At 72.8% G+C, this 56342-nt stretch carries 52 protein-coding genes (2 of these 52 only partly in view); 29 read left to right on the forward strand and 23 right to left on the reverse strand.

What is annotated here, in order from left to right; genetic code table 11:
* The 3 genes from AC3RJ7_RS12750 to AC3RJ7_RS12760 form a co-directional block, all read left to right on the forward strand.
* Positions 1 to 200, forward strand: partial view of an esterase-like activity of phytase family protein gene (locus AC3RJ7_RS12750; protein ID WP_491456228.1) — the final stretch only. Its footprint begins 2056 nt before the window's first position; 200 of the gene's 2256 nt are visible here — the last part of the coding sequence; its start codon lies off the left edge, out of view; it ends in the stop codon at positions 198 to 200.
* Between the two features lie 179 nt (positions 201 to 379).
* Positions 380 to 1606, forward strand: a complete 1227-nt coding sequence (locus AC3RJ7_RS12755; protein WP_491456229.1) for a pyridoxal phosphate-dependent aminotransferase — start codon at positions 380 to 382, stop codon at positions 1604 to 1606.
* A 5-nt stretch (positions 1607 to 1611) separates the two neighbouring features.
* The gene (locus AC3RJ7_RS12760; RefSeq protein ID WP_491456230.1) at positions 1612 to 2370 is read left to right on the forward strand and encodes a hypothetical protein; all 759 of its coding nucleotides are present in this window, start codon (positions 1612 to 1614) and stop codon (positions 2368 to 2370) included.
* On the opposite strand, the gene AC3RJ7_RS12765 is transcribed toward AC3RJ7_RS12760, so the two are convergent.
* Together AC3RJ7_RS12765 and AC3RJ7_RS12770 are read right to left on the reverse strand one after the other, a co-directional pair.
* Positions 2346 to 2804, reverse strand: coding sequence for a hypothetical protein (locus AC3RJ7_RS12765; protein WP_491456231.1), 459 nt, complete (start codon positions 2802 to 2804; stop codon positions 2346 to 2348). The two genes, AC3RJ7_RS12760 and AC3RJ7_RS12765, sit on opposite strands and share 25 nt — an antisense overlap.
* A gap of 94 nt (positions 2805 to 2898) precedes the next feature.
* Entirely contained in the window at positions 2899 to 3849 is a 951-nt protein-coding gene (locus tag AC3RJ7_RS12770; RefSeq protein WP_491456232.1) for a LysR family transcriptional regulator ArgP, read from the reverse strand.
* A 72-nt stretch (positions 3850 to 3921) separates the two neighbouring features.
* On the opposite strand from AC3RJ7_RS12770, the gene lysE reads away from it, so the two are divergent.
* From lysE to AC3RJ7_RS12815, 9 genes are all read left to right on the forward strand, one after another.
* Positions 3922 to 4641 (forward strand): L-lysine exporter, encoded by a 720-nt coding sequence (gene lysE / locus AC3RJ7_RS12775; protein ID WP_491456233.1) that lies wholly within the window; start codon positions 3922 to 3924, stop codon positions 4639 to 4641.
* Between the two features lie 301 nt (positions 4642 to 4942).
* Positions 4943 to 5953, forward strand: a complete 1011-nt coding sequence (locus AC3RJ7_RS12780) for an isopenicillin N synthase family dioxygenase (protein WP_491456234.1) — start codon at positions 4943 to 4945, stop codon at positions 5951 to 5953.
* 98 nt (positions 5954 to 6051) lie between these two features.
* A complete protein-coding gene (locus AC3RJ7_RS12785; RefSeq protein WP_491456235.1) occupies positions 6052 to 6888 on the forward strand; it encodes a YciI family protein in 837 nt (278 codons plus the stop codon).
* 131 nt (positions 6889 to 7019) lie between these two features.
* Positions 7020 to 8249 carry an RNA polymerase sigma factor gene (locus AC3RJ7_RS12790; protein ID WP_491456955.1) on the forward strand — a complete coding sequence of 410 codons (1230 nt, stop codon included), beginning with the start codon at positions 7020 to 7022 and terminating at the stop codon, positions 8247 to 8249.
* Positions 8250 to 8351: 102 nt separating this feature from the next.
* Positions 8352 to 9311 carry an ABC transporter ATP-binding protein gene (locus tag AC3RJ7_RS12795; RefSeq protein WP_491456236.1) on the forward strand — a complete coding sequence of 320 codons (960 nt, stop codon included), beginning with the start codon at positions 8352 to 8354 and terminating at the stop codon, positions 9309 to 9311.
* Positions 9308 to 10135, forward strand: coding sequence for an ABC transporter permease (locus AC3RJ7_RS12800; protein ID WP_491456237.1), 828 nt, complete (start codon positions 9308 to 9310; stop codon positions 10133 to 10135). Before AC3RJ7_RS12795 ends, AC3RJ7_RS12800 begins: the two co-directional genes overlap by 4 nt.
* Positions 10136 to 10213: 78 nt before the next feature.
* Positions 10214 to 11377 carry a sensor histidine kinase gene (locus AC3RJ7_RS12805; protein WP_491456238.1) on the forward strand — a complete coding sequence of 388 codons (1164 nt, stop codon included), beginning with the start codon at positions 10214 to 10216 and terminating at the stop codon, positions 11375 to 11377.
* A complete protein-coding gene (locus AC3RJ7_RS12810) occupies positions 11374 to 12018 on the forward strand; it encodes a response regulator (RefSeq protein ID WP_491456239.1) in 645 nt (214 codons plus the stop codon). Before AC3RJ7_RS12805 ends, AC3RJ7_RS12810 begins: the two co-directional genes overlap by 4 nt.
* Before the next feature lie 75 nt (positions 12019 to 12093).
* A complete protein-coding gene (locus AC3RJ7_RS12815; RefSeq protein ID WP_491456240.1) occupies positions 12094 to 13704 on the forward strand; it encodes a bifunctional phosphatase PAP2/diacylglycerol kinase family protein in 1611 nt (536 codons plus the stop codon).
* On the opposite strand, the gene AC3RJ7_RS12820 is transcribed toward AC3RJ7_RS12815, so the two are convergent.
* From AC3RJ7_RS12820 to AC3RJ7_RS12830, 3 genes are all read right to left on the reverse strand, one after another.
* Complete coding sequence (locus tag AC3RJ7_RS12820) at positions 13670 to 14350, reverse strand: LuxR C-terminal-related transcriptional regulator (protein WP_491456241.1); 681 nt, start codon at positions 14348 to 14350, stop codon at positions 13670 to 13672. The genes AC3RJ7_RS12815 and AC3RJ7_RS12820 overlap by 35 nt on opposite strands.
* A complete protein-coding gene (locus AC3RJ7_RS12825; protein ID WP_491456242.1) occupies positions 14343 to 15137 on the reverse strand; it encodes a sensor histidine kinase in 795 nt (264 codons plus the stop codon). The genes AC3RJ7_RS12820 and AC3RJ7_RS12825 overlap by 8 nt, the downstream gene beginning before the upstream one ends.
* Positions 15138 to 15248: 111 nt before the next feature.
* Positions 15249 to 15539: a PspC domain-containing protein gene (locus tag AC3RJ7_RS12830; protein ID WP_491456243.1), complete on the reverse strand. Its 291-nt coding sequence runs from the start codon at positions 15537 to 15539 to the stop codon at positions 15249 to 15251.
* A 131-nt stretch (positions 15540 to 15670) separates the two neighbouring features.
* Here AC3RJ7_RS12830 and AC3RJ7_RS12835 point away from each other — a divergent pair, with 131 nt between their 5' ends.
* Positions 15671 to 17407 carry a PspC domain-containing protein gene (locus AC3RJ7_RS12835; RefSeq protein WP_491456244.1) on the forward strand — a complete coding sequence of 579 codons (1737 nt, stop codon included), beginning with the start codon at positions 15671 to 15673 and terminating at the stop codon, positions 17405 to 17407.
* Positions 17404 to 17817 carry a hypothetical protein gene (locus AC3RJ7_RS12840; protein ID WP_491456245.1) on the forward strand — a complete coding sequence of 138 codons (414 nt, stop codon included), beginning with the start codon at positions 17404 to 17406 and terminating at the stop codon, positions 17815 to 17817. The genes AC3RJ7_RS12835 and AC3RJ7_RS12840 overlap by 4 nt, the downstream gene beginning before the upstream one ends.
* A gap of 30 nt (positions 17818 to 17847) precedes the next feature.
* Here AC3RJ7_RS12840 and AC3RJ7_RS12845 read toward each other — a convergent pair whose 3' ends face one another.
* The 5 genes from AC3RJ7_RS12845 to AC3RJ7_RS12865 are packed head-to-tail and all read right to left on the reverse strand — an operon-like array spanning position 17848 to position 21021.
* A complete protein-coding gene (locus tag AC3RJ7_RS12845; protein ID WP_491456246.1) occupies positions 17848 to 18216 on the reverse strand; it encodes a hypothetical protein in 369 nt (122 codons plus the stop codon).
* A gap of 31 nt (positions 18217 to 18247) precedes the next feature.
* Positions 18248 to 19486 (reverse strand): UDP-N-acetylmuramate dehydrogenase, encoded by a 1239-nt coding sequence (locus AC3RJ7_RS12850; protein WP_491456247.1) that lies wholly within the window; start codon positions 19484 to 19486, stop codon positions 18248 to 18250.
* A gap of 1 nt (position 19487) precedes the next feature.
* Positions 19488 to 19913, reverse strand: a complete 426-nt coding sequence (locus tag AC3RJ7_RS12855) for a MaoC family dehydratase (RefSeq protein ID WP_491456248.1) — start codon at positions 19911 to 19913, stop codon at positions 19488 to 19490.
* Complete coding sequence (locus AC3RJ7_RS12860; protein WP_491456249.1) at positions 19913 to 20359, reverse strand: FAS1-like dehydratase domain-containing protein; 447 nt, start codon at positions 20357 to 20359, stop codon at positions 19913 to 19915. The genes AC3RJ7_RS12855 and AC3RJ7_RS12860 overlap by 1 nt, the downstream gene beginning before the upstream one ends.
* A 44-nt stretch (positions 20360 to 20403) precedes the next feature.
* The gene (locus tag AC3RJ7_RS12865) at positions 20404 to 21021 is read right to left on the reverse strand and encodes a TetR/AcrR family transcriptional regulator (protein ID WP_491456250.1); all 618 of its coding nucleotides are present in this window, start codon (positions 21019 to 21021) and stop codon (positions 20404 to 20406) included.
* A gap of 182 nt (positions 21022 to 21203) precedes the next feature.
* On the opposite strand from AC3RJ7_RS12865, the gene AC3RJ7_RS12870 reads away from it, so the two are divergent.
* Together AC3RJ7_RS12870 and AC3RJ7_RS12875 are read left to right on the forward strand one after the other, a co-directional pair.
* The gene (locus AC3RJ7_RS12870) at positions 21204 to 22499 is read left to right on the forward strand and encodes an MFS transporter (protein WP_491456251.1); all 1296 of its coding nucleotides are present in this window, start codon (positions 21204 to 21206) and stop codon (positions 22497 to 22499) included.
* On the forward strand, positions 22496 to 24130 hold the full coding sequence (locus AC3RJ7_RS12875; RefSeq protein WP_491456252.1) for an amidohydrolase: 1635 nt from the start codon (positions 22496 to 22498) through the stop codon (positions 24128 to 24130). The genes AC3RJ7_RS12870 and AC3RJ7_RS12875 overlap by 4 nt, the downstream gene beginning before the upstream one ends.
* Positions 24131 to 24356: 226 nt before the next feature.
* Here AC3RJ7_RS12875 and AC3RJ7_RS12880 read toward each other — a convergent pair whose 3' ends face one another.
* The 12 genes from AC3RJ7_RS12880 to AC3RJ7_RS12935 all read right to left on the reverse strand — a co-directional run bounded on the left by AC3RJ7_RS12880 (position 24357) and on the right by AC3RJ7_RS12935 (position 41699).
* Entirely contained in the window at positions 24357 to 25880 is a 1524-nt protein-coding gene (locus tag AC3RJ7_RS12880; RefSeq protein ID WP_491456956.1) for an APC family permease, read from the reverse strand.
* A 124-nt stretch (positions 25881 to 26004) separates the two neighbouring features.
* Entirely contained in the window at positions 26005 to 26880 is an 876-nt protein-coding gene (locus AC3RJ7_RS12885) for a universal stress protein (protein WP_491456253.1), read from the reverse strand.
* A 69-nt stretch (positions 26881 to 26949) separates the two neighbouring features.
* Complete coding sequence (locus AC3RJ7_RS12890) at positions 26950 to 28311, reverse strand: flavin monoamine oxidase family protein (RefSeq protein WP_491456254.1); 1362 nt, start codon at positions 28309 to 28311, stop codon at positions 26950 to 26952.
* An 89-nt stretch (positions 28312 to 28400) separates the two neighbouring features.
* The gene (locus tag AC3RJ7_RS12895) at positions 28401 to 29870 is read right to left on the reverse strand and encodes an NAD-dependent succinate-semialdehyde dehydrogenase (protein WP_491456255.1); all 1470 of its coding nucleotides are present in this window, start codon (positions 29868 to 29870) and stop codon (positions 28401 to 28403) included.
* A 47-nt stretch (positions 29871 to 29917) separates the two neighbouring features.
* On the reverse strand, positions 29918 to 31219 hold the full coding sequence (locus tag AC3RJ7_RS12900; protein WP_491456256.1) for a Glu/Leu/Phe/Val family dehydrogenase: 1302 nt from the start codon (positions 31217 to 31219) through the stop codon (positions 29918 to 29920).
* Complete coding sequence (gene gabT / locus AC3RJ7_RS12905) at positions 31216 to 32574, reverse strand: 4-aminobutyrate--2-oxoglutarate transaminase (RefSeq protein WP_491456257.1); 1359 nt, start codon at positions 32572 to 32574, stop codon at positions 31216 to 31218. Before gabT ends, AC3RJ7_RS12900 begins: the two co-directional genes overlap by 4 nt.
* A 372-nt stretch (positions 32575 to 32946) precedes the next feature.
* Complete coding sequence (locus AC3RJ7_RS12910; protein WP_491456258.1) at positions 32947 to 34839, reverse strand: ABC transporter permease; 1893 nt, start codon at positions 34837 to 34839, stop codon at positions 32947 to 32949.
* Between the two features lie 2 nt (positions 34840 to 34841).
* Complete coding sequence (locus AC3RJ7_RS12915; RefSeq protein WP_491456259.1) at positions 34842 to 36008, reverse strand: hypothetical protein; 1167 nt, start codon at positions 36006 to 36008, stop codon at positions 34842 to 34844.
* Positions 36009 to 36061: 53 nt separating this feature from the next.
* A complete protein-coding gene (locus tag AC3RJ7_RS12920; protein WP_491456260.1) occupies positions 36062 to 37204 on the reverse strand; it encodes an ABC transporter ATP-binding protein in 1143 nt (380 codons plus the stop codon).
* An 87-nt stretch (positions 37205 to 37291) separates the two neighbouring features.
* Positions 37292 to 38833: a DHA2 family efflux MFS transporter permease subunit gene (locus AC3RJ7_RS12925; RefSeq protein ID WP_491456261.1), complete on the reverse strand. Its 1542-nt coding sequence runs from the start codon at positions 38831 to 38833 to the stop codon at positions 37292 to 37294.
* Positions 38834 to 38881: 48 nt separating this feature from the next.
* A complete protein-coding gene (locus AC3RJ7_RS12930) occupies positions 38882 to 40507 on the reverse strand; it encodes an LVIVD repeat-containing protein (RefSeq protein ID WP_491456262.1) in 1626 nt (541 codons plus the stop codon).
* A 241-nt stretch (positions 40508 to 40748) separates the two neighbouring features.
* Positions 40749 to 41699, reverse strand: a complete 951-nt coding sequence (locus tag AC3RJ7_RS12935; protein ID WP_491456263.1) for a LysR substrate-binding domain-containing protein — start codon at positions 41697 to 41699, stop codon at positions 40749 to 40751.
* A gap of 83 nt (positions 41700 to 41782) precedes the next feature.
* Here AC3RJ7_RS12935 and AC3RJ7_RS12940 point away from each other — a divergent pair, with 83 nt between their 5' ends.
* The 10 genes from AC3RJ7_RS12940 (at position 41783) to AC3RJ7_RS12985 (ending at position 52509) form a co-directional block, all read left to right on the forward strand.
* On the forward strand, positions 41783 to 43291 hold the full coding sequence (locus tag AC3RJ7_RS12940; RefSeq protein ID WP_491456264.1) for a 2-hydroxymuconic semialdehyde dehydrogenase: 1509 nt from the start codon (positions 41783 to 41785) through the stop codon (positions 43289 to 43291).
* Positions 43288 to 44184 carry a 2-keto-4-pentenoate hydratase gene (locus AC3RJ7_RS12945; protein ID WP_491456265.1) on the forward strand — a complete coding sequence of 299 codons (897 nt, stop codon included), beginning with the start codon at positions 43288 to 43290 and terminating at the stop codon, positions 44182 to 44184. The genes AC3RJ7_RS12940 and AC3RJ7_RS12945 overlap by 4 nt, the downstream gene beginning before the upstream one ends.
* A complete protein-coding gene (locus AC3RJ7_RS12950; protein WP_491456266.1) occupies positions 44181 to 45149 on the forward strand; it encodes an acetaldehyde dehydrogenase (acetylating) in 969 nt (322 codons plus the stop codon). Before AC3RJ7_RS12945 ends, AC3RJ7_RS12950 begins: the two co-directional genes overlap by 4 nt.
* The gene (dmpG, locus tag AC3RJ7_RS12955) at positions 45146 to 46219 is read left to right on the forward strand and encodes a 4-hydroxy-2-oxovalerate aldolase (protein ID WP_491456267.1); all 1074 of its coding nucleotides are present in this window, start codon (positions 45146 to 45148) and stop codon (positions 46217 to 46219) included. The genes AC3RJ7_RS12950 and dmpG overlap by 4 nt, the downstream gene beginning before the upstream one ends.
* Positions 46216 to 47031: a 2-keto-4-pentenoate hydratase gene (locus tag AC3RJ7_RS12960; RefSeq protein WP_491456268.1), complete on the forward strand. Its 816-nt coding sequence runs from the start codon at positions 46216 to 46218 to the stop codon at positions 47029 to 47031. Before dmpG ends, AC3RJ7_RS12960 begins: the two co-directional genes overlap by 4 nt.
* A complete protein-coding gene (locus tag AC3RJ7_RS12965) occupies positions 47028 to 47519 on the forward strand; it encodes a RidA family protein (protein WP_491456269.1) in 492 nt (163 codons plus the stop codon). The genes AC3RJ7_RS12960 and AC3RJ7_RS12965 overlap by 4 nt, the downstream gene beginning before the upstream one ends.
* Positions 47516 to 48055, forward strand: coding sequence for a 3-hydroxyanthranilate 3,4-dioxygenase (locus tag AC3RJ7_RS12970; protein ID WP_491456270.1), 540 nt, complete (start codon positions 47516 to 47518; stop codon positions 48053 to 48055). The genes AC3RJ7_RS12965 and AC3RJ7_RS12970 overlap by 4 nt, the downstream gene beginning before the upstream one ends.
* A 5-nt stretch (positions 48056 to 48060) precedes the next feature.
* The gene (locus tag AC3RJ7_RS12975; RefSeq protein ID WP_491456271.1) at positions 48061 to 49053 is read left to right on the forward strand and encodes an amidohydrolase family protein; all 993 of its coding nucleotides are present in this window, start codon (positions 48061 to 48063) and stop codon (positions 49051 to 49053) included.
* A gap of 175 nt (positions 49054 to 49228) precedes the next feature.
* On the forward strand, positions 49229 to 50596 hold the full coding sequence (gene kynU, locus AC3RJ7_RS12980; protein ID WP_491456272.1) for a kynureninase: 1368 nt from the start codon (positions 49229 to 49231) through the stop codon (positions 50594 to 50596).
* A 353-nt stretch (positions 50597 to 50949) separates the two neighbouring features.
* On the forward strand, positions 50950 to 52509 hold the full coding sequence (locus tag AC3RJ7_RS12985; protein ID WP_491456273.1) for a PucR family transcriptional regulator: 1560 nt from the start codon (positions 50950 to 50952) through the stop codon (positions 52507 to 52509).
* Between the two features lie 288 nt (positions 52510 to 52797).
* Here the strand turns inward: AC3RJ7_RS12985 and AC3RJ7_RS12990 are convergent, their stop codons facing one another.
* Entirely contained in the window at positions 52798 to 54171 is a 1374-nt protein-coding gene (locus AC3RJ7_RS12990; protein ID WP_491456274.1) for a GH1 family beta-glucosidase, read from the reverse strand.
* Between the two features lie 170 nt (positions 54172 to 54341).
* On the opposite strand from AC3RJ7_RS12990, the gene AC3RJ7_RS12995 reads away from it, so the two are divergent.
* From AC3RJ7_RS12995 to AC3RJ7_RS13005, 3 genes are all read left to right on the forward strand, one after another.
* Positions 54342 to 54530 (forward strand): DUF1918 domain-containing protein, encoded by a 189-nt coding sequence (locus tag AC3RJ7_RS12995; protein ID WP_491456275.1) that lies wholly within the window; start codon positions 54342 to 54344, stop codon positions 54528 to 54530.
* Between the two features lie 81 nt (positions 54531 to 54611).
* Positions 54612 to 55373, forward strand: coding sequence for an SGNH/GDSL hydrolase family protein (locus AC3RJ7_RS13000; protein ID WP_491456276.1), 762 nt, complete (start codon positions 54612 to 54614; stop codon positions 55371 to 55373).
* 266 nt (positions 55374 to 55639) lie between these two features.
* Positions 55640 to 56342: the 5' portion of a hypothetical protein gene (locus AC3RJ7_RS13005; RefSeq protein ID WP_491456277.1), read on the forward strand. 497 nt of this gene lie beyond the right edge of the window; the window shows 703 of its 1200 coding nt (coding positions 1–703); it begins with the start codon at positions 55640 to 55642; its stop codon lies beyond the right edge, outside the window.

Raw genomic sequence — 56342 nt, forward strand, 5'->3', positions numbered from 1 at the left:
TCGCCGACGCGCACGCGGTCGGCCTCTCGGTGCACGGCTGGACCTTCCGCCTCGAGAACCAGTTCCTGCCGACCGAGTTCCGCTCCTCGGGCGACCCGATCGCGCCGGGCGACCTCGCCGGCGAGATCCGCGTCTTCGTCGGCGCCGGCATGGACGGCATCTTCAGCGACCAGCCCGACGTCGCCGCCACCGTCGGCTGACGTCTCGAACGAGGGCGGATGCCTCGGCACGACGCCGAGGCATCCGCCCGTGCTTCCGCTGCGGGTGGGCACGCACCGCGCGGCGCAGGCGGGCGCCCGGCCGGACCGTCCGGAGGCCCGGACGAGACCGGCCGAAACGCCCCTCACGGCCGCCCGGCCACGCGATTAGACTCACCCGTGTGACCGAGAAGCCGCGCCTGTCCGCCCGTATCGCCGCCATCGCCGAGTCCGCGACCCTGAAGGTCGATGCGAAGGCGAAGGCCCTCCAGGCCGAGGGCCGCCCGGTCATCTCGTACGCCGCCGGCGAGCCCGACTTCGCGACGCCCGAGCACATCGTCGAGGCCGCCCTCGAGGCGACGCGCGACCCCAAGAACTACCGGTACACGCCCGCCGCGGGCCTGCCCGACCTCCGCGAGGCGATCGCGGCGAAGACCGCGCGCGACTCGGGCCTCGAGGCATCCGCGTCGCAGGTCGTCGTGACCAACGGCGGCAAGCAGGCCGTCTACCAGGCCTTCCAGGTGCTGCTCGACGAGGGCGACGAGGTGCTCGTGCCCACGCCCTACTGGACGACGTACCCCGAGGCGATCAAGCTCGCGGGCGGCCGCCAGGTCGACGTGTTCGCGGGCAGCGACCAGGGCTACCTCGTCACGGTCGAGCAGCTCGAGGCCGCGCGCACCGAGCGCACCAAGGTGCTGCTGTTCGTGTCGCCCTCGAACCCGACGGGCGCCGTCTACGCACCCGAGCAGGTGAAGGCCATCGGCGAGTGGGCGCTCGAGCACGGCATCTGGGTCATCGCCGACGAGATCTACCAGAACCTCACGTACGGCTCGCTCGACTCCGAGGTCGGCAGCCCCGCCCCGCGCGCCGTGTCGATCGTCGAGGCGGTGCCCGGGCTCGCGAACCAGACGATCCTCGTCAACGGCGTCGCCAAGACCTACGCGATGACGGGCTGGCGCCTCGGCTGGATGGTCGGCCCCGCCGACGTCATCAAGGGCGCCGCCAACCTGCAGTCGCACCTCTCGTCGAACGTGTCGAACATCTCGCAGCGGGCCGCGATCGCCGCGCTCACGGGCCCGCAGGAGCCGGTCGAGGAGATGCGCCGCGCCTTCGACCGCCGTCGCCGGCTCATCGTCGCCGAGCTCTCGAAGATCGACGGCATGACGGTGCCCGTGCCCGAGGGCGCGTTCTACGTCTACCCCGACGTGACGGGCCTGCTCGGCCGCGAGTGGGGCGGCGTCACGCCGACCTCGTCGCTCGAGCTCGCCGACCTCATCCTCGACCAGGCCGAGGTCGCCGCGGTTCCGGGTGAGGCGTTCGGACCGAGCGGGTTCCTGCGATTCAGCTACGCGCTCGGCGACGAGCCGCTGCTCGAGGGCGTGCAGCGCCTGCAGCGCCTGTTCGGCTGAGGCGGATGCCTCGGGGCGAGGCCGAACTCGCACGCCTCGCCGCGCGCAACAACGCGGAGTGGTGCCGCGCCGTGGCCGAGAGTCACGGCATCGCGTCGCGCTTCGCGCTCGACGGCGCGCTGTGGGTGGCCGCGGCGCCCACGCCGACGGGCTACCCCGAGGCGGTGACCGTCGAACCCGGGCTCGACGCGGTCGCCGTGTTCGCCGAGCTCGGACCCCGCGCCGCGAGTCTGAAGGACTCATTCGCCGACCTCGAGCCCGGTGACGCGGGCTGGTCGGTGCTGTTCGACGCGACGTGGATCGCCACCGACGCGCAGCACTCGCCGTCGACCGGCGCCGAGCCCGGACCGACCGCGCTCGTCGAGGTGACGACGGCGGCGGGTCTCGAGGCGTGGGGGCGCGCCCACGGCCTCCACGATTCGTTCGCAGAGCCGCTCCTCGCGGCTCCCGGCGTGGTCGTGCTGGCGGCGGCCGGGGTCGACGCCGCGGCCGGATCGCAGTCGGCGCCGGAGCCCGGCGCGATCACCGCGGGCGGCGTGCTCAACCGCACCGGTGAGGTCGTCGGCCTCTCGAACGCGTTCGGCGGCGGCCATGAGCTGTACCGCGCACTCGTTCGCGAGGCTGCGACGCGGTGGCCGGCGTCGCCGGTCGTCGGCTACGAGGCGGGCGACGCACTCGACGACGCGCTCGCTGCGGGGTTCCGACCGATCGGCCCGCTGCGCGTCCTGGTGCGGCGACCTCAACCGGGTCGGCACACGACGTAGGCCGCGAACGAACGGGGGCTGCGGTCGAGATCGGTGCGCTCGCACTCGACCCGCCATCCGATCGGCTGGAGCGCGCCTGCGGTGCCCATGACCGGGCCGTCGCCGACGGCCCGCAGGCCGCTGCCCGATCCGAGTCGGCCCCCGCCGAGCGCGACGTCGCCGCGCTCGCAGTGCGCCTCGGCGGTGCCGGCGACGTCGAACGAGCCGATCACGGTCGCGCCGTCGTGCAGGTAGAGGCCGTGCACGAGGCCCGCGCCGCCCTCACCGCCCGCGCCGCCCGCCGAACCGGACGGCCCGCGGGGCGGCTCCTGCCCGATCGGAGCCGCCCCGGGGATTCCCGCCTGCATGCCGGCGACCACGCCGACGCCGTAGGCCGCTGCGATCGCCACGAGGGTCGCCGCCGTGACCACGGCCGCGACCACCCAGAACTTCATGGGTTCCTCCCCCACCCGGGTCGTTGGCGACGCTAGCGCGGTCGACGGCGGATGGCATGCGTGCCAGCACTGCGATCGCGTCGCTGCGGACGCCTCAGGCGAGCGCTCGGCGGGCTTCGCTCGCGAGCGCGTCGGCGACGGCGTCGAGCAGGGGCGAGCTGAGGTTCCACTGCTGCCAGTACAGCGGCACGTCGACGGGCGCCCCGCCGAGGCGCACGAGCTCGCCCCGCTCGAGCTCGGCGGCCGACTGGAACTCGGGCAGCATGCCCCAGCCGAGCCCGAGCTTCACGGCGCTCGCGAAGTCGTTCGACGCGGGCACGTAGTGGCGCGGGGCCGGCTCGGGGTCGAGACCCGCCGCGCGCAGTGCGTCGTGCTGCAGGTGGTCGCGCCGGTCGAAGTCGACGAGCGGCGCGCGGGCGATCCAGGCGGGCAGCACCGGCGGCGCGGATGCCTCGTGGCCGGAGTCGCCGCCCCATCGAGCGACGAACCCGGAGGTCGCCACGGCCTCGTAGCGCATGACGCCGAGCGGCCGCACGAGGCATCCCGCCACCGGGGTCGCCTGCGAGGTGACGGCACCCATGACGGTGCCCGACTCGAGCAGGCCGGCGGTGAAGTCCTGGTCGTCGCGGTGCAGGTCGAACACGACGGGATGCTCCTCCGCGACCCGTGCGAGGGCCGGGAGGAACCACGTCGCGAGCGAGTCGGCGTTGACCGCGAGCGGGATCGGCACGGGTCGGTACCCGGCCCCAGCCCCGCCGGCCGGCGCGTCGGAGTCGGCGTCGTCGGCGTCGAGCCCGAACTCGGCGAGCGCGTCGTGCTCGAGGAGCGCGAGCTGGCGGGCGAGCCGCACGACGGCGGCGCCGGCGTCGGTCGCGCGGGCGGGCTTCGAGCGCACGACGAGCACCCGGCCGAGCTGCTGCTCGAGCGTCTTCACGCGCTGCGACACCGCCGAGGGGGTGAGTCGCAGCCGGCGGGCGGCGGCGTCGAAGGTGCCCTCGTCGATGACGGCGGCGAGGGTGCGGGCGAGGTCGAGCGGAATCTTCATCTGAAGAAATGCTAATGGTTCTGAAGGATCTTGAGCTGGATTGCATCTCACCGCAGACGTAGCGTCGAAGTCGTGATCTCCCCCGTGCTCGCCGGCCTCGGCCTCGGCCTCTCGCTCATCGTCGCCATCGGCGCGCAGAACGTGTTCGTGCTGCGCCAGGGCATCCGCCGCGAGCACGTGTTCGCGGTCGCGGCGATCTGCGCCGCGAGCGACGCCGTGCTCATCGTCGTGGGCGTCTCCGGCATCGGCGCCGTGCTCGGCGCGGTGCCGTGGCTCATCGATGTCATCCGGTGGGCCGGCGCCGCGTTCCTCGTCGGCTACGGGCTGCTGGCCGCTCGCCGCGCACTGCGCCCGACGGGCGAGGCACTGGTCGCCGATGGGAGCCCCGCTCCCGGGGCGGACGTACCGGGGCCGTCGGCGGACGGGACGGGGACCCCGCCCACCGACGGCCGCGGCGGGTCCGTCGCGGTCGACGCACGACCGGCGATCGCCGCGCGCACGACGCTCGCGAGCGCCGTGCTCACCTGCCTCGCCCTCACCTGGCTCAACCCGCACGTCTACCTCGACACGGTGTTCCTGCTCGGGTCGGTGGCCAACAGCCACGGACCCGAGGGCCGCTGGTGGTTCGCGCTGGGCGCCGCCGCGGCATCCGTCATCTGGTTCTTCGCCCTCGCCTACGGCGCCCGGCTGCTGGGCCGTGTGCTGTCGACGCCGCGCGCCTGGCGCGTGCTCGACGGCGTCATCGCGGTCGTCATGCTCGCGATCGCGGCCTCGCTCGTGCTGCCCCACTGACGGGGAATCGCGGGCGGCCCGCGACCGTGCTACCGTTTCGGACATCGTGAGCACCTTCACCTGTCGCTGCTGTCGCCGCTAGGCGGTCGTCTCCCCGACGACCCCAGGGCGCGTTTCCCCGCGCCGCCGACCGCAGCCCCGTGCTCACGCCGCATCCGACGCGTCCGCGTCAGCTCCGCGGCATCCGCCTCGAACCGATCCCGCATCGGCCTCGAACGCCGGATGCCACGCAGCCGACGTCAACGGATGCCGGGGCCGCTGCATCGTCGGCGCACCACCCGGCACTCGAAAGGACCATCCCATGTCCGGCATCCCCGTTCTCGACCTCTCGCTGCTCAACGGCACGACCGAGCAGCAGGCGCAGTTCCGCGACGACCTCCGCCGCGCGACGCACGAGGTCGGCTTCTTCTCGCTCATCGGCCACGGCGTGCCGACCGAGCTCATCGACCGCGCGTATGCGGCGGCGCGGGCGTTCTTCGCCCTCCCCGAGTCGCACAAGCTCGCGATCGAGAACGTCACGAGCCCGCACTTCCGCGGGTACACCCGCATGGGCGGTGAGCGCACGCTCGGTCGCGTCGACATCCGCGAGCAGATCGACCTCGGCGCCGAGCGCCCGGCCGTGACCATGACGGCCGACACCCCCGACTACTGGATCCTCGAGGGGCCGAACCTGTGGCCCGAGGCGCTGCCCGAGTTCCGCGCGGTCGCCGAGGAGTGGATCGCCCGGCTCGACGAGGTCGGCACGCGCCTCCTGCGCAGCTGGGCCGAGGCGCTCGGCGCCGCGCCCGACACCTTCGACGCCGCCTTCGAGCGGCCGTCGCCGTACCTCAAGGTCGTGCGCTACCCCGGCGTCTCGGCCGAGCAGCCCGCGCAGGGGGTCGGCGCCCACAAGGACCTCGGCGTGCTCACCCTGCTCTCGGTCGAGGACGGCAAGGCCGGCCTGCAGGTCGAGAAGGACGGCGAGTGGATCGACGTCGTCGCGCCCTCCGGCGCGTTCATCGTGAACATCGGCGAGCTGCTCGAGATCGCGACCGACGGCTACCTCAAGGCGACCAAGCACCGGGTGGTCTCCCCCGCGCCCGGCACCGAGCGCATCTCGATCCCGTACTTCCACGGGCCCGCGCTCGACGCCGTGATCCCGACGATCGAGCTCGCGCCCGAGCTCGCCGCCGAGGCGCCCGGCATCACGCGGGATCCCGCGAACCCGCTGCACGCCGTGTTCGGCGAGAACTGGCTGAAGAGCCGGCTGCGCGCCCACCCGAACGTCGTCGAGGCGCAGTACCCGAGGCTGCTCGTCGACGCCCGACCGTGAGCCGAGCGCCGATCGCCCACGAATTCGCGCGAGGTGTCGAAAACGGTTGTCGCCGTTCGTCGTACCTGCGTAGCGTGACCGAGAGAGAGGATTCCGCCATGGAATACGCGCTGTTCTACGCCGCGGGCGACGACGCGATCGCCCCCGACCCCGCCGCCGACGACATCGGCGACTGGGTCGACGACCTCGAGGCGCGCGGCGTCTCCGAGTACGGCGAGCGGCTGCGCCCCGACCCCGATGCGACGGTGGTGCGCGTCCGGCGGGGCGAGCTGCTCGTGACCGACGGACCGTTCACCGAGGCGAAGGAGTCGATCGGCGGGTTCGACATCATCGATGTCGACGACCTCGACGCGGCGATCGAGATCGCGTCGCGGCATCCCGTGGCGTCGTTCGGCCGCGTCGAGGTGCGCCCGTTCGTGCGGTGGCCCGACGCCGAGCCGGGAGCGCGCATCGTGCCGGCCGGCTTCGGCGAGCAGGCGCCCGCGGGGCGCCGCTACCTCATGCTCGTGGCGGTCGAGCCGGGCGGCGAGCACGACGCGTCGGCCGACCCCGACGCGTGGGTGCGCGAGATGGACGGGCGCGGCACACGGCTCTTCGGCGAGGTGCTGCGCGGCCCGGATGACGCGACCTTCGTGCGTCGGCGCGACGGCGAGGTGCTCGTCGCCGACGGTCCGTTCACCGAGGCGAAGGAGTGGATCGCCGGGTTCGACGTCATCGAAGTGGCGGGACTCGCCGAGGCGATCGAGGTCGCCGCCGCGCACCCGATGGCGCGGGGCGGCGCGATCGAGCTGCGGCCGTTGTGGCCGTTCGACGTCCACGACGACCACGTCGCGCGCGCCGCGCGCGAGGCCGACGAGTACGCCCGTCGGTCGGAGCCGCCCGCCGCTGAGGCGGCGGCAGCGGTGCGGGCGGGAGTCGCGGGGGTCTCGCGCTGAGCCCGCGGGGGGCGTCGCCGTCGGCGGGCGAGTCGATCGGACGGCCCGCCGACGCGGCGCCCCGCGCGGACCGTCCGACGCCCGACCCGGTCGACGCGGCCCTGCGCGAATCCGCCGGAGAGTGGGCGCGCATCGTCGCGACGCTCATCCGCACCACGGGCGACTGGGACGTCGCCGAGGAGTCGGCGGCCGGGGCGTTCGAGCGCGCGGCCGAGACCTGGCCGCGCGACGGAGTGCCCCGCAATCCGGGTGCCTGGCTCACGACCGCCGCACGCAACCTCGCGCTCGACCGGCTGCGCCGACGCGGTGTCGAGGCCGAGAAGCTGCGCGAATGGGCCGATGCCGAGCGCGACGCCGGCCGCGCGGCCGGCCCGCCCGACCCGGCCGAGCTCGCCGAGCGCGACGAGCCCGCGTGGGATGACCGGCTGCGGCTCGTGTTCACCTGCGCCCACCCGGCACTGCCGATGGAGGCGCGCGTGGCGCTCACCCTCCGCACGGTCGGCGGGCTCGAGACGGCCGAGATCGCGCGGGCGTTCCTCGTTCCCGAGTCGACGATGGCCCAGCGGCTGGTGCGAGCGAAGCGCAAGATCCGGAACGCGGCCATCCCGTACCGGGTGCCCGCTGCGGAGGCGCTGCCCGAGCGGCTCGACGGGGTGCTCGCCGTGCTGTACCTCATCGCGAACGAGGGCTACCTCGCATCATCCGGCGACCGGCTGCAACGACTCGACCTCGCCGGCGAGGCGATCCGGCTGTCGCGGCTCGTCGTGTCGCTCATGCCCGACTCCGACGAGGCGCGGGCGCTCCTCGCCCTGCTCCTGCTGCAGCACGCCCGCTCGGCCGCCCGCGCCGACGCCGCGGGCGACCTCGTGCCGCTCGCCGAGCAGGACCGGACCCGGTGGGACGCGGACGAGATCGCCGAGGGGCTCGCCCTGCTCCGCCGGGCCGACACTGCGGCTCGGACCGCGGCCCGACCCCGCGCGACCGCCGGCCCGTATCGCCTCCAGGCCGAGATCCAGGCGGTGCACGGCCGCGCGGCGACCGCCGAGGCGACCGACTGGGCCGCGATCGTCTCCCGTTACGATGCGCTCGCGGCGCTCACCGACTCGCCCTTCGTGCGGCTCAACCGGGCGATCGCGGTCGGCGAGGCCGACGGACCCGCGGCCGGGCTCACCGCCATCGCGGAGATCGAGGCCGACGGACGCCTGGCGGGCTACCACCTGCTGCCCGCGGCGCAGGCCGAGTTCCTGCGCCGCGAGGGGCGGATCGTCGAGGCATCCGACCGCTATCGCGAGGCGATCGCGATCGCGCCCACGACGCCCGAGGTTCGCTTCCTCGAGCGCCGGCTCGCCGAACTCGGCTGAGCCCGGCCGACGCTCGCGACGCGGCATCCACCGATCGGTGGATGCCGGAATCGAACGGCCGGAGGCTGCCGCGGACGCACCGACGACGGCAACCTCGAGAGCATGGAAACCACACGAACGGATGCCCCGGGCCCGCGCGACCCGGACGTCGCGGTGCGGGTGCGGGGGCTCCGCAAGCAGTACGGCGCGCGGGCCGCCGTCGACGGCATCGACCTCGACATCGCCCGTGGCGAGACCTTCGCCCTGCTCGGTCCGAACGGCGCCGGGAAGTCGACGACCGTCGAGATCCTCGAGGGGTACCGCTCGCGCACCGCGGGCGAGGTGTCGGTGCTCGGTGTCGACCCGGCTCGCGGCGGCCTCGACTGGAAGGCCCGGCTCGGCATCGTGCTGCAGTCGACCGGCGAGACCGGCCAGTACACCGTGCGCGAGCAGCTGCGGCAGTTCGCGGGCTACTACCCGAACCCGCGCGACGTCGACGAGGTGATCGCGGCGGTCGGGCTCGAGGCCCAGGCCGGCACCCGCCTGCAGAAGCTCTCGGGCGGCCAGCGCCGACGGGTCGACGTCGCACTCGGCATCGTCGGCCGGCCCGAGCTGCTCTTCCTCGACGAGCCCACGACGGGCTTCGATCCGGCGGCGCGGAGGGAGTTCTGGGGTCTCGTGCGGGGTCTCAAGGCCGAGGGCACGACGATCGTGCTGACGACGCACTACCTCGACGAGGCGGCGCAGCTCGGCGATCGGGCCGGCGTCATCATCGGCGGCCGGCTCGTCGACGTCGCGCCCATCGACTCGCTCGGCGGCGCGGCGGCCCGCGTGCCGATCGTGCGGTGGCGCGACGACCACGACCTCGTGCGGGAGACGCGGACCGACGCACCGGCCCGCCTCGTGGCATCCCTCGTCGCGGAGCTCGGCGGCGAGCCCCGGGAGCTCGAGGTCATCCGCCCGAGCCTGGAGGACATCTACCTCGACCTCGTCGGCGACGCCGACGCGGCCGACGCCGACGGCGCTGCCGGCACGGCGAACGATCCCGAGAACGACCCCGCGCCCGAGGAGGCCCTGGCATGAGCACCGTCATCACGCGGCCGATCGGCACCACCCGCGTCGGCGGCTCGCGCATCGGCTACGAGACGAAGGGCTACTTCCGCTCGCTCGACACGGTGTTCTTCACCTTCCTCTTCCCGCTCATCATGCTCGGCATCTTCACGGCGGCGTTCAGCGCGTCGGGCGACGTCGGGCCCGTCGGCTCGCAGGTCAGCGTCGGCGCGTTCTACCTGCCGGGCATGCTCGCCGCGGGCCTGCTGCTCTCGGGCGTGCAGAACCTCGCCGTCGACATCGCGACCGAGAAGGGCGACGGCACGCTCAAGCGCCTCGGCGGCACCCCGCTGTCGCCCGTGTCGTACTTCCTCGGCAAGATCGGCCAGGTGTTCGTCACGGGCGCGCTGCAGGCCGGGCTCATGCTCGTCGCCGCGGCGACGGTGTTCGGCATCGCGCTGCCGACCGACCCCGCGCAGTGGTTCACGTTCGCGTGGGTCTTCGTGCTCGGGCTCACGGCGTCGGCGCTCCTCGGCATCGCCCTGTCGTCCGTGCCGCGGAGCGGCCGGTCGGCGGCGGCCGTCGTCATCCCGATCGTGCTCGTGCTGCAGTTCATCTCGGGCGTCTACCTGTCGTTCAACCAACTGCCCGAGTGGATGCAGAACGTCGCGAGCCTGTTCCCGCTCAAGTGGATGGCGCAGGGCATGCGCGCCGCCTTCCTCCCCGAGGAGTTCGCCGCGCTCGAGCAGCACGGCGCCTGGGACCTCGGCCAGGTGGCGATCGCGCTCGGCATCTGGCTCGTCGTGGGGCTCGTGGTGAGCCGGCTCACCTTCCGCTGGATCCGCCGCGATGCGTGATCGCCGACCGGCGGAAGCCGGGGCGGGCGCGGCGCCGGGGGGCGTGCCCGCCCCACCCGCGCGTGAGACCATGGCGACATGCTGAACCGGCGGTGGTGGGATGCCGCGGCGATCGCGGTCGCGGTCGTCACCGTGCTGTTCGGCGTCTCCGACCCGCCGTACGGTCCGCCCGACTACGGGGCGTGGGCGGTCTCGGGCGTCTTCCTCGTCGTCTACTTCGCCTACCTCCGCGGCCGGGTCGGCTGCGAGGATCCGGGCCCGCACGTCACGATCACGATCGTGCTGTCGGTCGTCGTCGGCGTGGGCGTCGCGTTCGACCCGGGCGCCTCGATCCTGCAGGCGTTCGCCTACCCGTTCATCTGGATCACCGCGCCGTCGACCCGCCGCGCGGTCGTCGCGAACGTGGCGCTCGCGGTCGCGCTCCTCGTCGGCTACGTCGCGCACTTCGGCTGGGGCGGCCTCGTCGCCGGCGTCGCCGTCGCGGGGCTGTCGCTCACGTTCAGCCTCGCCCTCGGCCTGTGGATCACGCACATCGCGTCCGTCGGCGAGGAGCGCGCCCGGCTGCTCGAGGAGCTCCAGGCCGCGCAGGGGCAGCTCGCCGCGCTGCACCGCGACGCCGGCATGAACGAGGAGCGGGCACGGCTCGCCCGCGAGATCCACGACACGATCGCGCAGAGCCTCACCGGCCTCGTCATGGTCGCGCAGCGAGCGGGCAACCGGCTCGACGGGCCGCGCGATGCCTCGACGGACACCGCCGCGGCGCGGGCCGACGTCGCGCTCATCGAGCAGATGGCGCGCGAGGCGCTCACCGAGGCGCGCGGACTCGTCGCGACGCTCGCACCGGTCTCGGCCGACGGCGGCCTCACCGCCGCGCTCGGCCGGCTCGGCGCCGCCTTCGAACGCGAGACCGGCGTGCGGGTCGACATCGAGGCGGATGCCTCGGGCCTCGACCGCGAGCTCGAGGTCGTACTGCTGCGCAGCGCCCAGGAGGGACTCGCGAACGTGCGGAAGCACGCCGGCGCGAGCCGGGTGACGATCGCGGTGTCCCAGGACGACGACGCCGTCGCGCTGACCGTGCGCGACGACGGCCGCGGCCCCGTGCCGGGCGCGTCGCCCGGCGGTTTCGGACTCGCGGGCCTGGGCGACCGGGCGGCGCTCGTCGGCGGCACGCTCCAGTTCGGCCCCGCGCCCGGCGGCGGTGCGGTGCTGCGAGTCACCGTGCCCCGGAAGGAGCCCGCATGACCCCGATCCGCGTCGTCGTCGCCGACGACCACCCCATCGTGCGCGCCGGCATCGTCGGCCTGCTCGACACGGCGGCCGGCATCGAAGTCGTCGGCGAGGCGGCGAACGGCGCCGAGGCCATCGAGCTCGCCCGGACGAGGCATCCCGACCTCGTGCTCATGGACCTGCGCATGCCGGTCGTCGACGGCGCGACCGCGACGGCCGAGATCATCGCGACCGTGCCGGGGACGCGCGTGCTCGTGCTGACGACGTACGAGACCGACGAGCACATCCTCGCCGCGATCGAGGCGGGCGCCGGCGGCTACCTGCTCAAGGCGGCCCCGCAGGAGGAGATCGTCGCGGGCATCACCGCGGTCGCGGGCGGCGAGACCGTGCTGGCACCCTCGATTGCGGCGAAGCTCGTGTCGCGGGTGCGGTCGGAGGCGGCGGCATCGGCCGCGCCGCCCGCGCCCTCGCTCTCGCCGCGCGAGCTCGAGGTGCTGCGACTGGTGGCCGCTGGCCGCTCGAACCCCGAGATCGCGGCCGACCTCTTCATCGGCGAGGCGACGGTGAAGACCCATCTCCTGCACGTGTTCGAGAAGCTCGTCGTGAACGACCGCACCCGCGCGGTCACGCGCGCGATGGAGCTCGGGCTGCTGTAGCCCGCGCGTCGCATCCGGTCCTGCGCCGCATCGCAACCCGTCGACGACGGGGTTGCCCGCGCCTACGATGACGGCGTGGTGTTCCGCGACGTGCGAGTCGCCGTACAGCGTACGAGGATTCTGCCCGCCTGGGTCCGGCGAGCGGATGCCTCGGCGGCGCGCCGCGTGAACGGCCGCAGGACGCACCCGGTCGCCGACCGCTTCTGGTCGCGCGTCTCCGGCTTCGCCGACCGCGGCGTGCTGTGGTGGACGATCGCCGGCGTGCTCTCGGTCACCGGACGGCGACGGGCCGCAGCGCGCGGGCTCGGGTCGTTGCTCGTCGCGAGCGCCCTCACGAACGTGATCGCGAAGCGCGTGTTCGGCGGCGACCGGCCGCTGCTCGCCGACGTGCCGATCGCCCGCCGACTGCCGAAGCCGCCCATCACCCCCTCGTTCCCGTCGGGGCACTCGGCGAGCGCGGCGGCGTTCGCCACGGGCGTCGCGATCGAATCGCCCCGGATCGGCGCCGTGCTGGTTCCGATGGCCGCCGGCGTCGGCTACTCGCGCCTCCACACCGGGGCGCACTGGCTCTCGGACGTCGTCGGCGGGCTCGCCCTCGGTGCCGCCGTCGGCGGGCTCACGACCGTCGTCGCGCGACCGCGTCGGCCCGACTCCGCGGTCGCGAGCGGCGTCGACCGCCGTCTCCCCGCCTCGCCCGAGGGCGACGGGGTCTTCATCGTGGTCAACCGATCGTCGGGGACGAGCGTGCTCCGCAGCGACCCCCTGCGGGTGCTCGAGCGCCGGCTCCCGCGCGCCGAACTGCACGTGCTCGACGGCGAAGCCGGCGACGATCCGGGTGCCGCCGCTCGCACCGCACTCGGCCGCGCCGACCCGCCGCGGATCCTCGGCGTCTGCGGCGGCGACGGGTCGGTCGCGGCGGTCGCCCATGAGGCGCGGGCCGCGGGCGTCCCGCTCCTCGTCGTGCCGGGCGGCACCTTCAACCACTTCGCACGCACGGCGGGCGCGACCACGGTCGACCTCGCCGTCGACGCCCTCCAGCGCGGCGAGGGCGTGCTCGCCGACGTCGGCGAGCTCAGCTTCGCGGGCGGCCCGCCCGTCACGGTGCTCAACACCGCCTCGGTCGGGCTCTACCCCGACTTCGTCGCCGAGCGCGAGCAGCGTGAGCACCGCTTCGGCAAGTGGCTCGCCGCGGTCGTCGCCGCGGCCCGGGTGCTGCGACGGTCCGACCCCGTCAGCGTGGTCGTCGGCGGACGTCGCGCCCGGGTGTGGAGCCTCTACGTCGGCATCGGCCCGAACGACCCGGGCATTCCGGCGCCGATGCGGCGGAGCCGGCTCGACGGCGGCGTGCTCGACGTGCGCGTGCTGCACGCCGGCTCGCGGTTCCGCGCCGCGGGTACGCTCGCGTTCGGCCGGCGGACGAGTGCGGTGCTGCGGCGGGTGCGGCTGCTGCCGAAGCGGTTCGAGTCGTACACGACCGAGTCGGTCGACGTGCTCGTCCGGCCCCGCCACGGGCAGCCGCCGGGCTTCGCGCACGACGGGGAGGTCGCGATCGAGGCGGCGGCCGACGCGTCCGACCGCACCGCCGTGCCCGGCTACCGGACGACGGTGCGCATCGTCCCGGAGGCGCTCGAGGTGTACCGGCCCCGCCCGCTCAGAGAAGTCGGCGCGCGTTCGCCCAGGCGGTGAGCTCGTGCCGGCTCGAGAGCTGGAGCTTGCGCAGCACCGCCGACACGTGCGTCTCGACGGTCTTCGTCGAGATGAACAGCTCGGCCGCGACCTCCTTGTAGGCGTACCCGCGGGCGATGAGGCGCATGACCTCCTGCTCGCGCGCCGACAACCGGTCGAGCTCATCGCTCGCCTGCGCGGTCTCGCCGACCGCCGCACCGAACGCGTCGAGCACGAACCCCGCCAGCTTCGGCGAGAAGACGGCGTCGCCGCTCGCGACCGCGTGCACGGCGCGGCTCACGTCGGCTCCCGAGGAGCCCTTCGTGATGTAGCCCCGCGCACCGGCGCGGATCACCCCGACGACGTCCTCCGCCTTGTCGGAGACGCTCAACGCCAGGAATCTCGTGCCCGGCACCGCCGGCGCCGAGCGCCGGATCACCTCGGCCCCACCGGTGGAGCCCGCCGGAACGGCGGCCCCGGGCAGGTGCACGTCGAGGAGCACGACCTCGGGCGCGGCATCCGTGACGACCGAGACGGCGCTCTCGACGTCGTGGGCCTCCCCCACGACGTCGATGCTGTCGTCGAGATCGGCCTTCAGCCCCGACCGGAAGATCGAGTGGTCGTCGACGACGACGACCCGCACCCGTTCAGCCGCAACCTCAGCCATGCGCCGCCTCCGATCCGTTCCGCTCGGCCGGCAGTCGGTCGCCGGGGAACCGAAGCCGTACCTCGGTGCCGACGCCGCCGGCGCCGGGCACGACCGTCGCCGAGCCGCCGGCCCGGCGCATGCGGCCGATGATCGACTGCCGCACGCCCAGCCGGTCGCCCGGCACGTCGGCGAGTTCGAACCCCGGCCCTCGGTCGCGCACGAACACCTCGACCGCCTCGGGCGACGACTCGACGTACACCGAGATCTCACCGCCCGCGTGACGCGCCGCGTTGAGCATCGCCTCGCGCGCGGCCGCCGCGAGCTCGCCGCTCGCCCGCTCACGCTGCTCGCCGACGACCACGACGTCGACGGTCACGGGGAACTCGATCTCGAGGTCGGCGGCGAAGCCGCGCAGGTCGGTGCCGAGGTCGCTGTCGGTCGGCGCATCTCCCGCGAACAGCCAGTCGCGCAGCTCGCGCTCCTGGGCGCGGGCGATGCGGGCGACCTCGCTCGTCGCGCCCGCGCGGTTCTGGATGAGCGCGAGCGTCTGCAGCACCGAGTCGTGCAGGTGCGCGGCGATCTCGCTGCGCTGCTCCTCGCGGATGCGCTTCGTGCGCTCGTCGGTGAGCTCGCGCCACCTGGCGATGAGCGTCGGCACGTAGACGAGGAGGATGCCGAGCACAGCGGCGAGCGCGGCGACGAAGACCGCGACCGTGCTCAGGCGTCCGTTCGCCTCGGGGTTCACCACGAAGACCAGTTCGAGTGCGGTGGCCGCGAGGACGACCGTGGCGACGCTGCGGATCACGAACTCGTGACGGGGGCCCCGGGCCGGGTCGGGTCGATCGATGAGGGTGGCCCAGGCCGCCGCCGCGACCGCGAGCCCGATGCCGACGTACGTGGCGGCGTACCACTGCCATCAGCTCGCCGACGCAGTGAAGTACCACTGGCCGCTCTGCGTCCAGACGGCGACGAGGACGAGCGTCGACGCGGCGACGAACAGCCACGCGACGGGCGCCTTCCGGGTCGGCCGGGCGTCGCCCTCCTCCCAGGGGGTCAGCGCCCAGAGCCAGAGGTAGAGCAGCAGCCCGGCGCCCCACGCGAAACTCGTCACGACGAACGCCGCGCGCACGAGCGGCGCGGGCCAGCCCAGGTGCGCCGCGAGCCCCGCCGCGACCCCGGTCGCCACGCAGGCGCGCGGGCGGGTCATGCGGGGCGTCTCCATGCCTGCCATCAAAGCAGACCGGGGTGCCTCGGCCACGGGCCCGGGGGGCCGCTCAGGGTCGAATCAGGGATCCACCCCATGGCGGGCTGCAACGGCCGGCTGCCAGCATCGAAGGCATGGAGACGAATCAGACCGCCCCGGAGGCGGACTCGGAGACATCCGGGTCCGGCCCAGTGCCGGAGGACGCGATGGGCCCGACGAACGCTGCGGGGGCGGCGGACGCGACGGGTCGGAGCGCGGCCGCCGGCCCGCACGCCGACGGGGCGGTCGGTTCGGCTCCTGATCCTTCGAGAGATGCGCACGGCGACCCCGCCGACCGGGCCGCGGGGCCGGGCTTCTACGCCTGGCTCCGCCGGCTCGGCGTGCCGCGCCGGGCCGGCTGGCTCGGCGGCGTGTGCGCGGGCGTCGGCGCCCGCATCGGCGTCGACCCGATCGTCGTGCGCGGCATCGTCGTCGTGATCGCCGTGCTGGGGGCGCCGTTCGTGCTCGTGTACGCGATCGCCTGGCTGCTGCTGCCCGACACGGAGGGCGAGATCCACCTCGAGCGCCTCCTGCGCGGTGTCGTCGACCCGGCGATCGTCGGCATCGCAGTCATGGGCGTCATCGGGTTCATCCCGCTCGTGCAGGGGGGATGGCTCGGCTGGCGCTGGTGGCCCGACTGGCCGTCGTTCTACCTGGCCGGCATCGATCTGGGCATGCCCGTCCGCATCCTCTGGACGCTCCTGCTCGTCGGCGCGATCGTCGCCCTCGTCATCTGGCTCGTACGCCGGGCCTCCCAGAACGCCCCGGTCGGCGGCGCGTCGCGCGTGGCTTCCGCGCCCGCCGCCGGCCCGGGGTATCCATCACCCGAACCGGATGCCGCGGCGAACGCCGCCGGAACCGCCGGGGCCGCTGCGGCCGGAGTCGCCGCCGCTGCGGCGTTCGCCCCGTCGGCGCCTCCGGCGCAGGGTGCGCCGACCGCCGCGCCGACGGCCGAGCCGCCCGTGCCCGCCGAGGGCGCCGATGCGGCGACGATCGCCGAGTGGCGGGCGCAGCACGAGGCGTGGCGCGAGTCGCACGCCCAGTGGAAGGCCGGCCAGGCGGAGGCCGAACGCGCCGCCCGGCAGCGGGCCGCGGAGGAGACTCGTGCTCGAGCGCTCGAGTTCCAGGCGCAGGCCGCGGCCGCACGAGCGGCCCGCCGCGCCGCACGGCCGCGGGCGAGCGCGGCCTTCGTCTTCACGATGCTCGGCCTCGCACTCGTCGCCGGCACCGCCGCCGCGATCTGGGCGCTCGGCGCCGCGGATGCCGCGCAGTACGCCGTCCCGATCGCCTTCGCCACGGCGACCCTCGTGCTGTCGGGCGCCATGGTCGTGGCCGCCCTGTGGCGGCGACGCAGCGGGGCGCTCGCCGCGATCACGTCCGTCAGCGTGGTCGCGATGCTGATCGCCGCCACTGCGTCGGCGATGGCCCCGTTCGGCTCGCTCCTCGGGCCCAACGCGAGCGTCTCGCTCGGGTACCCGCAGCAGCTCGTGCAACCGGTCGGCGATGCCTGGGTGTCGAACGGCTCGTTCGACGGGTACCCCGACGAAGCCCAGACGGTCACCCTCACGCAGGTCGTCGGGAACACCTATCTCACGGTCGACCCGAACACGTCGATCGTGCTCGACGCGACCGACGCGGGCCCGGTCGTCGTCTGGATCACCGACGCCGACGGCAACGGAACCACCGAGCAGCTCGACGATCCGGGCGCTCGCGTCTACACGTTCAGCTCCGACGGGATCACCGTGGGAGAGCGCGAGGACGCCGATGCCCGCCTCGTGCTGCGGCAGACCTCCGGGTACGTCGAGGTCAACATCTGGGAGGGACGGGAATGAACCCGAACGCGCAGGGCGACCGGTCCGCGATCGACACGACGGACGCACGGGGCACCGCCACCGAGACCGAGGTGCTCGAGTTCGGGCTCGACCCCGACGACGACGATCCCGTGAGCGAGACGGCCCCGGCCCCGCGGCCCGAGGACTCGGAGGATCGCGCACCCGAGCGCCCGACGATCCGATGGGGTGCGCTCGTCTGGGCGCTCATCTTCGGCACGATCGCGGGCATCACGCTGTGGGCGCTCACGGACCTGCAGCATCGCGACGACGCACTCGCGTGGCTCCAGTCGATCCCGCTCGCGCTGGTGCCGCTCTACACGCTGCTCGCGGTCGGCATCGTCGTCGTGCTCTTCGGCGTGGTCGGGCTCATCCGGCGCGGCGAGCGCCGGCGCCGGGCCGCCCGAGGGTGATGCGCCGAGGCATCCAACCGCCCCGACCGGTCACCAGACCGGCAGTTCGCGATCGCCGAGCGGCGTGAGCTCGGGCGGCATCGGCCACGCGAGTTCGAACCGCATGAGCGGCACGTCGATCGCGCCGAAGTCGTCCTTCTTCACGACGATGCGGTCGGTGCTCACCTCGGTGAGGCGCACCCGCAGGTCGGTGCCGTCCTCGAGGCGCAGCACGTACGCGTCGGCGAGGTAGTCGAGGCCGTGCGCCTCGAGCGCCTCCTCGCCCGCGAGCCAGTCGACCGCCTCGCCGAGCTCTCGCCCGAGCAGGTCGATCGCCACGAAGCCCTCGCCCTCCGGGCGCAGCCAGCCGACGAGCTCGCCGTCGGGGCGACGATGCGCGATGAAGTCGGTGCGGTCCACCCGTCCGACCCTACTGCGACCCGGGCGCGCGCTACAGCTCGATGCCGACGAGCACCGGCTCGGGCCGCAGCACGATGCCGAACTCGGCCTGCACCCGCTGCTGCACGTAGCGCGCGAGCTGTGCGAGCTCGGCCGCGGTCGCCCCGCCGCGATTCGTGAGCGCGAGCGTGTGCTTCGACGAGATCGCCGCGCGCGAACCGGGCAGCGCGAAGCCGCGCCGGATGCCCGACTGCTCGATGAGCCACGCGGCCGAGAGCTTCACGAGCGGACCGGGCGCCGAGGCATCCACCGGGTTCTCGACCTCGGATGCCTCGAGCGAGGCCTGCAGCTCGAGGAACGCGTCGAGCGGCGTGCCCGAGGCGAGCGTCGAGAGCGGCGTGACCTCGTCGGGCTCGTCGGGCTCGACGTACCAGCGCGGGGCGTCGGCCGGCATGGTCCGCGCGACGCGCTCGGTGACGATGGGGTTGGTGAAGAACGAGCCGGCGCTCACCGAGTCGGCGTCGTCGGGGTCGAGCACCATGCCCTTCGAGGCGCGCAGCGCGAGCACCGTCTCGCGCACCCGGGCGATCGGCACGCGGTCGCCGAGCTGCACGCCGAGCGCACCGGCGAGCTGGGCGTAGGCGATGGGCTGCCCGAGCGCCGCGCCCAGCACCGCGTGCTCGGCCGACGTGTCGTGCAGCTCGAGCTCGACCGAGACGACGATGCCCGCGAGGCCCTGCTTGAGCACCGAGGTGCGGTACCCGAGCTCGAGCTCGTCGGCGGCCATGCGCCGCGGAGCGTCGGCACCCTCGTCGAGGAACTCGATCGCGACGAGCACGGCCTCGAGCTCCTGCCCGTAGGCGCCGATGTTCTGCACGGGAGCGGCCCCGACCGAGCCCGGGATGCCCGAGAGCGCCTCGATGCCCGAGTAGCCCTGCTCGACCGTCCATGCGACGAGGTCGTCCCACGTCTCACCGGCCTGCACCCGCAGGCGCACGGACCCGTCGGCGGGCGTTCCGGTGGTCGATGAGCGAGGCGTCTCGAGGCCGCCGGCGCCCGAGGGCAGCACCTCGATCCCGCGCGTCGCGATGCGGATCACGGTGCCGTCGAAGCCCTCGTCGCCGACGAGCAGGTTCGACCCGCCGCCGAGCGCGAGCCACGAGCCGTCCGCCTGCCAGGCCTCGCGCGCGAGATCGACGAGGTCGCGCTGGGTCGTCGCGGTGACGAGCCGCCCGATCGGCCCGCCGACCCGCAGGGTCGTGAGCTCCGAGAACGTCGTGACGTCGCCCATGTCAGCCGAGCGAGACGCGCACCTGCGCCTTGCCGAGCACAGTCGCGTCGTCGAACGACACGGTCAGGTCGACGCGGGCGACGGATGCCTCGGCGTCGAGCTGCCCGACCTTGGCGACGACCGACACGACGGCCCCCTGCTCGGGGTCGACGACGACCGGACGGGTGAAACGCACCTGGTAGTCGGCGATGCGGGCGGGGTCGCCGGCCCAGTCGACGACCGGCTGCACGGCGAAGCCCATCGTGAGCATGCCGTGGGCGAGCACGCCCGGCAGGCCGACCGACGCGGCGACGTCGTCGCGGTAGTGGATCGGGTTGAAGTCGCCGGAGGCGCCCGCGTACCGCACGAGCGAGTCGCGCGTGAGCTCGAAGGTGCGCTCGGCGACGACGTCGCCGACGGCGAGGGAGGCGAGGTCGGGGGTCGGCATCAGTCTTCTCCTCGGATGACGAGCGTCGAGATCGCGGTGACGACGTGCGCGCCGCCCTCGTCGGTGATGACCGACTCGGCCGTGACCATCGAGTGGGCGCCGAGCGTCTTCACGCTCGAGACGGTGAGGGTCGCCGTGAGCAGGTCGCCGGCGACGATCGCGCGCGAGGACGTGAAGCGCTGGTCGCCGTGCACGACGCGCGAGAAGTCGATGCCCGCGTCGGGGTCGGCGAGCAGCTGGGCGAGCGTGTGCTCCTGCACGACGACCGCGAAGGTGGGTGGGGCGACCACGTCGGCGTGGCCCGCGGCGCGCGCGGCCTCGGGGTCGAGGTTGATCGGGTTCGTCGCGAACACGGCGCGGGCGAACTCGCGCACCTTCTCGCGGCCGACGAGGTACGGCTCGGTGGGCGGGAAGACCCGCCCCTGCAGCTCGGGGTTCACAGACACCCCGACAGTCTATTCGGCGGCATGTGCGGGATCGCCGACCGCAGTCAGTCGCCCTGCAGCCGGGCCAGGCGCAGCCGGAGGGCGTCGAGCAGGAGGTCGAGGCCGACCTCGAAGGCCCGGTCGCTGCGCGCGGCGCCGTGCTCGGCGTCGGCGAGGAGCCGGCCGAGCGATCGGGTCGCCGTCTCGCCGGGCTGCCAGATGTCGTCGGGTGCCGCGAGGTCGAGGCCGAACCCGATCGCGAACGAGTCGAGGATCGCGACGACCATGAGCACCTCGTCGTCGGGGAACCCCGCGTCGACGAGCGCCGTCGCGATCTGGTCGTAGCTCGTGATGACCCGCGGGTGCGTGATCGTCTTGCCGACGATGAGCGGCACGAGCAGCGGGTGCTCGGCGTACATGCGGCGCTGCGCGCGCATGGCCTCGGCGATCGCGGCGTCCCACGGGCCGGCCGGCAAGTCGGCGAGGTGGCGCTCGACGAGCCGGCCGCGCATGAGCTCGATGATGCCGTCGCGCCCGTCGACGTGGTTGTAGAGCGACGACGGGGTGACGCCGAGGCTGCGGGCGAGCGCGTTGACCCCGAACGGGGCGCCCGAGTCGACGAGGTCGATCGCGGCGTCGGCGATGCGATCGGTCGACAGCAGCGGCACCCTGGGCCTCGCCATGCGCGCTCCTCCTCGGCTCGGTGGTCGGTCCGAACCGTCAGCCTACGCGGATGTCCCCGGCTCGAGGGTTGCGGATCGGGCGACCCCGTGGATAATAAACGAACACCATTCATTTAACGCGGCCTCCCCCGCCGCGTCACCCACGGCACGCCGATGTGCCCCGATCCCCCACCGGAGCCCCGATGTCGCACTCCGACCTCAGCGCACGCGTCCCGCTGCGCCTGCCCACCGCGACCGCGACCTTCGCGATCGCCATCGCCGGCTACCTCGGCGTCAACCTCTCGCCGTACATGATCACGGCCCTGCAGATCGGGCTCGACGCCGACCTGCTCACCGCGAGCTGGATCGTGACCGGCGCCCTGCTCGCGACCGCCGTCGTCGGCCTCGCGGCGGCGCCGCTCTGCGCCGGCCCCCGCCGGCTGCTCGTCGCCCGCGTCGGGCTCGCCGTCGGCGTCGTCGGCTTCGGCGCCGCCGCGTTCGTGCCCGCGCCCGGCGTCGTCGTCGGCGGGCTGCTCCTCGGCGGCGCCGGCGCCGGCGGCGCGGTCGCCGCGGCGGGCGCGGCCCTCGCGGCCTTCCGCAACCCCGACCGCGTCGCGGGCTTCAACGGCCTCGCGAACCGCGGCGTCATCACGATCGTGCTCCTCGTCATCCCGGTCATCGGGCTCGCCCCGATCGACGTGTTCGGTGCGCTCGCGCTCTTCAGCCTCATCGGCATCGCCGTGAGCGGCTGGCTGCCCGCGGCCCCCGTGCACGCGCCGCAGGCGGGCGCCGCCGTCGCCGAGGCCGTGCCCGTCGAGGTGCCGCCGACCGGCGTCGTGCGCGCGCTGCCCGAGCGCAGCCCGGCCACGACGCGGCTCGTCACGATCGCCGGCTTCACCCTCCTCGTCACCTTCGCGCTCTGGGCCGTGAGCGAGGACTCGCTCTGGGCGATGGCGGGCGCGATGGGCGACGCCCAGGCCGGCCTCACCCCCGAGGGCCTCGGCCTCGCGCTGAGCGGCGCGACCGCCGGCGGCCTCATCGGCTCGGTGCTGCTCATGATCGTCGGCGACCGATTCGGGCGCGCGCTGCCGCTCGGCATCCTGCTCGCACTCGGTGGCATCCTGAAGATCGTGGAGGGCTTCACGACCGACGAGACGTCGTTCATCGTCGTGTTCATCGCCTGGAACACGGTCTACGCCATCGCCTTCATGTACTTCGTCTCGACCTCGGCCGCGCTCGACGCCGACGGCCGCTGGTCGGGGCCGCTGCTCGCCGTGTACCTCGTCGGCTCGAGCCTCACCCCCGTGATCGGTGCGGCGCTCGTCGGCATGCTCGGCTACCAGGGCTTCGCCGTCGCGCTCGGCATCGCGAGCTTCGTGCTCGCCGTGCCGGCGGTGGCCGTCGCCCGACTGTCCACCCGCCTCCAGCGCGCAGAGGCCGACCCGTCGGCGGGCGCGCACCCCGAGGCATCCACCCCGACCCAGGAGGTCACCGCGTGAGCCGCACCCTCGTCACCAACGCCCGCATCTTCACCGCGAACCGGCCCGGCGACGGCGCCGAGTGGGCCGAGGCCCTCGTCGTCGACGGCGAGACCATCGCCCACGTCGGCGACGCCGCATCGGCCGCCGCCGCGGCCGGGCCCGACGCCGACGTGCTCGACCTCGGCGGACGGCTGGTCGTGCCCGGGTTCCTCGACGTGCACACCCACCTGCACATGCTCGGGGACGCGCTCGGCCGGGTGCAGCTGCGCGACGCGCGCGACCTCGGCGAGATCCAGGCGCGCCTGCGGGCGGCCCGCGATGCCGCCCCCGACGCCCCGCGCGTGCTCGGCGTCTCGTGGCTCTTCGACTCGGTGCCCGGCGGCTCGCCCACGCGGCAGATGATCGACGAGGTCGTCGCCGACGTGCCCGTGTTCCTCGACGCGAACGACCTGCACTCCACCTGGGTCAACAGCGCCGCGCTCGCGCTGCTCGGCATCACCCGCGACACCCCCGACCCGCTCGGCGGGCGCATCGGGCGCGACGCCGACGGCGAACCCGACGGCATGCTCTACGAGACCGCCTCGCAGTACTACGTGTGGACGCACCTCGCCGAGGTCGCGACCGACGCCGACCGCGACGCCGCCGTCGAGCGCGCGCTCGACGCGTACCTCGCGACCGGGGTCACGGGCGCGGCCGACATGGCGTTCGGCGAGCGCGAGCTCGCGTCGTTCGAGCGGGTCGTGGCGCGCCGCGGCGGCCTCCCGTTCCACCTCGTCGGGTACTGGCTCATCGACAACACGGGCGACGACGCGAAGAACCTCGCGCAGGTCGCCCGCGCCGTCGAGCTCGCGCAGGGCGGCACGCCGTGGCTGCGCATCGCCGGCATCAAGCTCATCACCGACGGCGTCATCGACGCCTGCACGGCGGCGATGCACGCGCCCTACGCCGACGGCTCGAACGCCGACCCGATCTGGCCGTACGAGCAGATGGCCCCCGTCGTCGCGGCGGCCGACGCCGCCGGCCTGCAGGTCGCGCTGCACGCGATCGGGGATGCCGCGAGCTCGTCGGCCCTCGACGCGATCGAGCACGCGATCGAGGTCAACGGCGAGCGCCCCGGCGACCGCCCGCGCCGCCACCGCGTCGAGCACCTCGAGTACGCCGCGCCCGGCACCGCCGAGCGGATGGCGCGACTCGGCGTGACGGCCTCGATGCAGCCCGTGCACTGCGACCCGTCGATCATCGACAACTGGATCGCACAGCTCGGAGACGACCGCGTCGAGCGCGGCTTCGCGTGGCCCGAGTACCGCGAGGCGGGCGCCCTGCTCGCGTTCTCGACCGACGCCCCGACCGCGCCGCACCTCGCGCTGCCGAACCTCTACATCGCGACGACCCGCAAGTCGGCGCTCGACCCGTCGCTGCCGGCCTACGCGCCCGAGTTCGCGCTGCCGCTCGCCGAGGCGCTCGGCCACGCGACGCGCGACGCCGCGGCGTCGATCCGCGAGGAGGACGTGCGCGGCCGCCTCGCCGAGGGGCTCGCCGCCGACTTCGCCGTGCTCGACGTCGACCCGTTCGAGAACGGCGAGGGCGCGCTGCTCGACGCCCGAGTCATCCGCACCGTCGTCGGCGGTCGTACCGCCTACGAGGCGTAGGGTCCGCGCGCACCCGCGCGCACCCTCCCCCACCGTCACCGAGGTTAGGGAGGAGATCGCACGATCCGGAGGACCGTTTCGGCAGAAGCCTCCTCCCGATCGAACTTTCTCCTCCCGGCTTCAGGCGGTATCCGCGCGAGCACCGAACAGAACGAGGCCGCACCCTGGTGTCGCAGGGTGCGGCCTCGTCGTTGCGTTCGGAGAACCGACTCGAGGGCGAGTCTCGTCAGTCCTCCGCCACCGCGCGCGAGAGGGTCTCGCCGCGGAAGTAGGCCGGGCGCTTCCAGCGCTGCCAGAACATGATGACGACGCCCGACAGCAGGATCACCATGCCGAGCACGAACACGAGGCCGAGGCCGCCGATCTCCGAGCCCGAACCGTAGGACGGGTCCATGCTGTCGATGAGCGTCGTGAAGAAGAGCACCGAGAGGATCGTGCCGCCGACGAGCGGCGCGAGGAACCGGAAGAACACGTTGCGGGCGCTCGTGAAGAGCGTCCTGCGGAAGAACCACACGCACGCGAACGCCGTGATGCCGTAGTAGAAGCAGATCATCATGCCGAGGGTCGTGATCGTGTCCCACAGCACGTCCTCGCTGACGAAGCGCATGACGGTGTAGAAGACCGCCGCGACGATCGCCGCGACGACGGTCGCGTAGCCGGGCGTGAAGAAGCGCGGACTCACCCGGGCGAACTTCTCGGGCAGGGCGCCGTAGTGGCCCATCGCGAGCAGCGTGCGTGCGGGCGACACGAAGGTCGACTGCAGCGACGCCGCCGAGCTCGAGAGCACCGCGATCGACATGAGGATCGCGAGCGGGCCGAGGATCGGGCCCCCGAGGTAGAAGAAGGCGTTCTCCTGGATGTCCTCGTTGCCGAGGCCGACGCCCGAGGTGCCGACCCCCGCGAAGGCGAGGGCGCCCATCGCGACGAACAGGTAGATCGCGACGACGATCGAGACCGTCAGGGTCGCCGCCTTGCCGGGCGTGGTGCGCGAGCCCTTCGTCTCCTCGTTCATCGTGAGCGTGACGTCCCAGCCCCAGAACACGAAGAGCGAGACCGACAGGCCCGCGACGACGGCCGAGAACGAGCCGACCTCGAACGGGTTGAACCAGCTCAGCTCGACCGGCGTCGCGTCGAACGCCGTGCCGTTCGCGACGTGCCAGAACGCGGCGACGCCGAAGCCGACCATGACGAGCAGCTGGAAGCCGACGAGCCAGTACTGCACCTTCTGCGTCGTCTGCATGTCGCGGTACGAGATGAGGGTCGCGCCGAGGATGAACACGAGGCACGTGGCCACGTTGACGAACGGGTCGGCGACGAGCGACTCGATGTCCGACGATCCCGTTCCGGTGAACAGCTCGACGCCCTGGTCGAGGGCGAGGTAGAAGAACTCGACCGCGATGCCCGCGAGGTTCGAGAGCACCACGACGGTGGCGGCGATGAGGCCCCAGCCGCCCATCCAGCCGAGCCACGGGCCGAAGGCCCGGGTCGCCCACGTGAACGAGGTGCCCGAGTCGGGCATCGCGCTGTTGAGCTCGCGGTAGCCGAACGCGACGAGCAGCATCGGGATGAACCCGAGCAGGAAGATCGCCGGCAGCTGCGTGCCGACCTCGGCGACGGTCGGGCCGAGCGCGCCGGTCAGCGTGTACGCCGGGGCGATGCACGAGATGCCGATGACGATCGCGCCGATGAGGCCGACCGAGCCGGCCGACAGGCCCTTCTTCGTCAGGCCCGGGTCGGTGCCGTCGACCATCGCGCTCGCCGTCGTGAGCGGCGCGTGCGGTTCGGTGTGGTGCTCGCGGGGGTGCGTGCTCCCCTGGGGGTGCGCAGCGGGCTGCGTTGCGCGCTCGTGTTGTTGTTGCGACATGGAAGGTCTTTCAGTCGGTGGGGCGCGGCACGACGATCATCGGCACCGGCAGTTCGCGGAGCATCTTCGAGCCGGTGGACCCGAGGAAGAGGCGGCTCGGGGTGGCGAGCCTCGAGGAGCCGACGAGCACGATCTCGCCGGCGTGCCACTCGAGCGCGCGCACCGACTCCTCGATGCTGGAGCCAGTGGCGGTGGAGACGGTCGCGTCGACGCCGGCGGGCAGCGCCCGCTGGGCGGCGAGCAGCACCTCCTCGGCGTGCGCGGTCGACGTGAGGTCGGCGAGCTCCTCGTCCATGCCCGAGGGCAGGTCGATCGGCACGAGCGACACGAGGCGCAGCGGGGCGTGCGCGGCACGTCCCAGGCGCACGGATGCCTCGAGCACGGCGCTCGCGCCGGCGCGCAAGCCGATCGCGGCGGTGATGCGGGTGATGCCCTGCGCCGTCGCCACCTCGCGCGAGCCCGCGGGCGCGAGCGCGACGGGCACGTCGGACGAGTGCAGCAGGGCGCTCGCGACCGAGCCGATGCGCGACCGGCCGAGCAGGCCCCCGCGCGCGGCGCCGACGACGATGAGCGCCGCCCCGAACTCGTGCGCCGCGGCCAGGAGTCCCTCGGCGAACGAGTCGGCGTAGCGGATGTGCAGCGACTGCGCGATGTCGTCGCCGAGCTTCGCGCTCGCGTCGGCGAGCCAGCCCTGCGACCGTTCCTTGACGTGCCGCTCGTAGCCGGGGTCGCGGGGCACGACGCCGCCGCGCGCCTCGATCGGCAGCACCATGACGACCTCGAGGAACGCCTCGGTGGCCGCGGCGATGCGGGCGCCGAGCGCGAGCGCGTCGGCGCCGGAGTCGTCGGCGGTGTAGCCCACGACGATGCGCAGGGATTCGGTCATGCGGGTCTCCGCTTCAGTGTTGCGGCGCTTCGGGGCCTCGCGACCCCGAAGCGCGGGTCGGCTCGGCGCTCAGGCCGCGAGGATCTGCTCGGCGACGAGGCGACCCATGCGGATCGCGCCGTCGACGTGCTGGTAGCCCTTGCCGGCCAGGTCGGAGCACGCGAAGTGGATCGGCCCGACGGCGCCGCGGAGATCGGCGCCGTAGCGGGCGAGGCCGCCCATGTCGAAGCTCGCCGCGTACGCGCCGCGGGTCCACTCCTCGCTGCCCCAGTCGCTCTCGTAGTAGACGACGGGGTTCAGGGCCTCGGGGCCGTAGTAGTGCGAGAGCGACTCGAGGATGGCGGCCTTGCGCTCCTCGGCGCTGAGCTTGAAGACGGCGTCGGCCTCCTCGTCGGAGACGAAGCCGACGAGCGTGCCGCGCGGGTCGCCGTGGTTCGTGTTGTCGTACGCCTCGTGGCAGAGCTCGTACGGGCTGAACGCGGTGCCCGACAGGCCCTGCTCGCGCCAGAACGGGCGGTCGTAGACCGCGTGCACCTTGATGACGAAACCCATCGAGATGTGCTGGTGCAGCTGGTGCTGGCGACGGGGCAGCGGCGGCTCGTACGAGATGCGGCTGTAGAGGATCGGCGGGACGGCGAGGATGACGCGCTTCGCGTGCACCTCGAGCGAGTCGGTCACGGCGACGACGCCCTGGTCGGGGTTCTCGGGGTTCCAGCGCAGCGTGCGCACCGCCTGGTTCAGGCGCACCCGGTCGCCGAGCTTCGCGGCGAGACCGAGCGGCACCTGCTGCAGGCCGCCGACGACGCGCTGGTCGAGGATGAAGTCGGCGTCGACGAGGTGCGAGAACGAACCCGCCGAGGCGGCCATGAGGAGCGCCTGCAGCGCCGAGAAGGCGTGCGCGGGCTTGGTCAGCATCGCACCGGCGATGAACATGCCGATGTTGAGCTTCGCCTCCTCGTCGTCGGTCTGGGTGCCGAGCCACTCGGCGAACGAGACCTCGTCGAGCTCCTTGGCGCGCGGGTGCGCCCACGGCGCGTCGGGGTCGATCTCGGCGACCAGCTCGTCGAGCTTCTCGATGAGGCCGACGATCTCGCCCTCGGTCTTCGCCGGCACGGGGAAGATCTCGCCCTCGAAGAGGCGGCGCTCGCCGTCCTCCGCGATGTAGACGTTCTCGCCCTCGCGGTAGCGCGAGTACGTCTCGAGGCCGAGCTCGGCGATCGTCTCGATCAGGGCGTCCTGGTCGGGCGAGACCCACTGGCCGCCGATCTCGAGCATGGCGCCGTCGATGTCGTCGGTCCAGAGGCGGCCGCCGATGCGGTCGCGCGCCTCGAGCACGACCACCGACTCGCCGGCGTCCTTGAGCGTGTTCGCGGCGGTGAGGCCGGCCGCGCCGGCGCCCACGATGACCACGTCGGTATCGATGCGTTCCATGATGCTTCTTTCTTGATCGCGCGGGACTCGCGCTGGAAAAGACGAAGGCGGATGCCGCAGCGCGAGGCCGCGGCATCCGCCCTCATCGCTCAGCCCACCGGGATGAGCGTGTACTTCGTGTCGAGGTACTCGTGGATGCCCTCGAAGCCGCCCTCGCGGCCGATGCCGGACTGCTTGATGCCGCCGAAGGGGGCGGCCGCGTTCGACACGAGGCCCGTGTTGAGGCCCATCATGCCGGTCGCGAGGCGGTCGATCATGCGGTGGCCGCGCGCGAGGTCCTGCGTGAACACGTACGAGACGAGCCCGTACTCGGTGTTGTTCGCGAGGCGGACCGCCTCGTCCTCGGTCGAGAACGTGGTGATGCCGAGCACCGGCCCGAAGATCTCCTCGCGGAGCAGGCGCGCGTCGGCCGACACGTCGCCGAGCACCGTGGGCGCGTAGAACGAGCCCTCGCCGTCGATCACGGTGCCGCCGGTGAGGATCTTCGCGCCCTTGCCGACCGCGTCCTGCACGAGCTCGTCGGTCGAGGCGACCGCCTTGTCGTCGATGAGCGGGCCGATGTTGACGCCGTCCTCGGTGCCGCGGCCGACCGAGAACCCGGCGACGCGCTCGGCGACGCGCTTCGAGAACTCGGCGGCGATCGACTCGTGCACGATGAAGCGGTTGGCCGCGGTGCAGGCCTGGCCGATGTTGCGGAACTTCGCGAGCATCGCGCCGTCGACCGCCTTGTCGAGGTCGGCGTCCTCGAAGACGACGAACGGGGCGTTGCCGCCGAGCTCCATCGACGTGCGGAGGATGCCCTGTGCGGCCTCCTTCATGAGGCTGCGGCCGACCTCGGTCGAACCCGTGAAGCTCAGCTTGCGCAGGCGCGGGTCGGCGATGATCGGGCCCGAGACCTTCGACGACGTCGACGTCGCGATGACGTTGACGACGCCCTTGGGCAGGCCCACCTCCTCGAGCAGCTGCACGAACGCGATCGTCGTGAGCGGCGTGAGGGCCGGGGGCTTGATCACGACGGTGCAGCCGGCCGCGAGCGCGGGGGCGATCTTGCGGGTCGCCATCGCGAGCGGGAAGTTCCACGGCGTGATGAAGAACGACGGGCCCACCGGGCGCTGCGACACGACCATGCGGCCGGTGCCCTCGGGGTTCAGGCCGTAGCGGCCCGAGATGCGCACGGCCTCCTCGCTGAACCAGCGGAGGAACTCGCCGCCGTAGGCGACCTCGCCACGCGCCTCGGCGAGCGGCTTGCCCATCTCGAGCGTCATGAGGAGGGCGAACTCCTCCTTGCGCTCCTGGAGCTTGTCGAAGGCGCGGCGCAGCAGTTCACCGCGCTCGCGCGGGGCGGTCGCCGCCCACGCGTCCTGCGCGGCGACGGCGGCGTCGAGCGCCTTCTTGCCATCGGCGACCGAGGCGTCGGCGATCTCCTTGATGGTCTCGCCGGTGGCCGGGTCGGCGACCGCGAGGGTCTTGCCGCCCTCGGCCTCGATCCACTCGCCGCCGATGAAGAGCCGGGCCTCGACCTTGTCGAGCACCGTGGCTTCGAGCGTTGCGTTCGTCATGTGTGTGCTTTCCGTTCGATGATTGCGTGGCGTGGGCGACGCATCGATCAGGGGTAGAGGCCGCGCAGCTTGTGCGCTTCGGCGACGCGCTCGACCGCGAGTGCGGTGGCGGCGGTGCGAAGCGACAGACCGCGAGACGTCGCGTAGCCGAGCACGTGCTGCCACGCGCTCAGCATCCGCTCTTCCAGTCTGGCCTCGACCTCGTCGACGCGCCACCAGTACGCCTGGTTGGCCTGCACCCACTCGAAGTACGAGACGATGACACCTCCCGCGTTGGCGAGGATGTCGGGGACGACGAGGATCCCGCGCTCGCGCATGATGCGGTCGGCCGCGGGGGTCGTGGGGCCGTTGGCGCCCTCGACGATGACCTTCGCCTTGACGTCGGCCGCGTTGCCCTCGTGCAGCACGCCCTCGACGGCGGCGGGCACGAGCAGGTCGACCTCCAGCTGCAGCAGAGCCGCGCCGTCGAGCGGCTCGGCGCCGGCGAAGCCGACGACCGCACCGGTCTCGCGCACGTGGGCGCTGAGCGCCTCGATGTCGAGGCCCGCCGCGTTGAAGACGGCGCCGTACTGGTCGCTGACGGCCTGCACCTTCACGCCGGCCTCGGCGAGGAAGCGCGCCGCGTCGGCGCCGACCTTGCCGAAGCCCTGCACGGCACCGGTCGCCTGGGCGGGCGCGATGCCGGCGTGGCGGAGGGCGGCGAGCGCGATGTGCGTGACACCACGGCTGGTCGCGCTCGCGCGCCCCTGGGAGCCGCCGAGCGCGATGGGCTTGCCGGTCACGATGCCGGGCACCGTGAAGCCGCTGTTCACGGAGTAGGTGTCCATGATCCAGGCCATCGTCTGCTCGTCGGTCCCGATGTCGGGCGCGGGGATGTCGCGCTCCGGGCCGATGATCGGGAGGATCTCGCTCGTGTAGCGACGGGTCACGCGCTCGAGCTCGGCCTTGGAGTGCTCGCGGGGGTCGATCGCGATGCCGCCCTTCGCGCCGCCGTACGGCACGTCGAGCAGGGCGCACTTCCAGGTCATCCACATGGCGAGCGCGCGCACCTCGTCGATGTCGACGTTCGGCGCGTAGCGCAGGCCGCCCTTGGCGGGGCCGCGGCTGAAGTTGTGCTGCACGCGGTAGCCCGTGAAGAGCACCGTCTCGCCCGAGTCGCGGCGCAGCGGAACGCTCACCGTGAGCTCGCGACGCGGGGTCGCGAGCAGCTGGTGGGTGCCCTCCGAGTAGCCGAGCAGCGCGATGGCCTCGGCCAGCTGCGAGCGGGCGTCGGTCAGCGGCGTGGCGATGGGTGCGGCGGATGCCTCGTGCGAGACGTGGGCGACGGCGTTGTCGATGACGGTGCTCATGCCTGCTTGAGCCCCTCGGCCACGACGCCCAGGCCCTCGACGAGGAGCTCGTCGGAGATGGTGAGCGGCGGGAGGAAGCGGATGACGTTGCCGTAGGTGCCGCACGTGAGCAGGATGACGCCCTGCTCGTGGGCGAACTTCGCGACCTTGTTGGTGAGGGCTGCGTCGGGGGCGCCGGTGGCGGGGTCGACGAGCTCGATCGCGACCATTGCGCCGCGACCGCGGACGTCGCCGATGCGCGGGTCGGCCGTGCGGAGGGCGTTGAGGCGGCCGATGAGGACCGAGCCGATCTCCTTGGCGCGCTCGACGAGGCCGTCGGCCTCGTAGGTCTCGATCGTCGCGAGCGCGGCGGCGCAGGCGATGGGCGAGCCGGCGTAGGTGCCGCCGAGGCCGCCGGCCATGGCGGAGTCCATGATCTCGGCGCGGCCCGTGACGGCCGACAGCGGCAGGCCGCCGGCGATGCCCTTGGCGGTGACGATCACGTCGGGCACGATGCCCTCGTGCTCGCTCGCGAACCAGGCGCCCGTGCGGGCGAAGCCGGTCTGCACCTCGTCGGCGATGAACACGACGTCGTTCGCCTGCGCCCACTCGACGAGCGCGGGGAGGAAGCCGGCGGCGGGCACGATGAAGCCGCCCTCGCCCTGGATGGGCTCGATGATGATCGCGGCGAGGTTCTCGGCGCCGATCTGCTTCTCGATCATGGTGATCGCGCGGGCCGCGGCCTCACGGCCGTCGAGGCCGCCGTCGCGGAAGGGGTAGCTGAGCGGGGCGCGGTACACCTCGGGGGCGAACGGGCCGAAGCCGTTCTTGTACGGGATGTTCTTCGCGGTGAGCCCCATGGTGAGGTTCGTGCGGCCGTGGTAGGCGTGGTCGAACGCGACGACGGCCTGCTTCTTCGTGTAGTGGCGCGCGATCTTGATCGCGTTCTCGACGGCCTCGGCGCCCGAGTTGAAGAGGGCCGAGCGCTTCTCGTGGTCGCCCGGGGTGAGCTCGTTGAGCTTCTCGGCGACGGCCACGTAGCCCTCGTACGGCGAGACGGTGAAGCAGGTGTGCGTGAAGGCGTTCAGCTGCGCGCTCACCGCGTCGACGACGCGGGGGGCCGAGTTGCCGACGCCGGTCACGGCGATGCCCGAGCCGAGGTCGATGAGCGAGTTGCCGTCGGCGTCGACGACGACGCCGCCGCCCGCGGCGACGACCGAGATGGGGAGGGTGTGGCCCACGCCCGCGGCGACGGCCGCGGCCTTGCGGTTCATCAGCTCCTGCGAGCGGGGTCCGGGGATGGCGGTGACGAGGCGGCGCTCCTGGGTGAGGGCGGGGCCTCCGGTCGTGGTGGCCGGGGTGTCGACGAGGGTCATGTCTGCTCCGATGCAAGTGACGACGGTGGCGTGTTGCATCGATGGTAGGTCGAGACCTCGGGGTGCCTCGTGGCCCGCGCGTACGGTCAATGGCCACTTCTTCGCCATGACGTACAAGACCCGTCGGTCGAGGAGCGCCCGACGCCGCACACGTCGTCGGTCGAGCAGCGCCCGACGCTGCTGCCGTCGGTCGAGTAGCGCCCGACCAAGGAGGACGCGTATCGAGACCACGCCCCGCGGGACCCCTCCCCCGAGGCATCCCCAACCTGCCGCCCGCGCTCAACAGGCACTCTCGCGCCCCGCGCGGCGTGTTCGCCCCGACACGCCGCGACATCGGCAGAAGTGCCTGTAATCCGGTGGCGGGTGGGTGGTTCAGCGACTCGCGAGCTCGCGCTGGTCCTCGAGGTCCTGCGCGGCGACGGCGCGGGTGGCGGGCGCCGGCGGGTCGTTCGGCACCGCCGCGGTCGCCCGCGTGCCGAGGCCCGGGATCGTCGGCCGGCGCTTCGCCCGCCCGATCGCCCTGAGCGACACCGCCCACTGCAGCCCGTAGCCGATGAGGAACACCAGCAGCGTGAAGATGAGCGCCATCGCCGCGCCCTGGTCGGGCTGGTAGAGCTGGGCCGATCGAGGACTGATCATCGCGTACATGTACACCGAGAGCGGCCGCGACTCGGGCGTCGCGAGGAAGGCCGGCAGCGTGAACTCGTTCGTGCCGAGGATGAACATCTGGATCCACACCGCGAAGACCGTCGGCAGGAGCAGCGGCACGACCACGCGCCGGAAGCCCTCGAGCGGGCTCGCCCCGCTCACGAGCGCGGCCTCCTCGAGCTCCTTGCGGATCTGCAGGGTCGCGCTGTAGCCCGAGCGGTAGGCGATCGACACCCGGTACGAGTAGGCGATCACGAGCGCGACGATCGTTCCCGCGAGCGGGATCACCGGGTTGATCACGAGGAAGGTGAGGAACATCGCGAAGCCCGCGATCACGGCCGGGATCGCGACCGACGACGAGGCGAAGAGGTCCATGCCCCTCGACCAGCCGGTTCGGCGACCGCGCGCGATGCCGTAGGCGAGCACCGTCGCCGCGACGCACGCGATCGTCGCGCTGCCGCCGGCGATGAGGAGCGTACGGCCGAGCGACGCCCAGAACTCCGGGTCGGCGAACACCTCGCCGAAGGCGCCCCACTGCGTCTGCGAGGCGAGCGCCTCGAACGAGAACGCGATCGGGTACGGCGTGATCGCCGACCAGAGCAGCGCGAACATCGGCAGGATCGCCGTGAGCAGCACGAAGACGAAGACCGCGACGAGCACGGGGATCTTCCAGGCGCCGAGCTTCATGATCGTCGGCCGGAAACCCTTGCCCGAGATCGAGGCGCGTCGTTCGGCGTTGCGGGTCGCGCGCAGGTAGATGACGAACGCGATCGTCGTGATCACGAGGAAGACGCAGCCCCACGCCGCGGCGAGGCCGTACTGCGGCAGTTCGCCGGCGCCGGCGCTGATGAGGTTCCAGAGCTTCAGCGCGAAGATGTTCTGCCCCGCCTCCTGTCCGAACAGGAGCGGGATCTCGAGGCTGCCGAGCCCGAGGATGCCGGTCAGCACGGCGACGCCGAGCAGGCCCGGCCAGAGCATCGGCAGGGTGACCCGGCGCAGCGTCTGGCCCCACGAGGCGCCCGAGACGCGGGCCGACTCCTCGAGCGAGCCGTCCATCGACGTGAGGATCGGCACGATCATGAGGAACGGGAAGGTCACGTTCGTGAGCGACTGCACGACGGTCATCGTCGCGAACGAGTACGGGTCGATCACGAGGTCGCCGGGCAGCAGGCGCAGCAGCTGGTTCAGCACGCCCGACTCGGGCGAGAGCATGAGCTGGTACGCCTGCGCCTTGACGATCGGCGGGATGATGAACGGCACGACGACGAGCACCGAGATGACCCGCTTGAACGGGATGTCGGTGCGCACGGTCGCCCAGGCGAGCCCGAACGCCAGCAGCAGCGAGATGATCGTCGAGCCGCCGACGAACACGGCGGTCGAGCCGAGCACGGCCCAGAAGTCCTCGCGCAGCTCCCACAGGGTGACGAAGTTGTCGACCGACCACTTCGCCGTCGACACGCCGAACGGCAGGAACGGACCGCGGAACGCCGTGATCACCTGCACGGCCAGCGGGATCGCGAGGAGGAGGAAGATCACCGCTCCCGCGATGACCGTCGCGATCTTCATCCCGGTCGGCCGGGTGCGCCCGGCCTCCGTGGCCCGTCCTGCCGTCGACATGGTTATCCGTTCAGTGCCGCGTCGGCGGCGTTGATCATCGCGATCCAGTCGTCGCGGTTCTCGGGCGACTCGATGTTCGTCGTGGCGTCGAGCCCTTCGAGCAGCGCGTCCGCGTTCGTCTTCATGAGCCCGGTCGCCTCGTCGAACACCGTCGACGGCAGGCCCGCGTAGGGCACCTGGGTCGTCGAGAACTGCTCGTCGGTCATGCGCAGGTGCAGCCAGTCGGGGTTGAACGCGTTCCAGAGCACCCAGAGCATGCCGCCCGCCTGGTTCTTCGCGTCGACGTTCACGCCCGAGAACTGCGCGAACACCGGACCGTTCTCGTACGGCTGCACGGTGAGGCTCGGGTTCGGGTTGAAGAGCGTCTGCCCGAGCGCGATCGGCACGTCGCCGTTCGAGAGCGGCGAGTCCTGGTCCTCGAGCACCTGGAGGGTGCCCGACGCCTTCAGCTCGTCGATGAGGTCGACCATCGCATCCTCGCCGTCGGCCATGCCGACGCCCGAGAACACGTTCGCGTTGTAGCTCGCGACCGAGACCTTGCCCTCGTACTCCGGGTCGAGCAGGCCCTCGAGCGTCGGCGGCGCCTCGATCTTCTCGGTGTTGACCTGCATGAGCGAGCCGTTGATGCTGTCGGGCAGCATGCCGGTCGAGCCGAGTGTCAGGAACTCCTCCGGCACGCCGAACTCCGTCCAGTCGACGTCGGCCCAGTAGCCCTCGTCGGTCATCGCGGCCGACGAGACGATCGACCCCGAGATGACGTCGGTGTTGCGGGCCCCCGTGGCCTTCGCCGAGATGATCGCCGACGACAGGTTGTAGGTGAGGCCCTGCGTCTCGATCTTCAGGTCGGGGTACTTCTTGTTGAACTCCGCGATGACCTCCGGCGAGAGCTCGTACCAGTCCCAGATCACGAGCCGTCCGCCGTCGGTCTCCTTCGCCTGCTCGTAGAGGGCGTCCATCTGCTCGTCGATCGCCGGCCAGATGTCCTCGTAGAAGTTCTCGCAGCGGGTGACGGGCCCGACTTCGAGCGCCTCGCAGGCCCCGGCCTGGGCGGCGTCGCCCGAGGGTTCGATGGCCTGCGGGGTCGACGACGGCGTGCTGCACGAGCTGAGCAGCAGCATGCCGGTCGCGGCGAGGGCGATGAAGCCGCTCCGTGCTGTGGGTGTTCTCATGATCCGGATGTCCTCTCTGACGTGGATCTCGGTGTGGGTGGAATCGGGTGGTGCTATGCCGCGAGCACGCGGCACGCGTGGGGGGCGAGTTCGATGAAGACGTCGCTGCCCGTCGTGGGCGAGTCGAGCGGGGCGCCGCGGCCGACGATCGTGCCGACTGCGGCTCCGGTCGCGGCGCTGCGCACCTCGACCTCGTATTCGACGATCTCGCCGAGGAACTCGACGCGGACGACCCGCGCCGGCACGAGGTTCGGCCGGTCGGGGGCGGTCTCGTGCCAGCGCACGCTCTCCGGGCGGAACGTGACGGTGACCTCCGCGCCCGGTCCGAACTCCGCCGGGCACGGGGTGACGAGGCGGGTGCCGAAGGCCTCGACGGATGCCTCGCCCGAGGCATCCGCGCCGGTGCCGCGTTCGCGGACGACGGCCTCGATCATGTTGACCCGGCCGACGAAGTCGGCCACGAACCGGTCGGCCGGCTGGTAGTACAGCTCGCGCGGCGTCGCCTCCTGCACGATGCGGCCCCCGTTCATGACGGCGACGCGGTCCGACATCGACAGCGCCTCCGACTGGTCGTGGGTCACGTAGAGGGCGGTGATGCCGAGCTGCTGCTGCAGGTGGCGCAGTTCGTTGCGCATGGTGTCGCGCAGCTTCGCGTCGAGGTTCGACAGCGGCTCGTCGAGCAGCAGGAGCTTCGGCCGGTGCGCGAGCGCCCGGGCGAGCGCGAGCCGCTGCTGCTGGCCGCCCGAGAGCGCGGTCGCGGGGCGGTGGGCGAAACCGTCGAGCTGCACGAGCTCGAGCGCCTCCATCGCGCGCTTGCGCGCCTCCGGCTTCGGCAGCCGGCTCCCCGACACCTGCAGGGGGAACACCGCGTTCTGGAACACGGTCATGTGCGGCCATATCGCGTAGTTCTGGAACACCATGCCGACGTCGCGCTTGTCGGGCGGGACGTGCGACGAGGCGGTCGAGAGCACCTTGCCGTCGAGCGAGATCGCTCCCCCGTTGCTCGTCTCGAGCCCGGCGACGCAGCGCAGCGTGGTCGTCTTGCCGCAGCCCGACGGGCCGAGCAGGGAGGTGAACTTGCCGGGCTCGATCGTGAACGTCACGCCCTTGACGACGGGCACGTCGGTGCCGTCGAGCGAGTAGTGCTTCTCGAGGCCGTCGACGACCAGGCGGCCGCCTCCATTCGCATCAGTCATCGGGGGGCTCGACTCTCCTTCGGCGGATTTCGTATTCAGGATCCAGAATGTGGGCGGGGATGCCTCGGCGGCAAGCTGCGGCATCCATCAGCGCTCCGCGGCCGATGCGGATGCCGCAGCCGATGCGGATGCCGACGCCGACGCCGGCGCCGCGACCGCCTCCGGGCGGGCGGCCTCGCCCCACCCGACGGTGACCTTCGGCTTCGCGAAGAAGGCCACCACGCCGGCGCAGACCACGAACCCGGCGACCGCGAGCAGCAACGACTGCGCCATCGCCGTCGAGAAGCCGGCCGCGAGCTCGGCGGGCAGCGCTCCGCCGCCCGAGCGGGCCGCGTCGCCGTCGAAGCCCGGCAGCTGCGCCGCGAGCGTGAAGCCCATGAGCGCGGCGATCGCGGCCGAGCCGAGCACGGACCCGACCTGCCGGGTCATCGTGTACACGCCCGACCCGGCGCCCGCCCGGTCGCGCGGCAGGTTGCGCGTCGCGGTCGACGCGAGCGGTGCGAAGACGCCCGAGATGCCGACGCCGAGCAGGGCCGACGGCAGGAGCAGCAGCCAGAGCGAGACATCCGGGCCCATGAGGGCGCTGTACCAGAACAGCGCGAGCGCCGACGTCGAGAGCCCCGCGAGGGAGACCCACTTCGGGTCGACCTTGTCGCTGAGCCGGCCGACGAGGGGCGCGAGCACACCTGAGATCACGGCCATCGGGACGAGCATGAGCGCAGCCTGCGTCGGCGTGAGCCCGCGCGCCACCTGGAAGTAGAACGCGAGCGGCAGCGGCATGGCGGTCATCGCGAGCCCGACGAGCGAGATCGCGACGTTCGACAGCGAGAAGTTGCGGTCGCGGAAGAGCCCGAGCGGCAGCAGCGGCTCGGCCCGGTTGAACGCCTGCCACACCACGAAGCCCGCGAGCACCACGATGCCCGCGACGATCAGGCCCCACACGGTGATGGGGCCTGCGATCGTGCCCCAGTCGTACGTCTCGCCCTCCTGGATGCCGAACACCACGAGGAACATGCCGACCGCGCTCAGCACGACGCCGAGCCAGTCGAACCGGTGCGACCGCGTCTCGAGGTTCGGCACGAGCCGCCAGGCGGCGACGAACGCGACTACGCCGACGGGCACGTTGACGAAGAACACCCACTGCCAGCCGAGGGAGTCGACGAGCACGCCGCCGAGGATCGGGCCGACGAGGGTCGCGACCCCCGCGACCGAACCCCAGAGACCCATCGCCGCCCCGCGCTGCTGTGGCGGGAAGACGCGCGTGATGACCGCCATCGTCTGCGGGGTCATCAGCGCCGCGCCGAATCCCTGCACGGCGCGGGCCGCGATGAGCAGGCCGATCGTGCCCGACAGCCCGCACCACAACGAGGCGAGCGTGAACACCACGAGGCCGACCAGGTAGACGCGTTTCGGCCCGAACCGGTCGCCGAGACGGCCGGTGATGAGCAGCGGCACGGCGTAGGCCAGCAGGTAGGCGCTCGTCACCCAGATCACCGACGTGAGGTCGGCGTCGAGGTCCTCGAGGATGGCCGGGTTCGCGATCGACACGATCGTCGTGTCGACGAGGATCATGAAGAACCCGATGACGAGCGCCCAGAGGGCGGGCCACGGCCTGGTGGTCGGTTTCATGGTCGGCTTCCGCACATGGTCGGGGGTCCGGGGATGACTCGGCGCCGACTAGCTCGCGGCGGCGGGCTCGGCGCCCGGGAGGCCGACGACGGGCTCGCCGAGGAGCGGCGTCGAGACCGCGTAGATGCCGTGGTTCGCGAAGAGCCAGATCAGGTTGCGGTCCCACTCGACGAAGATGCCGTGCACCGGGGCGGCGAGGTCGTCGTCGTCCTTGAGGCCCATCGGCGGCACGAAGTAGGCGCCGACCTTCGGGTCCTCGGGGTCGCGGACGTCGAAGATCTGCAGTCCTGCCGCGTAGAACGCGTAGGGGATGACGCCGCCGTGCGGGGTGCCGGTGTTCGTGAAGTAGCCCGAACGCTTCGGGCCGAACGAGCCGCGGCGCTGCGCCCAGTCGGTGAACGCAGCCTCGGCGGGCGGCAGCGGGCGGGGCAGCGTGCGCACGACCCTCGGCTGCGTCGGGTCGGAGACGTCGATCTGGTAGATCTCCTTCGCCGGCTCGTAGCAGTCGGTGTTCATCGGGTAGCCCGAGACGTAGACGTAGCCGGTCTCCTCGACCTGGGTCGTGTCGACGTTGTCGCCCTCGGTGCCGGCGACGCTCGTCGGCAGCGCGCACCAGCCGACGTGGTGGATGTTCGCGGGGTCGGAGACGTCGAGCACGAAGAAGCCCTGGCCGCCCTGGGCGGCGTAGGCGTAGCGGTAGCCCGACTCGACCGAGCGCGGCATGAAGACGCCCATGCGCGAGCCGAACCAGCTCGTCTTGTTGTTCCACCGGTCGTTGCCGTCGAGGTACTCCGAGTCGGCCTCCTCGCCGGCGCGGGTGCCGGGCACCCACCACGTTGAGAGCAGCTCGGGGTTCGCGGGGTCGCTGACGTCGTAGGCGGCGTGCCCGGCGGCCCACAGCGTCGTCTTGTACGGCTGGTTCGTGAAGGTGTTGTCGGGCGCCGTCGCGACGAAGAGGTACTTGTCGCCGTAGTAGACCGGCAGGTCGAGCACGCCGTTGCCCTCCTGGATCTCGTCGGGCCCGTGGTTCGGGTCGGTCGAGACCTCGGTGATGAGCGTCCAGTCGCGGGGGCTCGGGCCGTTCATCTCGAACGTGCGGAATCCGCGCAGGCCCTCCCACTCGAGCAGCTGACCCTCGACGGTGTCGTCGATCCACTTGTTGGCGACGCGACCCTTGAGGAAGTAGCGGGGCGTCTCCGACGCCTGGATCGCGATGTGCTTGCCGAGCCGCTCGTTCCACTGCACCGTGGTGGCGCCGAACTGCGGACGCGGGTCGTCCCAGCCCCACTGCTCCTCGTCGACGATCCGGAGGTCGCGTGGGTCGGTGATGTCGTAGAGCTTCCAGTGGTTGCCGCCGCCGTAGTGGAGCATCAGGCGGCGGTCGTCCCAGTCGTAGATGCACTGCCACGAGTGGCTCGTGTTCACGACGATCGGGTAGAACGCCTCGGCGGTCGCGTTGAGCGCGTACGTCTCGGGGTCGCGGTAGTCGAGCTGGCCGGGCCAGTCGACGAACACGTCGCGCGGCACCGACGGGGTCGACGCCGGCGGCAGGAAGGTGCCGTCGGGCTGCATGCCCCACGTGCCGGGCTCGGGGTCGCTCGGTTCGCCGGCCACTCGCTGGAAGTCCTCGGGGCGGTACTTCTTCGCGTGGGGAACGTACGGTGAGCCGGCCATGTCGCCTCCATTGGCAGCAGGTGAGTGAGATCGTCTCGACGCGGGGGCGTCGTAGATTCAGCGTCGACCCGACCCTGCGATGCTGTCCAATATCTTTACGGCTCGGAGCCATGACCGAACGGGCATACCGCGTCCCCGTCGGTCGAGTCGGCGCGCAGCGCCGTATCGAGACCACGGATGCCTCGGACGGTGGTCTCGATACGCGCTTCGCGCTACTCGACCGACCGAGTCGGCGCGCCGCTCAACCCGCGGAGGTCGCGTGCTCCCGCTCGAACTCGGCGAGCCGCGCGCCCTCCTCGCGGAGGTGCGCCAGCAGCGCCGCGGCCGCGGCCGACGGCGCCCGGTCCTTCGGGATGGTGACGCCCACCGAGCGCCGGATCGAGCTCAACGCCGTCGGAAGGATGCGCAGCTCCTTGTCGTCCACCGCGATGAACATCGGCAGCGCGGCGATCACGTCCGTCGTGACCAGCAGGTTCCGGAGCGTCAGCATCGACGTGCACTCGACGCGGTCGGCCGGCAGCGGGAGACCCTCGTGGAAGAACACCGCCTCGAGCTCGTCGCGCAGCGCCGTCTGGGCGACGGGGAAGATCCACGGGTAGGCCACGAGGTCGGCGAGCGCGGTCGACCGGTGGTGCACGGGGTGCCCCGCGCGCGCCACGAGCCGGATCGGCTCCTGGTGCAACCGCTCCTGCTCGAGCCGCACGGGCACGCTCGACGAGAGCCGGCCCACGGTGAGGTCGAGGTCGCCCGTCAGCAGCAGCTGCTGGAGCGTGTCGGGGGTGCCCTCGCGCACGACGACGGTGAGCCGCGGGTGCTCGCGCTTCAGCCCCGCGATCGCCCGCGGCAGCAGCAGGTTCGAGCCGGCGAGGTGGGTGCCGACGGTGACGGTGCCGAGCTGGCCCGACTGCAGCAACCGCACCTCCTCGCCCGCGACGCGCAGCTCGGCGAGCACCGAACGTGCTCGCTCGATGAACGGCCGACCGTACTCGGTCGGCGTCACGCCGCGGGGCAGCCGGTCGAACAGCGCGACGCCGAGGATGTCCTCCACCTCGCGCAGACCGCGGGTCACGACGGGCTGCGTGATGTGCAGCGACTCGGCGGCGCGCACGAGCGTTCCCTCGTCGGCGATGGTGGTGACGAGCACGAGATGCCGGATCTTGAGCCGGCCGTCCAGGAGTCGATCGGTGGCCATGGCGCAGGACTATAGCCGAAAGGGCATGGCAGTGCAGCAAGAGGGCATTTGTCGGCATCGCTCGGCGTTCCTAGCCTGAAGCCATGCCAACGCAGACGACGACGTCGGCGGTGGCGGCCACCGCCGCCCCGCCCGCCCCGACCCGGCTCCGCAACTTCATCGCGGGCGAGCCCGTCGACGGCGTGCGCGGCTTCGACAAGACGAACCCGGTCGACGGGTCGCTCATCGCGGTCGTGCACGAGGCGGGCGCCGACGAGGTCGACCGCGCGGTCGCCGCGGCCCGCACCGCCCTCGACGGCCCGTGGGGCCGCATGTCGGTCGCCGACCGCGCCCGCCTGCTGCGCCGTGTCGCCGACGTCATCGACCGCCGCGCCGATGAGCTCGTCGCCGCCGAGATCGGCGACACCGGCAAGCCCGAGACCCTCGCCCGCGACCTCGACGTCGCCCGGGCCTCGGCGAACTTCCGCGCCGCGGCCGACACGGTGTCGTCGGCGGGTCTCGACTCGTACCTGACCGAGATGCCCGACGGGCGCCGCGCGCTCAACTACGCGGTGCGGAAGCCCCTCGGCGTGGTCGCCGTGATCGTGCCGTGGAACCTCCCGCTGCTGCTGCTCACGTGGAAGCTCGCCCCCGCCCTCGCCGCCGGCAACACCGTCGTCGTGAAGCCCTCCGAGGAGACGCCGTCGTCGGCGACCCTGCTCGCCGAGATCCTCGTCGAAGCGGGCGTGCCGGCCGGCGTCGTGAACGTCGTGCACGGCTTCGGCACCCGGTCGGCCGGCGAGCTCCTGACGAGGCATCCGGGCATCGACGGTGTGACGTTCACGGGCGAGTCGTCGACCGGCTCGGCGATCATGCGGGCCGTCGCGCCGCGCGTGCGGCCGGTGTCGTTCGAGCTCGGCGGCAAGAACGCGGCCGTCGTGTTCGCCGACGCCGACCTCGACGCGGCGATCGCGGGCCTCGCCCGCTCGACCTACCTCAACACCGGCCAGGTCTGCCTCTGCACCGAGCGCATCTACGTCGAGCGGTCGGTCTTCGCCGACGTGGCGGCGGGCCTCGCCGAGCAGGCCGCCCGCCTCCGGCTCGGCCGCCCCGAGGACCCGGCGACGACGACGGGCCCCCTCATCTCGCAGGCGCACCGCGACAAGGTGCTCGCCCACTTCGAGCTCGCCCGCGAGGAGGGCGCCACCGTGCTCGCGGGCGGCGGCGTGCCGAGCCTCGGCGGCGACCTCGACGGCGGCTCGTGGATCGAGCCGACCCTCTGGACCGGCCTCGACAACGCGCACCGCACGATGCGGGAGGAGATCTTCGGACCGGTCGCCGCGCTCGTGCCCTTCGACACCGAGGACGAAGCCGTCGCCCTCGCGAACGACACCGACTACGGGCTCGCCGCCGTCACCTGGACGAGCGACCTCACTCGCGGCCACCGCGTCGCGCAGCGCATGCGCGTGGGCATGTCGTGGGTGAACACCTGGTACCTGCGCGACCTGCGCAGCCCCTTCGGCGGCGTCGGCCTCTCGGGCGTCGGCCGCGAGGGCGGCCGCCACTCGCTCGACTTCTACACCGAGCCGACGAACGTGTGCGTGCAACTGTGAGCGGGCAGGCGACGCCCGCCCGGCCGGGCGATGAACACGGGGCGGATGCCTCGGGCGCGACCTCGACGGCGGATGCCTCGTGGCGGGCCGCCGACGAACGCCTCCGCGGCGCCGCGCTGACGGGCGTCGCGTGCGCGCCCGTGCGCGAGCTCATCGGTGAGACCGACCAGGACGCCGCATACGCGGTGCAGTCGCTCGGCATCGACCGGCGGATCGCCGAGGGCCGCCGCATCGTCGGCCGCAAGATCGGGCTCACCTCACCGGCCGTGCAGGCGCAGTTCGGTGTGTACACCCCCGACTACGGCGTGCTGCTCGACGACATGGTCGTCGCGGACCGCGAGCCCGTCGACCTCGGGCGCTTCCTGCAGCCGCGCGTCGAGGCCGAGGTCGCGTTCGTGCTCGGCCGAGACCTCGACTCCCCCACGACGCACGTCGCCGACGTCATCCGCGCGACCGACTTCGTGCTGCCCGCGATCGAGGTCGTCGATTCGCGCATCGCGGGCTGGGACATCCGCATCACCGACACGATCGCCGACAACGCCTCGAGCGGGGCGGTCGTGCTCGGCACGACCCCGCACCGGCTCGACGGGCTCGACCTCGCAGGCGTCGGCATGCGGCTCGACCATCGGGGCGATCCCGTCTCGACCGGTTCGGGTGCCGCCTGCCTCGGCAATCCCGTCATCGCCCTCGCGTGGCTCGCCCGCGCGGTCGCACGCCACGGCCGACCGCTTCGGGCCGGCGAGGTCATCCTCTCGGGCGCGCTCGGCCCCATGGTCGCGGCGACGGAGGGCGTCTTCCACGCCCGGCTCGCCGGGCTCGGCGAGGTTCGCGCCGACTTCGTCCCCGCCGTGACCGGCGAATCCACCTCCCCCACGGAAGGAGCCGCGGCATGACCACCGGCGTCGCCATCATCGGGTCGGGCAACATCGGCACCGACCTGCTCATCAAGGTCAAGCGGCTCTCGCAGACCCTGCACGTCGTCGCGATGGCCGGCATCGACCCCGACTCCGACGGGCTCGCCCGCGCGCGCCGGCTCGGCGTCGCGACGACCCACGAGGGCGTCGACGGCCTCGTCGCGATGCCCGAGTTCGCGGACGTCGAGCTCGTCTTCGACGCGACGAGCGCGGGCGCGCACGCCCGCAATGACGCGCTGGTGCGCGACGCGGGCCGTGTCATGGTCGACCTCACGCCCGCCGCCATCGGCCCCTACGTCGTGCCGGTCGTGAACCTCGGCGAGCACCTCGACGCTGCGAACGTCAACATGGTGACGTGCGGCGGCCAGGCGACCGTGCCGATGGTCGCTGCGGTCTCGCGCGTCGCGCCAGTGGCGTACGCCGAGATCGTCGCCTCGATCTCGTCGCGCTCGGCGGGCCCCGGCACCCGGGCGAACATCGACGAGTTCACGCAGACCACCGCCCGCGCCATCGAGGTCATCGGCGGCGCCGAGCGCGGCAAGGCCATCATCGTGCTGAACCCGGCCGAGCCGCCGCTCATCATGCGCGACACCGTCTACTGCCTGGTCGAGGGCGAGCCCGGCTCGCTCGACGAGCACGCCGTGCGCGCCTCGGTCGATGCGATGGTCGCCGAGGTGCAGGGTTACGTCGGCGGCTACCGGCTCAAGCAGCAGGTGCAGTTCGACCCGGTCGACGAGCCCTACGTGCCCGCGCTCGACCGGCCGTTCCGCGGTACGCGCGTCACCGTGCTGCTCGAGGTCGCCGGTGCCGGACACTACCTGCCCGAGTACGCGGGAAACCTCGACATCATGACCTCGGCGGCGCTCCGCACCGCCGAGCGACTCATCGCCGAACGCGCGACCGCCGAGCCCGCGACCGCCGAGCCCCAGGGAGCGACCGCATGACCGCCACCGCAGAGACCTCCGCCGCGCCATCCCCCGCCGGCCCGAAGATCTACGTGCAGGACGTCACCCTGCGCGACGGCATGCACGCGATGGCGCACCGCTACACGCTCGACCAGGTGCGCGATATCTCACGCGCCCTCGAGGCCGCGGGCGTCGACGCGATCGAGGTCGCGCACGGCGACGGCCTCGGCGGCTCGAGCGTCGCCTACGGACAGGGCGCGCACACCGACTGGCAGTGGATCGAGGCGGTGGCCTCGGTGCTCGAGCACGCGAAGCTCACGACCCTCATCCTGCCGGGCATCGGCACGATCGACGACCTCGCCAGGGCGCGCGACCTCGGCGTCGCGAGCGTGCGCGTCGCGACGCACTGCACCGAGGCCGACGTCGCCGCGCAGCACATCGGCTGGGCGCGCGAGCACGGCATGGACGTGTCGGGCTTCCTCATGATGAGCCACATGAACTCCCCCGAGGGCCTCGCTGCGCAGGCGAAGCTCATGGAGTCGTACGGCGCGCACTGCGTCTACGTCACCGACTCGGGCGGCCGGCTCACGATGCGGGATGTCGCGGCGCGCGTCGACGCGTATCGCGAGGTGCTCGCGCCCGAGACGCAGATCGGCATCCACGCCCACGAGAACCTCTCGCTGAGCGTCGCGAACGGCGTGACCGCCGTCGAGCACGGCGCCTACCGCGTCGACGCGTCGCTCGCGGGGCAGGGCGCGGGGGCCGGCAACTGCCCCATCGAGGCGTTCGTCGCCGTCGCCGACCTCCTCGGCCTCGAGCACGGCTGCGACCTGTTCACCCTGCAGGATGCCGCGGAGGAACTCGTCCGTCCCCTCCAGCGCCGGCCCGTCCGGGTCGACCGCGAGACGCTCACGCTCGGCTACGCGGGCGTGTACTCGAGCTTCCTGCTGCACGCCGAACGGGCCGCCGAGCGGCACGGGCTCGATGCCCGCGACATCCTCGTCGAGCTCGGCGAGCGCCGCATGGTCGGCGGCCAGGAGGACATGATCGTCGACGTCGCGCTCGATCTCGTCGAGGGACGCGCCGCGGCCGCCGGAGGTGCGGCATGACCGCCGCCGCCGTCTTCGCGGCGGCCCTCGACCGGGCGCAGCGCACCGCCTCGCCCACGACGCAGCTCGCCGCCGACGCCTCGATCGGCCTCGATGCCGCGTACGCGACGCAGCACGCGCTCATCGCCCGCCGGGTCGCCCGCGGCGAGCGCATCGCCGGCCTCAAGCTCGGCTTCACCTCGCGCGCCAAGGCGCAGCAGATGGGCGTCGACGACGTCATCATCGGCACGGTCACCGACGCCATGCGGCTCGACGACGGCGGGGTCTTCGACGTGACGACGGCGATCCACCCGCGCATCGAGCCCGAGGTCGCGTTCCTCCTCGGCGACGACCTCGACGACCCGGGGCTGCGCGCAGCCGACGCGCTCGGCGCCGTCGCCGGGGTCGCGCCGGCACTCGAGATCATCGACTCGCGCTACCGCGACTTCACGTTCAGCCTCGACGACGTCGTCGCCGACAACGCGTCGGCCGCGGCGTTCGCGGTCGGGCCGTGGCGGTCGCCCGCCGACGTCGGCCCGCTCGCCAACCGGGCCGTGCGACTCGAGATCGACGGACGGCTCGCCCAGGCCGGATCGACCGCCGCGATCCTCGGCGACCCCTGCCGGTCGCTCGACGCCGCGCTGCGGCTCGCGCGTGCCCACGGCTTCGCACTGCGCGCCGGCATGGTCCTGCTCGCGGGCGCCGCGACCGTCGCGGTGCCGCTGCCCGCCCGGGGCATCGTCACCGCCTGCGTCGCCGGGCTCGGCGAGGTGTCGGTGCGCACCGGCGGCGGCTCCGTGGCAGCCTCGAACGGGCACGGGGGTGCGCGATGACCGACGCCCGAGGCATCCTCGTCGCCGGCAAGGCGACCCCGCGCGGCCGGTTCCCGCACGCCCACGTCTCTGGCGACCTCGTCTTCGTGTCGGGCACGTCGAGCCGCAGGCCCGACCACACGATCGCGGGTGCCGACGCCGACGAGTTCGGCGCGACGAGGCTCGACATCGCCGTGCAGACGCGCGCGGTCATCGAGAACATCCGCGCGATCCTGGCCGAGGCCGGCTGCGGGCTCGCCGATCTCGTGCAGGCGACGAGCTACCTCGTCGACATGAACGACTTCGCCGGGTACAACGCGGTGTGGGCCGAGTACTTCGACGAAGGCGGGCCCGCGCGCACGACCGTCGCCGTGCACCAGCTGCCGCACCCCCACCTGCGCATCGAGATCCAGGCGGTCGCGCGGCGGCCGGCCGAGGCATCCGACTCGCCCGAGGCATCCGAGACCCGAACCGTTCCCAGCACCGCCACTCTCGAGGAGGAGAAATGAGCAACATCCGCCCCTTCACCGTTCCGCCGGTCATCGACTTCCCGGCGTGGATCAAGGAGCACGAGCACCTGCTGCAGCCCCCGGTCAACAACAAGCAGGCGTTCATCCCGATGAACGACTTCATCGTGCAGGTCGTCGGCGGGCCGAACCAGCGCACCGACTTCCACTTCGACCCGTACGAGGAGTGGTTCTACCAGTACCGCGGCAACATGCACGTCAACATCCAGACGGAGGACGGGCCGAAGCGCATCGACATCCGCGAGGGCGAGATGTGGCTGCTGCCCGGCAACGTGTACCACTCGCCGCAGCGCCCGGAGGCCGGCTCGATCGGCATCGTCATCGAGCGCATCCGCGAGGAGGGCACGCTCGAGAAGTTCGCGTGGTTCTGCCCGAACTGCAACGAGAAGGTGCACGAGGTCGAGCTGCAGGTGCGCGACATCGTCGAGGACCTGCCGCCCGTATTCCGCGAGTTCTACGAGAGCGAAGAGGGTCGGACGTGCCCGAAGTGCGGCACCGTCCACCCCGGCAAGGGCTGAACCCGTTGGGCACGATCGACGTCCACACGCACTTCGTGCCGCACGCCTGGCCCGACCTCGCCGCCGAGGTCGGGCCCGGTGTCTGGCCGACGCTGCGGGTGGACTCCGAGCGCGAGGCGATGATCATGCTCGGCTCGAGCGAGTTCCGCGCCGTCGACGAGCGGTGCTGGAACGCCGAGGCGCGCCTCGCCGACATGGACGCCGACGGCGTCGAGCTGCAGGTCGTCTCGCCGACCCCGCTGTTCTTCTCGTACACGGCGGCGGCCGACGAGGCCGCGAAGGTGGCGCGCATCTTCAACGACCTCGCCCTCGAGCTGTGCGCGCAGGCGCCCGACCGGCTCGTGCCGTTCGCGCAGGTGCCGCTGCAGAGCACCGACGCCGCGTGCGCCGAGGCGTCGCGCGCGATCGCGAGCGGGCACGCAGGCATCGAGATCGGCAACCACGTCGGCGACCGCGACCTCGACGACGAGGGCATCGTCACGTTCCTGCAGCATTGCGCGTCCGAGGGGATCCCCGTCTTCGTGCACCCGTGGGACATGCCGACCTCGCCGCGCCTCGACCGCTGGATGGCGCGCTGGCTCGCCGGCATGCCCGCCGAGACCCATCTGTCGATCATCGCGATGATCCTCGGCGGCGTCTTCGACCGGGTGCCGGCGTCACTGCGCATCGCGTTCGCCCACGGCGGCGGGTCGTTCGCGTTCTGGCTCGGCCGGTTCGAGAACGCCTGGCATCAGCGGCGCGACCTCATCGGCGTCAGCGAGCGGCCGCCGTCGGCGTACCTCGACCGGTTCAGCGTCGACTCCGTCGTGTTCGACCCGGCCGCGCTGCGGCTGCTCGTCGACACGCTGGGCGTCGACCAGGTCATGGTCGGCAGCGACTATCCCTACCCGCTCGGTGAACGCCCCGTCGGGGCGGTCGTCGACCGCGCCGGGTTCCTCACGCCCGACCAGGCCGAGGCGATCCGGCGCGGCAACGCGCTGCGGTTCCTGGGGCGCTGAGCCGCCCGGCGCCCTCACGCCGCGCGTCTCACCCCGCACGCCGCACGTCTCACCCCGAACGTCTCACCGAAAGTGCACTCGTCGCCCGAGTCCCGGCGACAAGTGCACGCTCGGGTGCACGACACCACAACCCGCACCCCGCCATCGAACCACCACCATCACCACGGAGCGCGCCATGAGCCTCGCGACACCAACCCAGCACTCGATCGACCGCGCGACGTGCGCCGCCCTCGACGCCGCCGACCCGCTCGCGGCATTCCGCGAGCGATTCGACCTGCCCGAGGGCGTCGTCTACCTCGACGGCAACTCGCTCGGCGCGCTGCCCCGGTCGACGCCGGCGCACCTCGAGCGGGTGATCCGCGAGGAGTGGGGCACCGGCCTCATCCGCAGCTGGAACGACGCCGGCTGGTTCGACAAGCCGCGCACGCTCGGCGACCGCATCGCGCCGCTCATCGGCGGGGCGCCCGGCGAGGTCGTGCTCGGCGACTCGACCTCGGCGAGCCTGTTCCAGGCCGCGGTCGCGGCCGCGCGGCTGCGGCCCGAGCGGCGGGTGATCGTGTCGGAGCGCGGCAGCTTCCCGACCGACCTGTACATCCTCGAGAGCGTGCAGGAGCTCGCGGGCGGGGCGGCGGGCGCGCCGCTCGAACGCCGGCTCATCGACGAGGAGGCCGACCTCGACGCGGTGCTCGGCGACGACGTCGCGGTCGTCGTGCTCACGCACGTGAACTACCGCACGGGCCGCATGTACGACATGGGCGAGGTCACCCGGCGCGTGCACCAGGCCGGCGCCCTCATGGTGTGGGACCTCTGCCATTCGGTCGGCGCCGTGCCGGTCGACCTCGGTGCCGCCGACGCCGACTTCGCGATCGGCTGCACGTACAAGTACCTCAACGGCGGACCGGGCTCGCCGTCGTTCATCTGGGTCGCCGCGCGGCACCAGGCTGCGGCCCGGCCGGCGCTCACGGGCTGGCACGGGCACGCGCGGCCGTTCGATTTCGGCCTCGACTACGCGCCGGCCGACGGCATCACCCGATTCCGGGTCGGCACGCCGCAGCTGCTCTCGGTCGCGGGGCTCGAGGCGAGCCTCGAGGTGTGGGCCGATGTCGATATGGATCTGCTGCGCGAGAAGAGCCTGCGCCTCACCGAACTGTTCATCTCGCTCGTCGACACGCGACTCGCGCCGTGGGGCGTCGAGGTGGTCACCCCGCGGCAGTCGGCACGGCGCGGCAGCCAGGTCGCGCTGCGGTTCGGCGGTGCGCGGCGCGAAGCGCAGGGGGTCGACGCGGCGGACGTGCCCGAGCGCGGCGAGCAGCCCGAGGCATCCGGCCTGCCCGAGGCGGCCGACGGCTACGCGGTCATGCAGGCGATCATCGAGCGCGGCGTGATCGGCGACTTCCGTGCCCCCGACCTCATGCGGTTCGGGTTCGCCCCGCTCTACGTGTCGCACGCCGACGTCTGGGACGCGGTCGCCGTGCTCGAGGACGTGCTCGCGAGCGGGACCTGGCGCGAACCGCGGTTCGCGCGCCGCGGCGCGGTCACCTGACCCGTCGGGTCGCCCCGGCTACAGGCACTTCCGGCCACACGCCGGCGCGGAGCCCGATCGTGCCGGCGTGTCGCACGCTTCTGCCTGTGGAGCGGGCTCGGCGCCGAGGCATCCCAGCCGTACCGACCGCACCGTCATCGAGCCTGCACTCCCCGCCGCTCGGCCGGGCGACGACTGCACTCTCGCGGCGGCGGCGCCGCACCGCTCGGCGGCCCGCGTCACACGAGGCGGATGCCTCGGTGCCGATGTGTACACTCGGGGCATGATGTTCGCCGGCGTGTACACCGCGCCGGTCGGGTAACCCCGGCGGCCGTGTGGGCGCCGGAGCCGAGTCGAGACCCCGAGGCCACCGCATGAAGCCGACCGTGCAGACACTGCTCGCCCGTCCGGAACTCGGCCTCGGCCTCCTCACCCCGATCGAGGCGCTGCCCGACGGCGCGCTCGACGCCCCGGTCGTGTGGGCGCACAGCTCCGACCTCGCCGACCCGACCCCGTTCCTCGACGCGGGGCACGTGCTCCTCACGACCGGCACCCAGTTCGCGGAGGGCGTCGTGGGCGACGAACCCGGCGACGCGGGCTTCGCCGAGGCCTACGTCGCGCGGCTGCGCGAGACCGGCATCGCCGCGCTGGGCTTCGGCACCGAGGTCATCCGCGCCGGCACGCCCGAGGCGCTCATCGCCGCGTGCACCGCACAGGGCCTTCCCCTCTTCGAGGTGCCGTACCGGGTGCCGTTCATCGCGATCGCCCGTACCGTCGCCGACCTCATCGCCGAGGACGCCTACGCGCGCCAAGCCTGGGCGCTCGCCGCGCAACGCGCGATCTCGCTCGCCGCGCTGCGGCCGGACGGGCTCTCGGCGACCCTCGCCGAGCTCTCGAACCGGCTCGGCGCCTGGGTCGGGCTCATCGACGCGACCGGCACGCTCGATCGCGAGGCCCCCGCCGACGGACTCCCCCAGCCGGCCCTCGGCGAGGTCGTCGGCGAGGCTCGCTCGATGATCCGGCGCGGCCAGCGCGCGAGTCGCACCCTCGTCGCCGGCGAGTCGACCGGCGCGCCGCAGCGCATGACGCTGCAGACGCTCGGCGGCGGCGGCGCGCTGCGCGGCGTGCTCGCGATCGGCGACTCCGCCGAGCTCGATGCGGCCGGCCGCGAGGTCGTGAACTCGGTCATCGCCCTCGCCGGGCTCGCGCTCGAACAGAACCGCGACCTCGACCGGGCACGCGGCCACCTGCGATCGGGACTGCTGCGAGGCATCCTCGACGGCGACACCGCGCTCGCCGAGCGCGTGTCGGCCGAGATGTGGGGGCCGCTCCCCGAGGCCCCGGTGCGGGTGGTCGTGACGGATGCCCCGGCCCAGGTCGACCGCCTCACCGAGCTGCTCGAACTGCGCGTCGAGGAGCGCGGCGGGCGTCTGTTCTTCGGACGCGACGACGAGCGGTTCGTGGTCATCGTCGAGGAGGCCGACACCACCCTCGCCGAGGAGCTCGCGACCGAGTTCGAAGTGCCCGTCGGCGTGTCCGACCCGGTCGCCGACGCGGGCGTGCCGCAAGCGCACGAACAGGCCCTGCGGGCGCTCGACCGGGCACGCGAGAGCGGCGCCGGGGTCGTGAACTTCGACGAGATCAGCCGGCAGGGCGTGCTCGCATTCCTCGCGCGCACCGATGCCCGGGCGGTCGCGCTCGCGACCCTCGCCCCGCTCACCGAGCACGACGCCGCCAACGGCACGACGCTCGTCGAGACGACGCGCACGTGGCTCGAGCACGGCGGCCAGTTCGACGCCACCGCGCAGGAGCTCGGCGTGCACCGGCACACGGTGCGCAGCCGCATCGCGCTCGCCGAGCGGCTGCTCGGGCGCGACCTCTCGGGCTTCCACGCGCGCGCCGACCTCTGGGCCGCGCTGCTCGCGGTCGAATAGGCGGCGGGCGCAGGCTCGGCTCGGGTTCGTCCCCGATCGGGCAGGGCGAGTGCGGCTCGGCTCAGGCTCCGCCACGATCGAGGGGCCGAACGTGGCCCGCTCGCGCCTCGCGAGCGCGCCGAGATCGCCCACTCGACGTTCGGGGTCGCAGACGAACTCGCCGCCGGCCGACGAGGCCGTCTGCGCGCCACGGCCCCGGAGATCGCCACGAGCTCGGACCCGTTCGGGTGGTTCGGTCCGAGATCGTGGCGATCTCCGAAGCCGCGGCGCGGCGGCGATGCGGCCGGGTCAGCCCGCCTGAGCCGCGATCAGGTCGCGGTACCAGGCGAACGAGTCCTTGCGCGTGCGCTCACCCGTCTCGAAGTCGACGTGCACGAGCCCGAACCGCTGGGTGTAGCCCTGCGCCCACTCGAAGTTGTCCATGAGCGACCAGACGAAGTAGCCCCGCACGTCGACGCCCTGCTCGATCGCGGCGGCGACCGCGCGCAGGTGCCCGTCGAGGTAGCCGATGCGCTCGCCGTCGCGCACGGCGCGGCCGCCGTCGCCGTCGGCGGGCACGACCTCGTCGACGTACGATGCGCCGTTCTCGGTGATGACGACGGGCGGCAGCGCGTCGCCGTAGTCGCGGTGGAGGCTCACCAGCAGCTCGGCGAACGCCTGGGGCACGACGGGCCAGTCGAACCCGGTCACCGGCGTGCCCTCGAGCGGAGCGACCGGCTCGAACGGCAGTCCCGCGAGCGCGAACTCCGACCCCTCGGCGGGCGCGGCGATGTACGTCGGGTTGTACGAGTTGACGCCGTAGAAGTCGAGCGGGGCCGAGATCACGTCGAGATCGCCCGCCTCGAGCCCCGGGAACGCGTCGAGCCCGAACGCCGACAGGTCGGGGTAGGCACCCGTCAGCACGGGATCGATGAAGATGCGGTTGTAGACGAGGTCGAAGGCCCCCGCGGCCATGAGGTCGGCGGGCTCGCTCGAGGCGGGCACGACGAGGGTGTGGTTGTTCGTGATGCCGACCTCGGCCGACGGCGCGGCCGCTCGGATCGCGGCGACGGCGAGCCCGTGCCCGAGCAACTGGTGGTGCACGGTCGGCAGGGCGCCGAGCATGAGCTGATGGCCGGGGGCCTGGGTGCCGAGCGCGTAACCCTCGAGGGTGGTCATCGCGGGCTCGTTGAGGGTGATCCAGCGGCCGACGCGATCGCCGAGCCGATCGAGCACAAGCCCGACGTAGTCGGCGAACCTCGACGCCGTGTCGCGCACGAGCCAGCCGCCCGCGTCCTCGAGCGGCTGCGGCAGGTCCCAGTGGTACAGCGTCGCGAGGGGCGCGATGCCCGCCTCGGCGAGCGCGTCGACGAACCGCTCGTAGTGGTCGAGCCCGGCCGCGTTCGCCGGCCCCGTGCCGCCGGGCTGCACCCGCGGCCACGAGATCGAGAACCGGTAGTCGGTCGCCCCGAGCTCGGCGAGCAGCGCGATGTCATCGCGATAGCGCCGGTAGCTGTCGGCGGCCACGAGCGCGTTCGAACCGTCGACCACGCGACCCGGTTCGGCCGTGAAGGTGTCCCAGATGCTCGGGCCGCGCCCGTCGGCGGTCGTAGATCCCTCGATCTGGAAGGCGGCGGTCGCCGCGCCCCACCGGAATCCCGACGGGAAACGCGGCGATTCCACCGCGCGTGCGCCCGAAGCATCCATCTGAACCTCGCTGTTCTCAGTACCACCGGAAAGGAACTGGGACGCTTGACCCAGTTCTGACACCCTACCCGGCGAATCCGCCCGGAGGAAGACCTTCCGCGGCCGCGCGCCTGCGGCGTAACCTGTAACCGTCGGAGGGGGTTGCGATGCAGGCCACGGTGGGCGAACGTCTCGTCATCCACGGGAAGCAGGTCGGCCAGCCCGGCCGGCACGGCGAGATCCTCGAGGTGCGCGGCGAGAACGGCGGGCCGCCCTACCTCGTGCGCTTCGACGACGGTCACGAGACGCTGCTGTACCCGGGTGCCGACTGCGAGCTCGAACGCGCATCCGAGTAGGCTCCGGTCGCGACATCCCCGCGCCCGTCGAGTCGCGGCAGGCGGGATGCCTCGCGCTCGCGCCGCGCTAGCGTGGAGGACATGTTCCACTCGTATGCGGCGATCGGCGACAGCTTCACGGAGGGCGTCGGCGACGAGCTGCCCGACGGCAGCGTGCGCGGTTGGGCCGACTTCGTGGCGCTCGGCCTCGCGAAGCACGCGCGCGAGCCGATCGGCTACGCGAACCTCGCGATCCGCGGCCGCAAGCTCGGCCCGATCATCGACGAGCAGCTCGGGGCCGCGATCGCGCTGAAGCCCGAACTCCTGAGCTTCAACGGCGGCGGCAACGACATGCTGCGCCCCCGCATGGACGAGCAGGTCACGGCGGCCAGGTTCCGCGACGCGATCCACCGCATCCGCGACGCCGGCATCCACGTGCTCATGCTGAGCGGTGCGAACCCGACCGACCACCTGCCGATGGGCAAGGTCTTCGACGCGCGCGGCGCCCGGCTCACCGCGGCGCTCGTCGACCTCGGCACGCTCGAGGGCGTGACCTTCGTCGACAACTTCAACGACCGGGCGCTCCGCGACATCCGATACTGGTCGCCCGACAAGCTGCACCTCAACGCCCTCGGCCACGCGCGCGTCGCGTCGAACGTGCTGACCGCGCTCGACGTGCCCGTGCCGCCCGAGTGGGGCGTCGCCGAGGTCGCGGCTGCGCCGCCCGGACCGCGCAGCCGCAACACGGCCGCGTACTACCGCGAGTTCGTGCTGCCGTGGATCGGGCGCCGGCTCACCGGCCGCTCGTCGGGCGACGGGCGGGTCGCGAAGCGCGCCACGCTCGAGGCGCTCGCGCCGAGTTGAGCGCTTCGCCGACGGGGCAGCGGCCTCGTCGGCCGTCGGCGCACGGGCAGATCCCAGCCCGCGAAAACGGACCATGGCCCCCGTATTGGGGCAGCCTCGGGGCGATCGCCCGATGAATTCGTGTGCATGAATGGAGGGGCACTCCCGCGGAGACGGCGGCCCCCGACACGCATCTGAGCGGTGAAGCACGCACGCGCGAGACGCATCCACCTCGATGAGGGCGGGTGCGTCGTCTCGTGAACCCACCCGATCAGAACGAGGAATCGATGAAGATGAACACCACGCGCGTCGCCCGCTGGACGGCCACCGCCGCCGTCGCCGCGCTCGCCATCGGCGCGACGGGACTTTCGGCCCAGGCCGCGTACGCGGCCGAGGAGCCGTCCTTCCCGCTGTACGACGAGGCCGACTCGCCCAACCCGCTCAACGTCACGAACGGGCTCGTGTTCTACAAGGCCGCCGACATGGGCTGGCAGGTCGACGTGCCGATCGCCGACGTCGAGTCGCTCGCGTACACCGTCGCCGAGGGCACCTCGTACGCGCCGGCGTTCCAGCTGATCACGAAGTCCGACCAGAAGTCCTACGCGCGAATCACGTGGGAGGCCTACCAGAACGGCGCCGATGCCGAGACCGGCGCCTACGTCGACCTCCAGGACGGCGAGTGGTGGTCGAACAAGATCACCGCCGGCCAGCCCGGCAGCCAGGCCGACCCGCAGCCGCTCTCGTTCTTCGAGGACGGCGGCGGCGCCGGCTGGACGAACGTCGTCGTCGGCGCGATCGCCCTCCACCAGGGCACGACGACCGAGAGCACGAGCACGGTGACGTCGCTCTCGTTCAACGGCACCGGCGTCCCGCTCGGCACCGCGGACGCCACGGCGTTCGACCAGGCCGACATCGACGCCGCGACCGCGCCGCTCGACGACCAGATCGAGTCGCTGACCGCGTCCGGCCTCGAGAAGGACGCGCAGATCG

The organism is Agromyces solani, from assembly GCF_058349925.1.

What these genes read in the sequence shown, in the direction of transcription:
- AC3RJ7_RS12805 (WP_491456238.1), top strand. Translation starts at nt 10,214, where the DNA reads ATGCTGAACCGGCGGTGGTGGGATGCCGCGGCGATCGCGGTCGCGGTC.
- AC3RJ7_RS12800 (WP_491456237.1), top strand. Translation starts at nt 9,308, where the DNA reads ATGAGCACCGTCATCACGCGGCCGATCGGCACCACCCGCGTCGGCGGC.
- AC3RJ7_RS12830 (WP_491456243.1), bottom strand. Translation starts at nt 15,539, where the DNA reads ATGACCCGCCCGCGCGCCTGCGTGGCGACCGGGGTCGCGGCGGGGCTC.
- AC3RJ7_RS12985 (WP_491456273.1), top strand. Translation starts at nt 50,950, where the DNA reads ATGAAGCCGACCGTGCAGACACTGCTCGCCCGTCCGGAACTCGGCCTC.
- AC3RJ7_RS12810 (WP_491456239.1), top strand. Translation starts at nt 11,374, where the DNA reads ATGACCCCGATCCGCGTCGTCGTCGCCGACGACCACCCCATCGTGCGC.
- AC3RJ7_RS13000 (WP_491456276.1), top strand. Translation starts at nt 54,612, where the DNA reads ATGTTCCACTCGTATGCGGCGATCGGCGACAGCTTCACGGAGGGCGTC.
- AC3RJ7_RS12970 (WP_491456270.1), top strand. Translation starts at nt 47,516, where the DNA reads ATGAGCAACATCCGCCCCTTCACCGTTCCGCCGGTCATCGACTTCCCG.
- AC3RJ7_RS12865 (WP_491456250.1), bottom strand. Translation starts at nt 21,021, where the DNA reads ATGGCGAGGCCCAGGGTGCCGCTGCTGTCGACCGATCGCATCGCCGAC.
- AC3RJ7_RS12885 (WP_491456253.1), bottom strand. Translation starts at nt 26,880, where the DNA reads ATGACCGAATCCCTGCGCATCGTCGTGGGCTACACCGCCGACGACTCC.
- AC3RJ7_RS12895 (WP_491456255.1), bottom strand. Translation starts at nt 29,870, where the DNA reads ATGACGAACGCAACGCTCGAAGCCACGGTGCTCGACAAGGTCGAGGCC.
- kynU (WP_491456272.1), top strand. Translation starts at nt 49,229, where the DNA reads ATGAGCCTCGCGACACCAACCCAGCACTCGATCGACCGCGCGACGTGC.
- dmpG (WP_491456267.1), top strand. Translation starts at nt 45,146, where the DNA reads ATGACCGCCACCGCAGAGACCTCCGCCGCGCCATCCCCCGCCGGCCCG.
- AC3RJ7_RS12785 (WP_491456235.1), top strand. Translation starts at nt 6,052, where the DNA reads ATGGAATACGCGCTGTTCTACGCCGCGGGCGACGACGCGATCGCCCCC.
- AC3RJ7_RS12765 (WP_491456231.1), bottom strand. Translation starts at nt 2,804, where the DNA reads ATGAAGTTCTGGGTGGTCGCGGCCGTGGTCACGGCGGCGACCCTCGTG.
- AC3RJ7_RS12870 (WP_491456251.1), top strand. Translation starts at nt 21,204, where the DNA reads ATGTCGCACTCCGACCTCAGCGCACGCGTCCCGCTGCGCCTGCCCACC.
- AC3RJ7_RS12760 (WP_491456230.1), top strand. Translation starts at nt 1,612, where the DNA reads ATGCCTCGGGGCGAGGCCGAACTCGCACGCCTCGCCGCGCGCAACAAC.
- AC3RJ7_RS12880 (WP_491456956.1), bottom strand. Translation starts at nt 25,880, where the DNA reads ATGGTCGACGGCACCGACCCGGGCCTGACGAAGAAGGGCCTGTCGGCC.
- AC3RJ7_RS12935 (WP_491456263.1), bottom strand. Translation starts at nt 41,699, where the DNA reads ATGGCCACCGATCGACTCCTGGACGGCCGGCTCAAGATCCGGCATCTC.
- AC3RJ7_RS12820 (WP_491456241.1), bottom strand. Translation starts at nt 14,350, where the DNA reads ATGGCTGAGGTTGCGGCTGAACGGGTGCGGGTCGTCGTCGTCGACGAC.
- AC3RJ7_RS12910 (WP_491456258.1), bottom strand. Translation starts at nt 34,839, where the DNA reads ATGTCGACGGCAGGACGGGCCACGGAGGCCGGGCGCACCCGGCCGACC.
- AC3RJ7_RS12950 (WP_491456266.1), top strand. Translation starts at nt 44,181, where the DNA reads ATGACCACCGGCGTCGCCATCATCGGGTCGGGCAACATCGGCACCGAC.
- gabT (WP_491456257.1), bottom strand. Translation starts at nt 32,574, where the DNA reads ATGACCCTCGTCGACACCCCGGCCACCACGACCGGAGGCCCCGCCCTC.
- AC3RJ7_RS12920 (WP_491456260.1), bottom strand. Translation starts at nt 37,204, where the DNA reads ATGACTGATGCGAATGGAGGCGGCCGCCTGGTCGTCGACGGCCTCGAG.
- AC3RJ7_RS12855 (WP_491456248.1), bottom strand. Translation starts at nt 19,913, where the DNA reads ATGCCGACCCCCGACCTCGCCTCCCTCGCCGTCGGCGACGTCGTCGCC.
- AC3RJ7_RS12770 (WP_491456232.1), bottom strand. Translation starts at nt 3,849, where the DNA reads ATGAAGATTCCGCTCGACCTCGCCCGCACCCTCGCCGCCGTCATCGAC.
- AC3RJ7_RS12795 (WP_491456236.1), top strand. Translation starts at nt 8,352, where the DNA reads ATGGAAACCACACGAACGGATGCCCCGGGCCCGCGCGACCCGGACGTC.
- AC3RJ7_RS12900 (WP_491456256.1), bottom strand. Translation starts at nt 31,219, where the DNA reads ATGAGCACCGTCATCGACAACGCCGTCGCCCACGTCTCGCACGAGGCA.
- AC3RJ7_RS12780 (WP_491456234.1), top strand. Translation starts at nt 4,943, where the DNA reads ATGTCCGGCATCCCCGTTCTCGACCTCTCGCTGCTCAACGGCACGACC.
- AC3RJ7_RS12965 (WP_491456269.1), top strand. Translation starts at nt 47,028, where the DNA reads ATGACCGACGCCCGAGGCATCCTCGTCGCCGGCAAGGCGACCCCGCGC.
- AC3RJ7_RS12995 (WP_491456275.1), top strand. Translation starts at nt 54,342, where the DNA reads ATGCAGGCCACGGTGGGCGAACGTCTCGTCATCCACGGGAAGCAGGTC.
- AC3RJ7_RS12940 (WP_491456264.1), top strand. Translation starts at nt 41,783, where the DNA reads ATGCCAACGCAGACGACGACGTCGGCGGTGGCGGCCACCGCCGCCCCG.
- AC3RJ7_RS12915 (WP_491456259.1), bottom strand. Translation starts at nt 36,008, where the DNA reads ATGAGAACACCCACAGCACGGAGCGGCTTCATCGCCCTCGCCGCGACC.
- AC3RJ7_RS12890 (WP_491456254.1), bottom strand. Translation starts at nt 28,311, where the DNA reads ATGGAACGCATCGATACCGACGTGGTCATCGTGGGCGCCGGCGCGGCC.
- AC3RJ7_RS12925 (WP_491456261.1), bottom strand. Translation starts at nt 38,833, where the DNA reads ATGAAACCGACCACCAGGCCGTGGCCCGCCCTCTGGGCGCTCGTCATC.
- AC3RJ7_RS12930 (WP_491456262.1), bottom strand. Translation starts at nt 40,507, where the DNA reads ATGGCCGGCTCACCGTACGTTCCCCACGCGAAGAAGTACCGCCCCGAG.
- AC3RJ7_RS12835 (WP_491456244.1), top strand. Translation starts at nt 15,671, where the DNA reads ATGGAGACGAATCAGACCGCCCCGGAGGCGGACTCGGAGACATCCGGG.
- AC3RJ7_RS12850 (WP_491456247.1), bottom strand. Translation starts at nt 19,486, where the DNA reads ATGGGCGACGTCACGACGTTCTCGGAGCTCACGACCCTGCGGGTCGGC.
- AC3RJ7_RS12960 (WP_491456268.1), top strand. Translation starts at nt 46,216, where the DNA reads ATGACCGCCGCCGCCGTCTTCGCGGCGGCCCTCGACCGGGCGCAGCGC.
- AC3RJ7_RS12840 (WP_491456245.1), top strand. Translation starts at nt 17,404, where the DNA reads ATGAACCCGAACGCGCAGGGCGACCGGTCCGCGATCGACACGACGGAC.